The 53,643-nt window shown below is 68.7% G+C and carries 59 protein-coding genes and 1 pseudogene (1 of these 60 only partly in view); 49 read left to right on the top strand and 11 right to left on the bottom strand.

The genetic code is table 11. The annotated features are described in order from the left end of the window. A pseudogene (locus ACXJLH_RS23785) lies at window positions 1–183 on the top strand (IS481 family transposase); the annotation flags it as partial. Between the two features lie 565 nt (window positions 184–748). Here the strand turns inward: ACXJLH_RS23785 and ACXJLH_RS23790 are convergent. The 4 genes from ACXJLH_RS23790 to ACXJLH_RS23805 form a co-directional block, all read right to left on the bottom strand. Then, complete coding sequence (locus tag ACXJLH_RS23790) at window positions 749–1,057, bottom strand: DUF1272 domain-containing protein (protein ID WP_457446697.1); 309 nt, start codon at window positions 1,055–1,057, stop codon at window positions 749–751. A 2-nt stretch (window positions 1,058–1,059) separates the two neighbouring features. Continuing rightward, entirely contained in the window at window positions 1,060–1,740 is a 681-nt protein-coding gene (locus ACXJLH_RS23795; protein ID WP_457446699.1) for a glutathione S-transferase, read from the bottom strand. A gap of 82 nt (window positions 1,741–1,822) precedes the next feature. Continuing rightward, the gene (locus tag ACXJLH_RS23800; RefSeq protein ID WP_056192383.1) at window positions 1,823–2,776 is read right to left on the bottom strand and encodes a complex I NDUFA9 subunit family protein; all 954 of its coding nucleotides are present in this window, start codon (window positions 2,774–2,776) and stop codon (window positions 1,823–1,825) included. Continuing rightward, window positions 2,773–4,755, bottom strand: coding sequence for a transglycosylase SLT domain-containing protein (locus ACXJLH_RS23805; protein WP_457446701.1), 1,983 nt, complete (start codon window positions 4,753–4,755; stop codon window positions 2,773–2,775). The genes ACXJLH_RS23800 and ACXJLH_RS23805 overlap by 4 nt, the downstream gene beginning before the upstream one ends. A gap of 245 nt (window positions 4,756–5,000) precedes the next feature. Here ACXJLH_RS23805 and ACXJLH_RS23810 point away from each other — a divergent pair, with 245 nt between their 5' ends. Then, window positions 5,001–5,573, top strand: coding sequence for a DUF4114 domain-containing protein (locus ACXJLH_RS23810; RefSeq protein WP_056192388.1), 573 nt, complete (start codon window positions 5,001–5,003; stop codon window positions 5,571–5,573). Window position 5,574: 1 nt separating this feature from the next. On the opposite strand, the gene ACXJLH_RS23815 is transcribed toward ACXJLH_RS23810, so the two are convergent. After that, window positions 5,575–7,209, bottom strand: a complete 1,635-nt coding sequence (locus ACXJLH_RS23815) for a lipase/acyltransferase domain-containing protein (protein WP_056192392.1) — start codon at window positions 7,207–7,209, stop codon at window positions 5,575–5,577. 113 nt (window positions 7,210–7,322) lie between these two features. On the opposite strand from ACXJLH_RS23815, the gene ACXJLH_RS23820 reads away from it, so the two are divergent. Continuing rightward, window positions 7,323–7,865: a 5-formyltetrahydrofolate cyclo-ligase gene (locus ACXJLH_RS23820; RefSeq protein WP_457446703.1), complete on the top strand. Its 543-nt coding sequence runs from the start codon at window positions 7,323–7,325 to the stop codon at window positions 7,863–7,865. A gap of 6 nt (window positions 7,866–7,871) precedes the next feature. Then, window positions 7,872–9,527, top strand: coding sequence for a cation:proton antiporter (locus ACXJLH_RS23825; protein ID WP_457446898.1), 1,656 nt, complete (start codon window positions 7,872–7,874; stop codon window positions 9,525–9,527). Here ACXJLH_RS23825 and ACXJLH_RS23830 read toward each other — a convergent pair. Together ACXJLH_RS23830 and ACXJLH_RS23835 are read right to left on the bottom strand one after the other, a co-directional pair. Further along, window positions 9,524–10,144 (bottom strand): response regulator, encoded by a 621-nt coding sequence (locus tag ACXJLH_RS23830; RefSeq protein ID WP_457446705.1) that lies wholly within the window; start codon window positions 10,142–10,144, stop codon window positions 9,524–9,526. The two genes, ACXJLH_RS23825 and ACXJLH_RS23830, sit on opposite strands and share 4 nt — an antisense overlap. A 281-nt stretch (window positions 10,145–10,425) precedes the next feature. Continuing rightward, window positions 10,426–11,868, bottom strand: a complete 1,443-nt coding sequence (locus ACXJLH_RS23835) for an aminotransferase-like domain-containing protein (RefSeq protein ID WP_457446707.1) — start codon at window positions 11,866–11,868, stop codon at window positions 10,426–10,428. A 73-nt stretch (window positions 11,869–11,941) separates the two neighbouring features. Here ACXJLH_RS23835 and ACXJLH_RS23840 point away from each other — a divergent pair, with 73 nt between their 5' ends. The 41 genes from ACXJLH_RS23840 (at window position 11,942) to ACXJLH_RS24040 (ending at window position 45,674) form a co-directional block, all read left to right on the top strand. Next, the gene (locus tag ACXJLH_RS23840; protein WP_457446709.1) at window positions 11,942–12,859 is read left to right on the top strand and encodes a DMT family transporter; all 918 of its coding nucleotides are present in this window, start codon (window positions 11,942–11,944) and stop codon (window positions 12,857–12,859) included. A gap of 12 nt (window positions 12,860–12,871) precedes the next feature. Beyond that, window positions 12,872–13,165: a DUF2917 domain-containing protein gene (locus ACXJLH_RS23845; RefSeq protein ID WP_056205574.1), complete on the top strand. Its 294-nt coding sequence runs from the start codon at window positions 12,872–12,874 to the stop codon at window positions 13,163–13,165. Continuing rightward, entirely contained in the window at window positions 13,162–13,857 is a 696-nt protein-coding gene (locus tag ACXJLH_RS23850; protein ID WP_457446711.1) for an aspartate/glutamate racemase family protein, read from the top strand. The genes ACXJLH_RS23845 and ACXJLH_RS23850 overlap by 4 nt, the downstream gene beginning before the upstream one ends. Window positions 13,858–13,995: 138 nt before the next feature. After that, entirely contained in the window at window positions 13,996–15,204 is a 1,209-nt protein-coding gene (locus tag ACXJLH_RS23855) for an aminotransferase-like domain-containing protein (protein ID WP_457446713.1), read from the top strand. Beyond that, window positions 15,204–15,638: a GNAT family N-acetyltransferase gene (locus tag ACXJLH_RS23860; RefSeq protein WP_056205569.1), complete on the top strand. Its 435-nt coding sequence runs from the start codon at window positions 15,204–15,206 to the stop codon at window positions 15,636–15,638. Before ACXJLH_RS23855 ends, ACXJLH_RS23860 begins: the two co-directional genes overlap by 1 nt. 7 nt (window positions 15,639–15,645) lie before the next feature. Continuing rightward, window positions 15,646–16,485 (top strand): PhzF family phenazine biosynthesis protein, encoded by an 840-nt coding sequence (locus ACXJLH_RS23865; RefSeq protein WP_056205567.1) that lies wholly within the window; start codon window positions 15,646–15,648, stop codon window positions 16,483–16,485. A 2-nt stretch (window positions 16,486–16,487) separates the two neighbouring features. Beyond that, a complete protein-coding gene (locus tag ACXJLH_RS23870) occupies window positions 16,488–17,066 on the top strand; it encodes a VOC family protein (protein WP_056205565.1) in 579 nt (192 codons plus the stop codon). Further along, window positions 17,066–17,770: an alanyl-tRNA editing protein gene (locus tag ACXJLH_RS23875; RefSeq protein ID WP_457446715.1), complete on the top strand. Its 705-nt coding sequence runs from the start codon at window positions 17,066–17,068 to the stop codon at window positions 17,768–17,770. Before ACXJLH_RS23870 ends, ACXJLH_RS23875 begins: the two co-directional genes overlap by 1 nt. Window positions 17,771–17,795: 25 nt before the next feature. Next, window positions 17,796–18,311, top strand: a complete 516-nt coding sequence (locus ACXJLH_RS23880) for a GNAT family N-acetyltransferase (RefSeq protein ID WP_056205562.1) — start codon at window positions 17,796–17,798, stop codon at window positions 18,309–18,311. 17 nt (window positions 18,312–18,328) lie between these two features. Further along, a complete protein-coding gene (locus ACXJLH_RS23885) occupies window positions 18,329–19,222 on the top strand; it encodes an SMP-30/gluconolactonase/LRE family protein (protein ID WP_457446718.1) in 894 nt (297 codons plus the stop codon). A 150-nt stretch (window positions 19,223–19,372) separates the two neighbouring features. After that, a complete protein-coding gene (locus ACXJLH_RS23890) occupies window positions 19,373–19,870 on the top strand; it encodes an ATP synthase subunit I (protein ID WP_056205558.1) in 498 nt (165 codons plus the stop codon). Between the two features lie 16 nt (window positions 19,871–19,886). Beyond that, window positions 19,887–20,741 carry a F0F1 ATP synthase subunit A gene (gene atpB / locus ACXJLH_RS23895; RefSeq protein ID WP_056205556.1) on the top strand — a complete coding sequence of 285 codons (855 nt, stop codon included), beginning with the start codon at window positions 19,887–19,889 and terminating at the stop codon, window positions 20,739–20,741. Window positions 20,742–20,811: 70 nt separating this feature from the next. Then, window positions 20,812–21,087, top strand: a complete 276-nt coding sequence (atpE, locus tag ACXJLH_RS23900; RefSeq protein WP_056205553.1) for a F0F1 ATP synthase subunit C — start codon at window positions 20,812–20,814, stop codon at window positions 21,085–21,087. A 74-nt stretch (window positions 21,088–21,161) separates the two neighbouring features. Beyond that, window positions 21,162–21,632: a F0F1 ATP synthase subunit B gene (locus tag ACXJLH_RS23905; RefSeq protein WP_457446720.1), complete on the top strand. Its 471-nt coding sequence runs from the start codon at window positions 21,162–21,164 to the stop codon at window positions 21,630–21,632. After that, a complete protein-coding gene (locus ACXJLH_RS23910; RefSeq protein WP_457446722.1) occupies window positions 21,633–22,166 on the top strand; it encodes a F0F1 ATP synthase subunit delta in 534 nt (177 codons plus the stop codon). It begins immediately after the preceding gene. A gap of 94 nt (window positions 22,167–22,260) precedes the next feature. Further along, window positions 22,261–23,814 carry a F0F1 ATP synthase subunit alpha gene (gene atpA / locus ACXJLH_RS23915; protein ID WP_457446724.1) on the top strand — a complete coding sequence of 518 codons (1,554 nt, stop codon included), beginning with the start codon at window positions 22,261–22,263 and terminating at the stop codon, window positions 23,812–23,814. A 57-nt stretch (window positions 23,815–23,871) separates the two neighbouring features. Continuing rightward, window positions 23,872–24,744 (top strand): F0F1 ATP synthase subunit gamma, encoded by an 873-nt coding sequence (gene atpG, locus ACXJLH_RS23920; RefSeq protein WP_056205545.1) that lies wholly within the window; start codon window positions 23,872–23,874, stop codon window positions 24,742–24,744. Between the two features lie 41 nt (window positions 24,745–24,785). Then, a complete protein-coding gene (gene atpD, locus ACXJLH_RS23925) occupies window positions 24,786–26,201 on the top strand; it encodes a F0F1 ATP synthase subunit beta (protein WP_056205542.1) in 1,416 nt (471 codons plus the stop codon). Between the two features lie 71 nt (window positions 26,202–26,272). Next, window positions 26,273–26,689 carry a F0F1 ATP synthase subunit epsilon gene (locus tag ACXJLH_RS23930; RefSeq protein WP_056205540.1) on the top strand — a complete coding sequence of 139 codons (417 nt, stop codon included), beginning with the start codon at window positions 26,273–26,275 and terminating at the stop codon, window positions 26,687–26,689. A 63-nt stretch (window positions 26,690–26,752) separates the two neighbouring features. Beyond that, window positions 26,753–27,553 carry a beta-ketoacyl synthase chain length factor gene (locus ACXJLH_RS23935; RefSeq protein WP_457446726.1) on the top strand — a complete coding sequence of 267 codons (801 nt, stop codon included), beginning with the start codon at window positions 26,753–26,755 and terminating at the stop codon, window positions 27,551–27,553. Next, entirely contained in the window at window positions 27,537–28,355 is an 819-nt protein-coding gene (locus tag ACXJLH_RS23940; protein WP_457446728.1) for a lysophospholipid acyltransferase family protein, read from the top strand. Before ACXJLH_RS23935 ends, ACXJLH_RS23940 begins: the two co-directional genes overlap by 17 nt. After that, window positions 28,333–28,596 (top strand): phosphopantetheine-binding protein, encoded by a 264-nt coding sequence (locus ACXJLH_RS23945; RefSeq protein WP_056205536.1) that lies wholly within the window; start codon window positions 28,333–28,335, stop codon window positions 28,594–28,596. The genes ACXJLH_RS23940 and ACXJLH_RS23945 overlap by 23 nt, the downstream gene beginning before the upstream one ends. A 20-nt stretch (window positions 28,597–28,616) precedes the next feature. After that, the gene (locus tag ACXJLH_RS23950) at window positions 28,617–28,910 is read left to right on the top strand and encodes an acyl carrier protein (protein ID WP_056205534.1); all 294 of its coding nucleotides are present in this window, start codon (window positions 28,617–28,619) and stop codon (window positions 28,908–28,910) included. A gap of 19 nt (window positions 28,911–28,929) precedes the next feature. Beyond that, a complete protein-coding gene (locus tag ACXJLH_RS23955; protein WP_157282223.1) occupies window positions 28,930–29,472 on the top strand; it encodes a COG4648 family protein in 543 nt (180 codons plus the stop codon). Beyond that, window positions 29,462–31,153, top strand: a complete 1,692-nt coding sequence (locus ACXJLH_RS23960) for an AMP-binding protein (protein WP_457446730.1) — start codon at window positions 29,462–29,464, stop codon at window positions 31,151–31,153. The genes ACXJLH_RS23955 and ACXJLH_RS23960 overlap by 11 nt, the downstream gene beginning before the upstream one ends. Next, entirely contained in the window at window positions 31,150–31,887 is a 738-nt protein-coding gene (locus tag ACXJLH_RS23965; protein WP_457446732.1) for a glycosyltransferase family 2 protein, read from the top strand. Before ACXJLH_RS23960 ends, ACXJLH_RS23965 begins: the two co-directional genes overlap by 4 nt. Next, window positions 31,884–32,825 carry an LpxL/LpxP family acyltransferase gene (locus ACXJLH_RS23970; RefSeq protein ID WP_457446734.1) on the top strand — a complete coding sequence of 314 codons (942 nt, stop codon included), beginning with the start codon at window positions 31,884–31,886 and terminating at the stop codon, window positions 32,823–32,825. The genes ACXJLH_RS23965 and ACXJLH_RS23970 overlap by 4 nt, the downstream gene beginning before the upstream one ends. Beyond that, window positions 32,812–34,350: an HAL/PAL/TAL family ammonia-lyase gene (locus ACXJLH_RS23975; protein ID WP_457446736.1), complete on the top strand. Its 1,539-nt coding sequence runs from the start codon at window positions 32,812–32,814 to the stop codon at window positions 34,348–34,350. Before ACXJLH_RS23970 ends, ACXJLH_RS23975 begins: the two co-directional genes overlap by 14 nt. After that, window positions 34,337–34,768: an acyl-CoA thioesterase gene (locus tag ACXJLH_RS23980; RefSeq protein ID WP_457446738.1), complete on the top strand. Its 432-nt coding sequence runs from the start codon at window positions 34,337–34,339 to the stop codon at window positions 34,766–34,768. Before ACXJLH_RS23975 ends, ACXJLH_RS23980 begins: the two co-directional genes overlap by 14 nt. Beyond that, the gene (locus ACXJLH_RS23985) at window positions 34,765–35,352 is read left to right on the top strand and encodes a LolA family protein (protein ID WP_457446740.1); all 588 of its coding nucleotides are present in this window, start codon (window positions 34,765–34,767) and stop codon (window positions 35,350–35,352) included. Before ACXJLH_RS23980 ends, ACXJLH_RS23985 begins: the two co-directional genes overlap by 4 nt. Then, the gene (locus ACXJLH_RS23990) at window positions 35,345–37,642 is read left to right on the top strand and encodes an MMPL family transporter (protein ID WP_457446741.1); all 2,298 of its coding nucleotides are present in this window, start codon (window positions 35,345–35,347) and stop codon (window positions 37,640–37,642) included. Before ACXJLH_RS23985 ends, ACXJLH_RS23990 begins: the two co-directional genes overlap by 8 nt. Continuing rightward, window positions 37,623–38,855 (top strand): NAD(P)/FAD-dependent oxidoreductase, encoded by a 1,233-nt coding sequence (locus ACXJLH_RS23995; protein WP_457446742.1) that lies wholly within the window; start codon window positions 37,623–37,625, stop codon window positions 38,853–38,855. Before ACXJLH_RS23990 ends, ACXJLH_RS23995 begins: the two co-directional genes overlap by 20 nt. After that, a complete protein-coding gene (locus ACXJLH_RS24000) occupies window positions 38,843–39,397 on the top strand; it encodes a DUF3261 domain-containing protein (RefSeq protein ID WP_457446744.1) in 555 nt (184 codons plus the stop codon). The genes ACXJLH_RS23995 and ACXJLH_RS24000 overlap by 13 nt, the downstream gene beginning before the upstream one ends. Next, on the top strand, window positions 39,397–40,569 hold the full coding sequence (locus ACXJLH_RS24005) for a beta-ketoacyl-ACP synthase (protein ID WP_457446746.1): 1,173 nt from the start codon (window positions 39,397–39,399) through the stop codon (window positions 40,567–40,569). The genes ACXJLH_RS24000 and ACXJLH_RS24005 overlap by 1 nt, the downstream gene beginning before the upstream one ends. Then, entirely contained in the window at window positions 40,559–41,023 is a 465-nt protein-coding gene (locus ACXJLH_RS24010; protein WP_457446748.1) for an ApeP family dehydratase, read from the top strand. Before ACXJLH_RS24005 ends, ACXJLH_RS24010 begins: the two co-directional genes overlap by 11 nt. Beyond that, window positions 41,020–41,754: a 3-ketoacyl-ACP reductase FabG2 gene (locus tag ACXJLH_RS24015; RefSeq protein ID WP_457446750.1), complete on the top strand. Its 735-nt coding sequence runs from the start codon at window positions 41,020–41,022 to the stop codon at window positions 41,752–41,754. The genes ACXJLH_RS24010 and ACXJLH_RS24015 overlap by 4 nt, the downstream gene beginning before the upstream one ends. Then, a complete protein-coding gene (locus ACXJLH_RS24020) occupies window positions 41,751–42,986 on the top strand; it encodes a beta-ketoacyl-ACP synthase (RefSeq protein WP_457446752.1) in 1,236 nt (411 codons plus the stop codon). The genes ACXJLH_RS24015 and ACXJLH_RS24020 overlap by 4 nt, the downstream gene beginning before the upstream one ends. Before the next feature lie 27 nt (window positions 42,987–43,013). Beyond that, window positions 43,014–43,526 (top strand): hypothetical protein, encoded by a 513-nt coding sequence (locus tag ACXJLH_RS24025; protein ID WP_457446754.1) that lies wholly within the window; start codon window positions 43,014–43,016, stop codon window positions 43,524–43,526. Window positions 43,527–43,620: 94 nt separating this feature from the next. Continuing rightward, window positions 43,621–44,055, top strand: coding sequence for a hypothetical protein (locus tag ACXJLH_RS24030; protein ID WP_056205503.1), 435 nt, complete (start codon window positions 43,621–43,623; stop codon window positions 44,053–44,055). A 16-nt stretch (window positions 44,056–44,071) separates the two neighbouring features. Continuing rightward, a complete protein-coding gene (locus ACXJLH_RS24035; RefSeq protein ID WP_457446756.1) occupies window positions 44,072–44,734 on the top strand; it encodes a 4'-phosphopantetheinyl transferase family protein in 663 nt (220 codons plus the stop codon). 34 nt (window positions 44,735–44,768) lie between these two features. Further along, entirely contained in the window at window positions 44,769–45,674 is a 906-nt protein-coding gene (locus ACXJLH_RS24040) for a polysaccharide deacetylase family protein (RefSeq protein WP_457389423.1), read from the top strand. Here ACXJLH_RS24040 and ACXJLH_RS24045 read toward each other — a convergent pair whose 3' ends face one another. After that, the gene (locus ACXJLH_RS24045) at window positions 45,675–46,391 is read right to left on the bottom strand and encodes a class I SAM-dependent methyltransferase (protein WP_457446758.1); all 717 of its coding nucleotides are present in this window, start codon (window positions 46,389–46,391) and stop codon (window positions 45,675–45,677) included. Window positions 46,392–46,455: 64 nt separating this feature from the next. Between ACXJLH_RS24045 and ACXJLH_RS24050 the strand changes: the two genes are divergently transcribed. Further along, window positions 46,456–47,292, top strand: a complete 837-nt coding sequence (locus ACXJLH_RS24050) for a D-hexose-6-phosphate mutarotase (RefSeq protein ID WP_457446760.1) — start codon at window positions 46,456–46,458, stop codon at window positions 47,290–47,292. Window positions 47,293–47,307: 15 nt separating this feature from the next. On the opposite strand, the gene ACXJLH_RS24055 is transcribed toward ACXJLH_RS24050, so the two are convergent. The 3 genes from ACXJLH_RS24055 to ACXJLH_RS24065 are packed head-to-tail and all read right to left on the bottom strand — an operon-like array spanning window position 47,308 to window position 49,359. Then, window positions 47,308–47,826: a TPM domain-containing protein gene (locus ACXJLH_RS24055; RefSeq protein ID WP_457321163.1), complete on the bottom strand. Its 519-nt coding sequence runs from the start codon at window positions 47,824–47,826 to the stop codon at window positions 47,308–47,310. Further along, window positions 47,826–48,734: a TPM domain-containing protein gene (locus tag ACXJLH_RS24060; protein ID WP_457446762.1), complete on the bottom strand. Its 909-nt coding sequence runs from the start codon at window positions 48,732–48,734 to the stop codon at window positions 47,826–47,828. Before ACXJLH_RS24060 ends, ACXJLH_RS24055 begins: the two co-directional genes overlap by 1 nt. A gap of 7 nt (window positions 48,735–48,741) precedes the next feature. Beyond that, on the bottom strand, window positions 48,742–49,359 hold the full coding sequence (locus tag ACXJLH_RS24065) for a LemA family protein (RefSeq protein WP_457446764.1): 618 nt from the start codon (window positions 49,357–49,359) through the stop codon (window positions 48,742–48,744). Between the two features lie 95 nt (window positions 49,360–49,454). Between ACXJLH_RS24065 and hemE the strand changes: the two genes are divergently transcribed. From hemE to ACXJLH_RS24080, 3 genes are all read left to right on the top strand, one after another. After that, window positions 49,455–50,534, top strand: coding sequence for a uroporphyrinogen decarboxylase (hemE, locus tag ACXJLH_RS24070; protein WP_457321157.1), 1,080 nt, complete (start codon window positions 49,455–49,457; stop codon window positions 50,532–50,534). Between the two features lie 319 nt (window positions 50,535–50,853). Continuing rightward, window positions 50,854–52,920, top strand: coding sequence for a primosomal protein N' (locus tag ACXJLH_RS24075; protein ID WP_457446766.1), 2,067 nt, complete (start codon window positions 50,854–50,856; stop codon window positions 52,918–52,920). Window positions 52,921–52,938: 18 nt separating this feature from the next. Beyond that, window positions 52,939–53,643, top strand: the start of a protein-coding gene (locus ACXJLH_RS24080) for an alkaline phosphatase D family protein (protein ID WP_457446768.1). 804 nt of this gene lie beyond the right edge of the window; only the first 705 of its 1,509 coding nucleotides appear in the window; its start codon is at window positions 52,939–52,941; its stop codon lies beyond the right edge, outside the window.

Genomic DNA, 53,643 nt, shown 5'->3' on the forward strand with positions numbered 1-53,643 from the left:
GGCTGGAACGGCTGGAACGGCTTCCTTCACTTCCAGGGCCGCCGACTGCATGTGTCCAGCGCGTTGAAGGGACTGCCCATCGGCATCCGCCCCAGCTCCGAATGCGACAGCGTGTACGACGTGTACTTCTGTCATCAGCGCTTCACGCAGTTCGACCTGCACGAGCAGCCGGTGGACACTTGAGAAGGTGTTACCCATGTCCTGGCACGGGTGTTACCCATGTCTCCGGTCCAAACAACGCGCCAGAGAAAAGTCACCAAAAGAGGAGCGCTCAATGCAATCCGCACTCGAGTGGGATGAGGCGCTCGCGTTGCTCGAACTGGGCCGCACGCCGAAGCGAGCCGCTGCGCTCTCGCCCACCACTTGTGCCGAGCGCCATCCATCGCCCCTTCAAGCCGCTTAACGCCGGCTGCACGCCGGGCTCATCAGGAAATACGGAACAGCCGCGTCGCCCGAGCGACGCTGCATTGGGCTGTTTTGATGAGCCCGGCGTGCAGCCGCGCGTCGAACGGGATGCTGGTGCGATGAATCCGGCTCGTGACAAGTGGTGGGCGAGAGCGCAGCGGGTCGCGTCTACGCGCAATCCACCGAGCGTTTTCGCGCGCCGCTCTTGGCAGCGTGGTGCTCGAGTGCGGTTCAGTGCCTCTTCTTTGGTGACTTTCTTCTGGCGCCGCAGAAGAAAGTTACCCGGCCGCCGGGACGGACTCCCGGCAATGCATCGATCAGTGGCGCTCTTCGCAAAAGCGTCCTACCGCTCCTCCGGCGGCAACCCTTGCAGCGACTCCACCAACGCCGCATGCGCCTCCAAATCCACCAGCCTCAACTTCGGCACCGTCCTTGCCGGATAGTCCCCAAGATAGTTCCCGCCCTTCCAGTTTCGCGCTGGCCTCACCGGCCGCGGCACAAACCCGCCGCCGCAGTTGGGACAGACATTGCTCAGCAATCCTTCCGCGCAGCCCACGCAGAAGGTGCACTCGAAGCTGCAGATTCGCGCCGCTGTCGACTCCGGCGGCAGCGCAACCGCGCAATGCTCACAGCTGGGACGCAACTCCAACATGGTCAGCGGCTCTTGCGGTAAGGCTCGTCTTCGACGATGAAGTCCTGCTCGCGCATCGAGTCCGCGATCCAGTCCTCGACCGCCGGGTGCGCCAGCAGCACATCGCGATACGCCGCTGCGGCTTCCGACACCGGCAGGCCAAAGCGACTCAGCCGCACGGCCACCGGCGCGAAATAGGCATCCGCCGCGCTGAACTCGCCGAACAGGAAAGGTCCCCCGCTGCTGGCCAGCGCGCCGCTCCACGCCGCATCCAGTCGCGCCACATCGGCACGCAGGGCCTCGTCCTCAGCCCAGAGCTTGGCGCCGACGTCGGGGAAGAAGACCTCGATGTTCATCGGGCAAACCGTGCGCAGCCGCATGAAGCCGGCATGCATCTCGGCGCACAGGCTGCGCGCGCGGGCGCGGGCCTTGGTGTCGCGGGGCCAGATCGCGTGTTCAGGGTGGCGGTCGGCGATGTACTCGGCGATGGCCAGCGTCTCCCAGACCGTGAAGCCGTCGTCCTCGACGAGCACGGGCACGCGCTTGGTCGGCGTGATGCCGCTGATGACGCGGGTCCATTCCGAGTCCGGCGTGAAGTCGAAGCGCAGCTTGACCTCTTCAAACGGAATGCCGAAGGCCGCCAGCAGCACACCGCTGCGCATGGACCAGGACGAGTAGTTCTTGTTGCCGATGTAGAGCTTCATGACACCTTTCGCGTTGAGCCGGCGAGCTTAAACAGCCGCTGCTGCGCCGGGGATGAGCAATCCGCAACGGATTGATGCGCGCTCAGCGCCTGGCGCGCCAGGCGTCCAGACGTGCAACGCCGCCGTCAGGCGACAGATAAGTCGGCAGCACGGCCTCCAGCGAACTGGCCTGAATGCCCAGTTCCGCCAGGCCCGGCAGCTTGCCACTCGGTACATTGGGCACGGTGAGCGATGCGAGGTTGTCGCGCGACAGCAGCGGCTCGCCGGGCAGGCATTCCATGAAGAGGGCTTGCAGCGTCGCCAGCGCGCCGGGCAGGCGCAGGATGGGCCGCTCGCAGCCCGCAACGCGGCCGGCCAGCCGCACCAGCTCGGCCAACGTCAGTTCACGCGGGCCGGCGATCTCGTAGGTCTGGCCGATGGTCTCGCGGCGCAGCAGCGTCTCGACGAGGGCACGGGCCAGGTCCTGCACCCACACCGGCTGCAGCCGCGCATTCGCCCCGCCCAACGGCATCACCGGGAACAAGCCCTGCAGCCGCGCGAACAGGTTGACGCTCTTGTCGCCGTCGCCAAAAACCAGCGAGGGGCGCAGCAGCGTCAGCTCCAGCGGATGGGTCTGCGCCGCGACCTGCAGCGCAGCTTCGCCAGCGGCCTTGCTGCGCAGATAGCGCGACGGCGCATGCTCGCTCATCCCCCCACCAATACCCAGGGCGCTGACATGCACGAGGCGCTTCGCACCGGCCGCGGCAATGCGCTTGGGCAACTCGACATGCACATGCTCGAAGGCGGCCATGCTGCCCTGCAGGATGGCGACGAGGTTGACGACGGCGTCATGGCCTCTCACCAGGTCTGGCAGGTCGTGGAACACGTCGGCTTGCACGACGGTGACGCCTGGCAGGCTCTGCACGGCTTGCGCATGCGGCAGGCGGCGCGTGGGCACGGTGACGCGAGCCTCGGCGCCGAGGCGGCGCGTCAGCTGTTCGCACAAGGCGCGGCCGACAAAGCCGCTGCCGCCCAGGACCAATACGGACAGGCTCATGATTTGGACTCCCCCACCGCTGCGGGCGGCACGTCGCTGACGTCGGCATCGCGTGCGCCGGCAGGCCCGATGCTTTGCCCCAGGCGCTCGCGCAGCTTGGTGGCTGGCAGGCCCAGCACCTGGGCGTAGATGGCGCCGCCGAGCAGCACCTTGCGCACATAGTCGCGCGTCTCGTTGAACGGAATGTTCTCGGCCCAGATGGCCGCGTCGATGACGGGGCCATCGCGCCAGCGCGCGGGGCGGCCGGGGCCGGCGTTGTAGGCCGCCGCGGCCAGGGCCTGGGCGCCTTCGAAGCGGTCCAGTACCAGCTTCAGGTAGTTGGTGCCGATGCGCAGGTTGAAGTCGCGGTCGTGCATCAACTCGGCGTTGTAGTTCAGGCCCACCTTCTTGGCCGTCCATTTGGCGGTGGCGGGCATGACCTGCATCAGGCCGGCCGCACCGACGTGCGAGCGTGCGTCCAGCACGAAACGCGATTCCTGGCGGATCAGGCCGTAGACATAGGCGGCGTCGAGCCCGGCGGCCTGCGCTTCGCGCTGCAACTCGACGCGATGCGGCGTGGGGTAGCGCTGGGCGATGTCGATCTCGGCCTTGGTGCGCTCGCTGGTGTTGATGCAGCGGTCCCAGACCTCACGGTCGCAGGCTTCCTGGGCGGCGGCCAGCAAGGCGCGGTCGCCCATGCCGCGCAGCGAGAAATTCCATTCGCGCACGCCCTCGCTGCGCAGGCCGAGGTTGATCAGCGACAAGGCCCGGGTCAGGCCGGGGTGGCTGCGCGCGGCGCGGCGCTCCTCGGTCGTCAGCGGCGCGGGCGCGGGCGGCAGCGGCGTGGGCAGGCCGATGTCCTCGGCGGCGAGGCGGCCGAAGTAGTTCAGCGGCGTGGTCGCCAGCGCGGCGAGCTGGGCACGAGCGGCCGGCTGGTCGCCTTGTTGCCGCGTGGCGCGGGCCTTCCAGTAGACCCAGGCCGGGTCGCGCTGCTCGATCGACGTCATGCGCTCGATCGCGCGCAGGGCTGCGGCCGGCTGGCGGGCGCGCAGCGCGGCGCGGGCGTGCCACGCCAGGGCGTCGTCGGTCCAGGGGAGGTCGGGCGCGAGCTTCTCGGCGCGAGCGAAGGCGGCGAGGGCGTCGTCCTGCAGGCGCAGCGCGGACTGGCGGCCGATCTGCGCCCACAGCCAGGCCTGCAGGTCGGCGGGCAGCTTGCTCCATTTGTCCTGCAGCAGGTCGCCGGCCTGATCGGGGTCGTTGCCGGCGACGCGGGCCAGGGCCAGCGCCGTCAGCTCCGCCTCGGGGCGCGGCGAGGTGCGGGCCTTGCGCGTCAGGTAGCGGCCGGCGTTGTCCTGCAGCTCGGCGAGCTTCTGGTCGAGGGGCTTGGCTGAAAGCAGGGCGACGGCCTGACGCGCGGCGCGCGGGCGGCCCTGCTCAGTGGCCAGGCGGGCCTTGGCCCACAGGGTGTCGGGCTTGAACTGGCCGGCCTCGACCATGGCGGCCGCGAGCTGCTGGCAGCCGTCGTCGCCGTCCTTCTGGGCCATCCACGCGGTGCGGGCGGCGTCGGCATCGACCTTGGTGCCGGCGACATGATCCGCGAGCATGACGTAGCAGGCGACCTCGCGGTCGTCGCGCATCTGATAGCTGGCATGGTCGCGCCTGAAATTGACCCAGTCGCGGCGGTGGCCCAGTTCCAGCAGCCAGTCGTTACGCAGCCTGTCCTCGACATAGCTGCCGGGATAGCGGGCGTAGAAGGCGTCCATCTCGGACTGGCGCACCTCGCTCAGGCGGGCATTCAGGTCGAAGTACTCGACCCAGCCGGCCAGCGGATGGTTCTGGGCGCGAGCCGCCTCGACGAAGGCCGTGAGGCGCTTGCGGTCGCGCTTGACCCAGGCGTCGCGGGCCTGCACGGCGAGGTCGGCATCGGCGGGGGGCACCGGCGGGGCGGCGTCGGCGCTCAACGCCGCCGACAGCAGCAGGGCCAGCGCCCCACGGCTCATGCATTCCAAGACTCGACCACCCATCTGACTCATGCGCTTCACGCCTCGCGACTGCTTCACTTTGCGTGAGCGCCGGCCAGCTGGCCGAGCGCCGCGCCTTGATGCCGAATTTAACCCAGGGAAACCCGGGGCTTCGCGCTTTACGCAGGCGCGCGGTTTGCCCACGAATTTGTCCACGAGTTAGGGGCTGGTGATAGCGCTATCCAATCCGCTAACCTCACATCCAATCGACGAGGAGACTGTTGATGAAGACCGCTGCAAAACGTCTGTTGTTGGTGGCCTCCGCCGCGCTGCTGAGCCTGGCCGCCCAGGCCAACCCTGCCGTCTACCCGACGCCCGGCACGCCGGCGCCACCCAGCAGCTTCACGGCGGCCACCAGCGGCCTGCTGGTGGCCTACTACACCGGCGCGGCTGGCGGCTTCACCAACCTCGTCGGCGCGCGCATCAACGGCGTCGACGGCACGCCCGGCCTGGACAACCATGCCAGCGCCTATGGCCAGACCTTTGTGCTGGGCGCCGTGTCGGCCGGTGACAGCCTGGTGTTCTTCATCGATGCCAACAGCGGTGCAGCGCGCTATTACAGCGACGTCAGCCTGAACAGCGATGGCGTCAACCATGTCTGGGCCGCGCCGTTTGCCGGCGACGCCAAGGTGCCGGCCGGCACCAACCTCGCCTTCGAGGACCTGCCCAGCGGCGGTGATTTCAACTACAACGACCACAGCTTCGTCTACCAGATTACCGCCGTGCCCGAACCTGCCAGCTGGGCGCTGCTGCTGGCCGGCGCCGCCGGCCTGGCCTGGCGCCGTCGCCTTCGCTGACTCAGCTCGCGTCCACGTTCCAGCCCTCGATCTCGAAGCGCAGCCGCCCGCGGATGCCGGGGTTGGTGGGCTTCATCTTGCCGTTGGTGGCGACCGCGCTGCTGTCAAAAGGCACGCTGACCTCGATGCGGCCCGACTTCAGCTGCTTGGCCGCGATCTCGGTGTCGGCCATGGACACGCCGGCATCCTGCCAGGCGTATTTGACCTTCCACGCCTCGCCCTCGTTGGCTGGCGGCACCATCTCCAGGATCAGCGCATTGCGGAACAGATAGCCGCCCTCGAAGTGCTCGTTGAGCCACAGGCGCTTTTCGATTTCGTAGTCGGGCACGCGCACGCCCAGCGTCATGCCATAGGCGAGCGACTTGCGGCGCGGGTTGATCTTGGCCCGGTTGGCGAGGAAGACGCTGCTGAGGTAGAGGCTGGCGTTTTTCTTCCAATCGGCCTGGGCCACGCAGGCGACGGAATCCTCCTCCGTGGTGCGCCGCGTCAGGTACCAGAGCTTGCCGCGCGGCGAAGCCTGCACCTCGATCTGGTAGAGGGCATTGACGGCCCGGCCGGCGTCGGCCTCCTCCTGCACCTTGTCGGGCAGGCGGATGTCGTCGATCTCCAGCCACAGGTCCACCCGCACGTCGCCGAACAGGAAGCGGGCCAGGTTCTGGAAACCCTCCTCGCTGTTGACGATGCCGAAATAGCCCGAGTGGGCGCGGTAGACGAAGGCCTTGGCACACTGGTCGGTGATGTTGCCCTTGGCGTCCAGGCCGCACAGCGTCGCGTTCTCGATCTTGACGAGGCCGTCGCTGCCATGGCCGACGAAGCTGCGCGACACGCCGGCCGCGGCTTCGTAGTCCAGCCGGTTGGTGCCCACCAGCGTGAAGACGCGCCGCGACGGGAAGCGGGCCTCAGGGATGAGGTCGGCGCGCTTGTGCTTCTTGGCAGCCGTGGCCAGGTCGAGGTAGGCCGGCATGCGCTTGTCGCGGTCAAAGTTGGAGATGTCGTTGACGCTCAGCCAGGACGGGATGTTCACGCCCAGCACGTCGATGCCGTTGTGGGGCGTCGCATAGGTGAAGAACTTGTCGACGTGCTTGGCGACCTTCTCGGTGTCCAGCGCCACGTTCTGCAGGAAGGCGCGGCAGACCAGGCCGCCCATGGAGTGGGCAACGAGGTAGCAGCGGAAGTCGGCCGGCTTGATCTTGTTGTCGGGGTTCTTGCAGACCAGGTCGCGCACCCGGGCGATCAGCTTGGACAGCCCCTTGGCGAAGTCCTCGATCTCCGGCGTCTTGCCGCTGCCCAGATAGGAGGAAGCGGCGTCGTAATAGCGATAGATGACGATGCAGCGGTTGCCCAGCTTGTTGTCGGTCGGCTTGCCCAGGGAGTCGGCCTCCCACTCCGGGTCGACGATGTCGTAGCCGTCCTCGTAGACGTCCTTGTACTGGTACTCCGAGGCCAGCCGCACGACGGGCGACTCGAACACGTATTTGCGGGGCCTGTCGGTCTTGTTGGGCACGGCGCGGTACATCGTCGAGCCCAGGTTGAAGCCGCAGAAGGGGTCGGCCGTGGTCTCGTCGATCTCGCCGCGCGACATCGCATAGCCGCGCACGTAGATGATCGGATGGAAGGGGGTGTCGGGCGTGGGCATGGCGGCTTCCGAGCATTGGCGACGAAGGCAACCATAGCCCCAGCCGGGCGTTGTGAGGTGCCGTGGCGTCATCAGGGCTGAGGAGCAGACTGGCCCTGGGTTTTAATTGGCCGATGACTGCTTCTCACCCCGACCGTCCTTCACTGCGCCGCGAGCTGCTGGCCGCGCGCCGCGGCTTTGCGGCCAGCCCGGCCTTCCAGACCGCGCAGGCCGCGATCGCACTGGGCCTCCACGAGCTGCTGGCCCAGCTCGAGCCCGAGCTGCTGGGCGTGTACTGGCCGCTGCCGGGCGAGTTCGATCCCGGCCCTGTGCCATTCGCGCGCGCGCTGCCGTTTGCGCGCCGTGAACCCGCCGAGATGGTCTATCGCCGCTGGGACGGCGGCGTACCCGCGGCCCAGGACGAATGTGGCATCGCCTCGTCGACCGGTGCGGTCGTCGTACCCGACGTCGTGCTGGTGCCCTGCGTCGGCTTCACGCGCGAAGGCTTTCGGCTGGGCTATGGCGGCGGCTATTTCGACCGTTGGCTGGCCGAACACCCGGGCGTGACGACCGTCGGCCTGGCCTGGTCGGCCGCAGAGACGCACTTCCCCGTCGAGGCGCATGACCGTGCGTTGACGCTGATCCTCACCGAGCGCGAGCTCCTCACTCCTGAGTAATTGGCGATGCACGATGGCATGACCCTGATCTCGACGCTGGCCGCTGCCTTTGGCCTGGCCTTGGTGCTGGGCCTGCTCGCGCAATGGGCGCGGCTGCCGGCCCTCGTGGGCTACTTGCTGGCCGGCGTGCTGATCGGGCCGCACACGCCGGGCTTCGTCGGCGACGTGCACCTGGCCCAGCAGCTGTCAGAGGTTGGCGTCATGCTGCTGATGTTCGGCGTGGGCCTGCATTTTTCGGTGCACGACCTGGTGTCGGTCAAGGGCATCGCACTGCCCGGTGCGCTGGTGCAGATGGCCGCGGCGACGGCGATGGGCGCGGGCCTGGCTCACGGGTGGTGGGGCTGGGACCTGGGCGCGTCGCTGGTGTTTGGCCTGGCGCTGTCGGTGGCCAGCACGGTGGTCCTGCTGCGCGCGCTGGAATCACGCGAGCTGCTGCACACCGGCAATGGCCGCATCGCCGTGGGCTGGCTGGTGGTCGAGGACCTGGCCATGGTGCTGGCCCTCGTGTTGATGCCGGTGCTCAGCGGCAAGGGCGATGGCGGCGGCAACCTGGCCGTCACCATCCTGACAACCTTGCTCGCCGTGGCGGCCTTTGTCGCCGTCATGCTCATCGTTGGCCGGCGCCTGCTGCCGTGGCTGCTGTGGCAGGTCAACCGCACCGGCTCGCGCGAGCTGTTCACGTTGGCCACCGTGGCCGCCGCCATCGGCCTGGCGGTGGGGGCGGCGGCGCTGTTCGGTGTCAGCGTGGCGCTCGGCGCCTTCTTCGCCGGCCTGGTGCTGCGCGAATCGGCGTTCAGCGAGCGCGCGGCCCACGAGAGCCTGCCGCTGCGCGACGCCTTCGCCGTGCTGTTCTTCGTTGCGGTGGGCATGCTGTTCGACCCGCGCATCCTCGTCGAGCAGCCGTTGGCGGTGCTGGCGACGGTGGCCGTCATCCTGGTCGGCAAGACGTTCGCCGCCGGCGCGCTCGTGCTGCTGCTGCGCTATCCGCTGTCGACCGCGCTGACGGTGGCGGTCAGCCTGGCGCAGATCGGTGAATTCAGCTTCATCCTGATGGGGCTGGGGCAGAGCCTCAACCTGATTCCCCCCGAGGCGACCAGCCTCGTCGTCGCGGGCGCCATCGTGTCGATTGCGCTGAACCCGCTGCTGTTCTCGGGCGTGGAGCCGCTGCGCCGCTGGGTGCTGAAGCGTTCGGCCTGGGCACGCAAGCTGGAGGCACGCGACGACCCGCTGGCCGAGTTGCCGGCCGACACGCCCGAGAGCGCGCTGGCGGGCCAGGTGGTGCTGGTCGGGCACGGGTCGCTGGGCACGGCCCTGCATGACGAGCTGGGCAGCCGCCCGCTGGTGGTCATCGACCGCGATCGCGAGGTCGTCGAGAAGCTGCGTGCCGCCGGCCATGCGGCCGTGCTTGGCGACGCCAGCGAGGCCATGACGCTGGTGCAGGCCCACATTGCCCAGGCGGATTGGCTGGTGATTGCGGTGACTGATGTGCGCGTGGTGCCAGCCATGCTTGCCACGGCGCGCCAGCTCAACCCAGGGCTGCGCTGCGCTGTCGTCGCTCACACCTCCGAAGAGGCGCAGTGGCTGGGTGAGGCTGGCGTCAACCATGTGCTGCGGTCGCAGCAGGCGCTGGCACAGGCTCTGGCACGGGTGGTCGCGGCCTAGGCGGGTTGCAGCTTCTCGAGCGACACAAAGCCGTTCTGACCTTTGAGCTGCACCACGGTCTCGCCGTGGCGGTGCACGACGTACTGGGCCACGTGAACGACGCCGTTGAAGCGCACCTTGTCGCCCGGCTTGATGACGGGCTGGGGCGCAATGACGGGCAACGCCGGCCGCGGCGCCGGCTTGGCCGCGCGCATCGCCTCGCGCACCTGGCCATGCAGGCCGGGCGAGCGCTTGGCCAGCGCCTCGAGTGAGCGAGTCATCTCCGCCTTGAGCTGCTCGGCGGTGAAGGGCTTCTTCAGCAGGAAGTCGGCGCCGTGCGCCTCGGCCTCGAACTGGTGTTCGGGCGTCACCTCGAAACTCAGCAACGACAGATGCAGCGATGGCTGCACCTCACGCAGGCGCTGGTAGAGCTGGATGCCGCTCAGTGGCGCCTTGGCAAACCAATCGGTGATCAGGAAATGCGGCTTGAAGAGCAGGCCCTGGGCCAGGGCCGCCTCGGTGTCGGCGCAGCACAGGATGCTGTCGGCGGCAAAGCCGCGGCTTTGCAGCAGCTGGCGTGCAAAGGTCTGAACCCCGGTAAGGGGGTCTACAACAAGGAATTTCAAGGAGTTGCTCATGTCCACATCGGGCGCCGCAGCGGCGCCGGGCGACGCGGATTCTGCCGGCGGCCCGAGCGCGGCTCCTTGAAAAAGTCCGGGTGGAGTGAGAACTTTTTGTCAGCCCTGCAGGCGGCAGAAATCGGCTCTCAGCGCTTGCGGCGTGACCGCGTGGCCATCCGCCTCGAACTGCCGGCCGACATGCGACTGCCAGCTCGCCAAGTCGACCCGCCCGTCCAGGCTGCGGTGCAGCGCCGCTCAAGCGCCCAGGGGTTGCTCCAGCGAACAAGGGGGGGATGAACCTAGGGGAGCGCGGCGCGGCCTTTCAAGGCGTCAACGCCGGCGCGCAGCTCGCGCCAGAAGGCAGGGTCCTGCGAGGTGGCCATGTTGATGCGCACCAGCGAGCCGGGGGCGCGCGTGGCGCTGAAGAGGGCACCGGGCGCGATCAGCCAGCCCGCGTCCAGCAGGGGCTGGGCCAGGCGCTCGGTGTCGACGCCGACGTCCAGCCAGCCGAACAGGCCGTCCGGCGGCGCCGCCCAGGCGAAGCCCTGCTTGGTGGCCAGGGCCGAGATGCGCTGGCGCGCGGTGGCCAGGCGCTCGCGCAGGCGCTGCGCATGGCGACGCAGCCGCCCCTGCTCCAGGCACAGCGCCACGGCGCGCTCGAGCACGGCCGAGCTGGTCAGGCCGTCGAGCAGCTTGGTGTCGGTCAGCGCGTGCAGGCGCTCGGGCGCGGCCGCCAGGTAGCCGACTCGCCAGGCCGGCGTCAGCACCTTGGAGAAGCCCGATACATAGATGACGCGGCGCAGCCCGTCCAGCGCCGCCAGGCGCGGCAGGTGCTCGGGCGCGAGGAAGCCGTAGCTGTCGTCCTCGACGATGAAGAAGTCGTGCTCGTCGGCCAGGCGCAGCAGCTTGTGGGCGCTGGCCAGGTTGAGGCTGTGGCCGGTCGGGTTGTGCAGCACCGACACGGTCAGGTAGGCGCGCGGCGAATGGGCGGCGGCGAGCGCGCTCAGTACCTCCAGGTCGGGTCCCTGGGCGCCACGCGGAACGGGCAGCAGGCGAATGCCGCCTTGGGTCAGGCGGGCAAACATGACGGCCCAGCCCGGGTCGTCGACGAGGACGGCGTCGCCGGGCTGCAACTGGGTGCGGATGATGAGGTCCAGCGCGTGCGTGGCGCCGTTGGTCGTCAGGATCTGTGCCGGCACAGCGTGGATGCCGAGGTCGTCCAGGCGCTGGGAGAGCGCCGCGCGCAGGCGCTCGTCGCCCATCGGGTCGCCATAGCCGACCTGCAGGGCCAGGCAGTCGGCGGCATGCAGGCGGCGCAGCGCGGACTGCAGCAGCGTCGGGTCCAGCCAGTCGGCCGGCAGCGTGCCCAGGCCCGGTGAGCGCGCGGCGTCGGCCTCGAACATGCCGCGGATCAGCGCCGTCGCATCCATCGGCGCCTGGCGCGGCATGGCCATGGCCTGCGGGCGCGGCGCGGCGCGAGTGGTGGCCGGGCGGCTCTCGCGCACGAAGAAGCCGCGCTGGCGGCGCGCCTCCAGCAACCCCGCGGCCTGCAACTGGTCATAGGCGGCGACGACGGTGTGCGGGCTGACGCCATGCTGGCGCGCACAGTCGCGCACCGACGGCAGGCGGGCGCCCGGCAGCAGCAAGCGTTCCCGGATGCGCTGGGCATAGCGCTCAGCCAACTGGCCGGCGAGCGGCAGGCTGGCGCCGCGCTGCAGGGGAGGGTGTGTACCGGTGGGCATGGCAGTACAGATTCTTGGTCAGGTTGGCTGACTGTACTGGTTCTGTATCGGTGTCATGCCTCAGACTGAGTCCATGTCAGGGTTTTCCACGTCCACCACGGTCTCGACGACCACCACGTCCGATGCGACACGTGGCCTGCTGCTCGGTCTGGCGGGCGTCGTCATGTTCGCCCTCAGCATCCCGATGACGCGGCTGGCCGGTGGCAGCGCTGCGGCGCCCCAGCTCGACCCGGCCTTTGTCGCCTTCGGGCGCGCGGTGGCGGCGGGGCTGTTGTCGATCGCCTATCTCTGGATCACCGGCGCGCGACGGCCGCGCGGCGGCGAATGGCAGCTGCTGGCCTTCACGGCCGCTGGCGTCGTGTTCGGCTGGCCGCTGCTGCTGGGCTTTGCAGTCCGCCATGTGGACGCGGTGCATGCGTCGGTCGTGTCCGGTGTGCTGCCACTGGCCACGGCCGTCATCGCCGCGCTGGTGCTGCGCCAGCGGCCGAGCCTGGGGTTCTGGATCTGTGCGTTGGCTGGGCTGGCATTGGTGATCGGCTTTGCGGCCTGGCGCGGGGCGGGCGGGCTGGAGATGGCGGACGGCCTTCTGCTGGGTGCCGTGGTCTGCGCGTCGGCGGGTTATGTCAGCGGCGCGCGGCTCGCCAGTGCCCTGACGGCCGAGCAGGTCATCTGCTGGGTGCTGGTCATCAGCCTGCCCCTCACCGTGCCATTGGCCGTGCTGACGCGGCCGACGGCGCCGGTGGCGGCTTCGGCCTGGGGCGGCTTTGCCTATGTATCGCTGGTGTCGATGTGGATCGGCTTCTTTGCCTGGTATCGCGGCCTGGCCCTGGGCGGCACGATGCGCGTCAGCCAGGTGCAGGTGCTGCAACCCTTTTTGTCCATGCTGTTCGCAGTGCCCTTGCTGGGCGAGCGGCTGGATGCGATGACCGTGGTCTTCGCCGCCGCCGTGCTCGCGGTCGTGTGGCTGGGCAAACGGCAACCGGTTCACTGAAGGAGGCCTGTGATGAATGATCGATTCACCATCCCACTTGCGCCCGGCCAGGCGCTGACCCTGGCTGCCGCTCGCACGCCGCGCCGCCTCGTCGTGACGGGTGGTCGGCTGTGGCTGACCATTTCGGGAGGCACCGACGACCACTGGCTGCGTGCCGGTGAGGGCCTGACGCTGGCTGCTGGTCAGGAGGTCGTTGTCGAGGCCTGGCCGGAAGCAGCCTTTCAATTGCTGCAGCCCGCGCCCAAGCGCAGAGTCGAGGCAAAGCCGGCACGGGGCTGGCGCATGAACCTGGCAGGCGCTGCATGAAGACACTTGGCATCCTCGGCGGCATGAGCTGGGAGTCGACCCAGCATCTGTACGCGCTGATCAACCGCGGCGTCGCCGCGCGCCTGGGTGGCCTGCACAGCGCCCAGCTGGTGTTGCACAGCGTCGACTTCGCGCCCATTGCGGCCATGCAGTCCGCCGGCCAGTGGGCCGAAGCCGCTCGCGTGCTGGGCGAAGCCGCCGCCGGCCTGAAGCGCGCCGGCGCGCAGGAGCTGCTGATTGCCACGAACACCATGCACCTGGTCGCCACCGAGATCGAGCAAGCGGCCGGCCTGCCGGTCTTGCACATCGTCGACGCGACCGCCGAGGCGCTGCGCGCTGCCGGCGTCAAGCGGGCCGGCCTGCTGGCCACGCGCTTCACGATGGAGCAAGGCTTCTACCGCGATCGCATGAAGGAACGCTTCGGCATCGAGGTCATCGTGCCCGACGAGGCCGGCCGCACGGAAGTGCACCGCTTGATCTACGAGGAACTGTGCCGCGGCCGCTTTGAACCGGCCTCGCGCGAGGCCCTGCGCGCCCAGGTTGCAGCCCTGGCCGACCGCGGCGCACAGGCCGCCATTCTTGGCTGCACCGAGCTGGGCCTGCTGTTGCCCGCTGACAGCGCTGCCGCCCTGCCGCTGTTCGACTCCACCGATTTGCAGGCCGGTGCCGCGGTCGACTGGATGCTAGGCTGACTCCTTTGAAATCCCGCGAGTGATTGCCATGCACCATTCTGTCTTTGCCGGCCGGCGGGCCGAGCGCCGGGCCGCCCCTAGCCGGACCGCCATCCCCTCGGGGGATCGGTCCATGTACTCATGGAACGAGGGGCTGACATGACGACCGTCTGGACCCAAGCGCGCCGCGCCGCGCGGATGAACCCGTCCATCATTCGCGAGATCCTCAAGGTCACCGAGAAGCCGGGCATCCTGTCCATGGCCGGCGGCCTGCCGAGCGCGGACACCTTTCCGGTCGACGCGCTGAAGGCCGCCTGCGACCGCGTGCTGAGCAAGAACCCGCGCGAGGCCCTGCAATACGCGGCCAGCGAGGGCTTTGCGCCGCTGCGCGAATGGGTGGCGGCGCGGGTCGCAACACTCGGCATGACCGTGACGCCGGAACAGGTGCTGATCACCAGCGGCTCCCAGCAGGGGCTGGACCTGGTCGGCAAGATCCTCTGCGACGCTGGTGCGCCGGTGGCCGTCGAGACGCCGACCTACCTCGGTGCGCTGCAGGCCTTCACGCCGTTTGAGCCCATCTTTGCGAGTCTCGCCAGCGACGACCAGGGCCCGCGCCCCGAGGCCATTGCGGCCCTGCCGCATGACGCGCCCGGCACGCGCTTCAGCTATCTGCTGCCCAACTACCAGAACCCGACCGGCCGCGTCATGGGCGCCCAGCGCCGCGTGGAAGTCGTCGAAGCCTCGCGCCGCGCCGGCGTGCCCATCGTCGAGGACAACCCTTATGGCGACCTCTGGTTCGACGAGCCGCCGCCGGCCGCGCTATCCAGCCTATGGCCGGAAGGGTCGCTCTACCTGGGCTCCTTCTCCAAGGTGCTGACGCCGGGCTTTCGCCTCGGCTATCTGATCGCCCCGCCCGAGCTGTACCCGAAGCTGCTGCAGGCCAAGCAGGCCGCCGACCTGCACACGCCGGGCTTCAATCAGCGCGTCGTCCACGAGGTCATCCGCGATGGCTTCCTGGACGGCCACATCCCCACCATCCGCGCCCTCTACAAGGCCAACCGCGATGCGATGGCCGAGGCTCTGCGCGAGCATCTGCCGCCGGGCTGCGACTACCTGTCGCCCCAGGGCGGCATGTTCTTCTGGATCCGCCTGCCCGAAGGCCTGGACGCGATGGCCCTGCTGCCCCGGGCCGTGGACGCCGGCATCGCCTATGTGCCGGGCGCGGCCTTCTATGCCCACCAGCCCGACCCGCGCACGCTGCGCCTGTCCTTCGTCACGCTGACACCGGACCTGATCCGGGATGGCGTCGAGAAGCTCGGCCGTCTGCTTTACGAGGCGCTGGAGCCGGTTGCGGAGCACGCGCCCTGATGCAGCGCGACGGCTACCGGCTCAGCTTTGCGCCCGAGGACATCGACGCCCGGGCGGCGCACGACTTCCTCGTCGGGGCCTATTGGTCCGAAGGCATTCCGCTGGCCTTGGTCGAGCGCTCGATTGCCAACTCACTGTGCATCGCGTTGCATGCCGAAGGGGTCGGCCAGGTCGGCTTTGCCCGCGTCGTGACGGACCGGACGACCTTCGCCTATCTCTGCGATGTCTATGTGCTCGATACCCACCGCGGCCACGGCCTGGCGAAATGGATGATCGAGACGCTGCTGGCCCACGCCGACCTGCAGGGCTTGCGCCGCTTCATGCTCTTCACCCGCGACGCCCATGCGGTCTACGCCGGCCACGGCTTCTCGCCACTGGCCAAGCCGCAGCGCGGCATGGAAATCGTCCGCCCCGGTCTATATCTCAAGCCGTGATCAAGCCATGACTCAGTTGCGCCGCTTTGCCCAGGTCGATGTGTTCACCGCCGTGCCGCTCAAGGGTAATGCCCTGGCCGTCGTCATCGACGGCAGCGGCCTGTCCGACGCCGAGATGAGCGACTTCGCGCGCTGGACCAATCTGTCCGAGACAACCTTTCTGCTGCCGCCCACCGACCCGGGCGCCGACTACCGCGTGCGCATCTTCACGCCCGGCGGCGAACTGCCCTTCGCCGGCCACCCGACGCTGGGCAGCGCCCATGCCTTCCTGGCCAGTGGCGGCGATGCGAAGAAGGCCGGTGAGGTCGTGCAGCAATGTGCCATCGGCCTCGTGCGGGTGAAGCGCGACGGCGCCCGCCTGGCCTTTGCCGCGCCGCCGTTGAAGCGCAGTGGTGTCGTGGGCGCGGAGGAGCGTGCACAGGCGATTGCCGCGCTGCGCATCACGCCTGAAGCCTTGCTCGACCTGGTCTGGGTCGACAACGGCCCCGGCTGGATGGCCGCTCGCCTGGGCGACGCGGCCAGCGTGCTGGCGCTGCAGCCGGACTTCATCGCGATGCAGGGGCTCAAGCTCGGCGTCGTTGGTGCCTACCCGGCCGGCGGTGAATGCCAGTTCGAGGTGCGCGCCTTTGTGCCCGACCTCGGCATCCCCGAAGACCCGGTCACCGGCAGCCTCAACGCCGGCCTGGCGTTGTGGTTGCAGGAGTCCGGTCTGGCGGGCGACAGCTATGTGGCCGCCCAAGGCGCCGCTCTCGGTCGGGCCGGCCGCGTGCATGTGAAGCGCGACGGCGAGGGCACCTGGATTGGCGGCGACGTGACGCCGCTGATCCACGGCCAGGTGAGGCTGTGAGCATGGAACTCGACCATCTCGTCGTTGGTGCCGCGACGCTGGAAGAGGGCGTCGCCTGGTGCGATCGAGTGCTCGGCGTCACGCCGCAACCCGGCGGCAAGCATGCGTTGATGGGCACGCACAACCGCCTGGTGTCGATCAGCGGCCCCAATCACCCGCGCTGCTACCTGGAAATCATCGCCATCGACCCCGCGGCGCCACCGCCAGGCCGGCCACGCTGGTTCGACCTTGACCAGCCCGCACTGCGCGAACGGTTGGCGCTGGGGCCGGGGCTCATCCACTGGGTCGCCCGCGTCCCCAACCTGGACGCGGCGCTGGCCTATTGGCGCGGCGAGGGCGTGGACGCCGGTGAGGCGGTCGACGCCTCACGCGGCGCATTGCGCTGGCGCATCGCGCTGCGCGAGGACGGTCGCCGCCTGCGCCGCGAGGCGTTGCCGGTGCTCATCCAATGGGACGAAGCCCACCCGACCGACACGCTGCCCGATCAGGGCGTGCATCTGCTCGGCTTCGAGACACGTGATGGCCTGAAGGCTCGCCTTGCCACCCCGCTCGGCGAGGTCGAACTGGGAGTGATTGGTTGATGAAGACCGAAGACCTGTTCCGCGAGGACGCAACGCTGCTGGCCTGCGAGGCTGTCGTCACCTCTCACGGCGAAGGCGGCGTGCTGCTGGACCGCACCGTCTGCTACCCGCTCGGCGGCGGCCAGGCCGGCGACACCGGTTGGCTGATCGCGGGCGAGCAGCGCTGGCGTGTGACCGACACGCGCAAGAGCAAGGAACACCCCGAGGCCATCGCCCACCTGATCGAAGGCGAGTTGCCCACCGTCGGCACGGCGGTGCGCATCGAGGTCGACGCCGCGCGCCGCCAGGCTCACCGGCGTTTCCATACGGCGACACATCTGCTGTGCGCGCTGCTGCCTTATCCGGTCGACGGCTGCTCCATCACCGAAGGCTATGCGCGGCTGGACTTCCATACCGACGAGCCCTTCGACAAGGAAGCCATCCAGGCCGGGCTCGATCGGCTGGTCGCAGAGGCCCGTCCAGTGGGTCACCGCTGGATCACGGAAGACGAATTGGACGCAAACCCAGGGCTCGTTCGCTCGATGAGCGTGCAGCCGCCACGCGGGCTGGGGCGTATTCGAGTGCTGGAGGTGCAGGGCGTGGATCTGCAGCCTTGTGGCGGCACGCATGTCGGCAATACCGCCGAGATCGGCAAAGTCGTCGTCACCAAAATAGAGAAGAAGAGCGCCAAGACCCGCCGCGTGGTCTTGGGATTTGCAGCCTGATCCCGCTGGCTAAACTGCGACGCCTATGGCCGGCCCCGACATACAGCTCATCACGCCTGAATCGCCCGAGGACTGGCAGGAGGCTCGATTCGTCCTGCGCGACTACGCCAACAGCCTCGACATCGATCTGGACTTCCAGGGTTTCGAAGAGGAACTCGCCGCGTTGCCCGGCGCCTATGCACCACCCGGCGGGCTGATGCTGCTGGCAACGGTCGATGGCGCAATAGCCGGCAGCGGCGCCTTCCGGCCCCTGCCCGACGCCGACTACCCGAACGCCTGCGAGATGAAGCGCCTCTTCGTGCGCCCGGCCTTCCGCCGCTTTGGCCTGGGACGCATCCTGGCGCAGGCGCTGATGGACCGCGCCACCGAGGCCGGCTACTCGTCCATGCTGCTCGACACGCTGGATGACATGGAAGCCGCCCGTGGGCTCTACGAAAGCCTGGGCTTTGCCGAGGTGCCGCCGTTCTACTTCAACCCCATCCCCGGCGCCCACTATCTGAAGGCCGAGCTCGGCGCCTTCCGGCCGAGTTACTTCGGATAACCGCCTAGAGTGCCGGCATGGCACTCGAACACGACATCCAGCCCCTCGGCGAGCACCGCTGCCTGCTTGGCGAATCGCCGCTCTGGCATCCCACCGAACTGCAGCTCTATGCGGTCGACATTCCGGGCCGTCAGGTGCTGCGCTGGCGCGCGGGCGTCGACGCGCCGGACGTGTGGCCGCAGGCGGCGGAGCCCGGCTGCATCGCGGCTCGCGCCGGCGGCGGCCTGCTCGTCGCGCGGCGCGACGGCCTGTGGGCGCTGGACACGACTACCGGTGCGCAGCAACTCGTCAGCCCGCCACCCTACGACCCTGCAAGGCTGCGCTTCAACGACGGCAAGGTCGACCCTGCCGGGCGTTTGTGGATCGGCAGCATCTCGGATGCGCGTGAGCCCGAGGCGGCGCTGTATCGCTTCGACGGCAAGGTCTTTGAATCTCAGGTGCCCGGCTTGACGACCTCCAACGGTCTGGCCTGGAGTCCCGACGGCCACCGCATGCACTGGTCCGATACCAAGGCCCATCGCATCTACGTCGCGGACTTCGACGTGGCGACCGGCGCGCTGTCTTCCCCGCGCGTCTTCGCCGAATTCAAGCCGCGCGCGCCGGGCGAGGCCTACGGAGGCCGCCCTGACGGTGCAGCGATGGATGCTGAAGGCCACTACTGGGCCGCGATGTTTGAAGGTGGCTGCCTGCTGCGCATTGCGCCGACCGGCGAAGTTGTGCAGCGTGTCGAGTTGCCGGTGACCTGCCCGACCATGCCCACCTTCGGCGGCGCTGACTTGCGCACCCTCTTCATCACGACGGCGCGCGAGAAGCGCCCCGCCGACGAACTGGAACGCGAGCCGCTCGCTGGCGCCGTGCTGCAACTGCGCGTCGACGTGCCGGGCTTGCCCGCGACCCTGACAAGCGCCTGAATCCTGTGTCGGCCTGGGGGCGTATTTACCCCGGTGTAACTCGTCACATATAATGGCTGGCTTTGTTGGGTGGCGCCCGTGCGTCATCCCGGTGCAATCAGCTCCTGGTAGTTTTGGGGGTTGAGCCGCCCACCCCAGGACCCTGGCGCCATGACCGAGAACGGCCCCCGAAAGACCTGGCCCCCCGCCGTTTCGACGGCCGGCGGCTGGGACGACGACAAAGAGGAGCTGCCCGTCAAGGCCCTGAGCCCTGAGCAGGCGGCAGCGCTGAAGTCGGCGTTGCCGATGTTGTCGCCCTGGCGTGTGCTGGGGATGCAGCTGGTGGCAGGCTTGCTGTGCGTGGCCGTGATCCGGCTGTGGACGGCGTCCGGCGTGGCCATGGTTTCGGCGCTCTATGGCGTCGCGGCGGTGGTGCTGCCAAACATGCTGCTGGCGCGGGGCATGACAAAGCGCGTGGATTCAGCGGTCGGTGCGGCTGCCGGGTTCATGGGTTGGGAATTTTTGAAAATCGGTGCATCGATCGCGATGCTGGTGCTGGCGCCAAAGGTGGTGCCGGGCCTGAGCTGGCCAGCCCTGCTGGTCACCCTCGCGGTGTGCATCAAAGTGAACTGGCTGGCGCTCGCGTGGCGTGGCCGCAGATTGACCTGACGAGGCAGAACGAAACATGGCAGCAGAAGGCCACGAAACAGCAGCCCCGAGCGCTGGTGAATACATCATTCACCACTTGAACCACGCGCAGAGTGGCAAGCAGCAAGGCATCGTCGACTTCTCCGTCGTCAACCTCGACTCCATCTTCTTCAGCGTGCTGCTGGGTCTGGTGGGCAGCTTCTTGCTGTGGCGCGCCGCGAAGGCTGCTACTTCGGGCGTCCCGGGCCGTTTTCAAGCCGCCGTCGAAATCCTCGTCGAGATCGTTGCCGATCAGGCCAAGGGCATCGTCCACAACGCCAACAGCCGCAAGCTCGTCGCGCCGCTGGCCCTGACCGTGTTCGTCTGGATCTTCCTGATGAATGCGATGGACTTGTTCCCGGTGGATCTGTTCCCCTGGATCTGGCAGAACCTCACCGGTGACCACCACGCTTACCTGCGCGTCGTGCCGACTGCGGACCTGTCCATGACCATGGGCCTGTCCCTTGGCGTGCTGATCACCTGCCTCATCTACAACGTCAAGATGAAGGGCGCCGGCGGCTGGGCTCACGAGCTCGTTGCGGCACCGTTCGGCGACAAGGTCTATCTGTACCCAGTCAACCTGGCCATGCAGCTGATCGAGTTCGTCGCCAAGACGGTCTCCCACGGCATGCGACTGTTCGGCAACATGTATGCCGGCGAACTGATCTTCATGCTGATCGCCCTGATGGGCGGCGCCTGGAGCCTGTCGGCCACCGGCATCGGCCTGGCCATCGGCCACATCATCGCGGGCTCGGTGTGGGCGATCTTCCACATCCTGATCATCACGTTGCAGGCCTTCGTGTTCATGATGCTGACGCTGGTCTACATCGGCCAGGCCCACGACGCGCACTGAGCGTCCGCCAGTTTTCCCCAAGCAGTTTTCCCTCAACCCTTTCTCTCTTTTTTCCCCTCAAGGAGTCATCGTGGAAGTCATTAGCTTTGTTGCCCTCGCCGCTGGTCTGATCATTGGTCTGGGCGCCTTCGGTGCTTGTATCGGCATCGGCATCATGGGCAGCAAGTACCTTGAGTCCGCCGCTCGTCAGCCTGAGCTGATGAACGAACTGCAGACCAAGATGTTCCTGCTGGCCGGCCTGATCGACGCGGCCTTCATCATCGGCACGGGTATCGCCCTGTGGTTCGCCACCGCCAACCCGTTCCTGGGCCAGATCGCTACTGCGCTGGCTGCTGGCGCCAAGTAATTCGATGCTGTCGACCCGCCGTGGCCAAGGTTGCCCCGGCGGTTTCCGCACTCGAAACTTTGTGAGGCACCAAGGTGTTTATTAACGCATCGCTCATCGTTCAGATGATCGTGTTCCTGATCCTGGTCGGGTTCACGATGAAGTATGTGTGGCCGCCGATCATCAAGGCGCTCGACGAGCGTGCCGCGAAGATCGCCGCTGGCCTGTCCGCTGCCGACAAGGCCAAGGCCGAACTGGCCGGCGCCGAAGCGCAGATCGCCAAGGAACTGGCTCAGACCAAGGCTGAATCCGGCAAGCTGATCTCGGACGCCGAGAAGCGCGCCGCTGCCATCGTCGACGCCGCCAAGGGCCGCGCCGAAGAAGAAGGCGCCAAGATCCTGGCCGCCGCCAAGGCCGACGCCGAGCAGCAGGTCTCCCGCGCTCGCGAAGTCCTGCGCGAGCAAGTTGCTTCGCTGGCCGTCAAGGGCGCCGAGCAGATCCTGCAGAAGGAAGTCAACGCCGGCGTTCACGCCGAGCTGCTGGCTCGCCTGAAGACGGAGCTGTAAATGGCCGAGATCGCCACCATCGCCCGCCCCTACGCGGAAGCCCTGTTCCAGGTTGCCAAGTCGCAGGACCTGGTCGCCTGGGGCAAGCAGCTCGACGCGCTGGCCCAGGTGGCGCAGGACGCCGATCTGCGCCAGTTCGCCGATCACCCCAAGGCCCAGGCTGAGCAGGTCGTTGCGGTCATCGCCGCCGCGGCCAAGCAAGACCTCGCCGCCGGTGTGCAGAACTTCCTGCGCGCCATCGTCGAGAACGGCCGCCTGGCTGCACTGCCCGAGATCGTGGCCCAGTACCACGTGCTGGCCAACGCCGCTTCGGGCGTGTCCGACGCGCAGATCTTCAGCGCCTACGAGATCAGCGACGCTCAGCTCGCCGAACTCAAGGCGTCGCTGGAGAAGCGCTTCGGCCGCAAGCTCGAAGCCCATGTGCAGCTGGAGCCCGGCCTGATTGGCGGCGTTCGCGTCGTCGTCGGCGACGAGGTGCTGGACACCTCCGTCAAGGCCCGCCTTGAGCGCATGAAAGTTGCGCTGACTGCCTGATCCGCAGCTGGACACCCGCAAGACATTCCGATTTACCCCGCGTCTGACCCCCGCCCTTGATCCGGCGAAGGAACGGCCACCTGGGAGACCTAGCATGCAACTGAATCCCGCTGAAATTTCCGAACTGATCAAGAGCCGCATCGAGGGTCTTGGTGGCAGCACGGACATCCGCAACCAGGGCACCGTCGTGTCCGTTTCCGACGGCATCGTCCGCGTCCACGGCCTGTCCGACGTGATGCAGGGCGAAATGCTCGAATTCCCGGTCGCCAAGGACGGCAGCCAGACCTTCGGCCTCGCGCTGAACCTCGAGCGCGACTCCGTCGGCGCCGTGATTCTGGGTGCCTACGAGCACATCTCGGAAGGCGACACTGTCAAGTGCACGGGCCGCATCCTGGAAGTGCCGGTCGGCCCCGAGCTGATCGGCCGCGTCGTCAACGCGCTGGGCGAGCCGATCGACGGCAAGGGCCCGATCAACGCCAAGATGACCGACGTCATCGAGAAGGTCGCCCCGGGCGTGATCGCGCGTAAGAGCGTGGACCAGCCCGTGCAGACCGGCCTGAAGTCGATCGACTCCATGGTTCCGGTCGGCCGCGGCCAGCGCGAACTGATCATTGGTGACCGTCAGACGGGCAAGACCGCCGTCGCCATCGACGCGATCATCAACCAGAAGGGTCAGAACATGACCTGCGTCTACGTCGCCATCGGCCAGAAGGCGTCGTCGATCAAGAACGTGGTGCGCTCGCTGGAGCAAGCCGGCGCGATGGAATACACCATCGTGGTTGCCGCCTCGGCTTCCGAGTCCGCCGCGATGCAGTACGTGTCGGCCTACTCGGGCTGCACGATGGGCGAGTACTTCCGCGACCGCGGCCAGGACGCGCTGATCATTTACGACGACCTGTCCAAGCAGGCCGTCGCCTACCGCCAGGTTTCGCTGCTGCTGCGCCGCCCGCCGGGCCGCGAGGCCTACCCCGGCGACGTGTTCTATCTGCACAGCCGCCTGCTGGAGCGCGCCGCTCGCGTGAACGCCGACTACGTCGAAGCCTTCACCAAGGGTGAAGTCAAGGGCAAGACCGGTTCGCTGACGGCACTGCCGATCATCGAAACGCAAGCCGGCGACGTGTCCGCCTTCGTGCCGACCAACGTGATCTCGATCACCGACGGCCAGATCTTCCTGGAAACCAGCCTGTTCAACGCCGGTATCCGCCCCGCCATCAACGCCGGTATCTCGGTGTCGCGCGTCGGCGGTGCTGCCCAGACCAAGCTGATCAAGTCGCTGTCCGGCGGTATCCGTACCGACCTGGCGCAGTACCGTGAGCTGGCCGCGTTCGCGCAGTTCGCTTCCGACCTGGACGAAGCCACCCGCAAGCAGCTGGACCGCGGTGCCCGCGTGACGGAACTGCTGAAGCAGGCCCAGTACTCGCCGCTGTCCATCTCGCTGATGGCCGCCTCGCTGTACGCCGCCAACAAGGGCTTCATGGACAGCATCGAAGTGAAGAAGGTCCTGGCCTTCGAACACGGCCTGCACCAGCACCTGAAGACCAGCCACGCCGCCCTGCTTGCCAAGCTGGAAGCCGACAAGGCGATGGACAAGGATGCCGAAGCTGAACTGAACGCCGCCATCACGGCTTTCAAGAAGTCCTTCGCTTAAGCCACGGAACACGTGGGGCTGAGCTTCGACTTAGCCCTGCACTGACTAGGAGTTCGAATGGCTTCAAGCAAAGAAATCCGCGGCAAGATCAAGTCGGTCGAGAACACCAAGAAGATCACCAAGGCGATGGAAATGGTCGCCGCCTCCAAGATGCGCAAGGCGCAGGAACGGATGCGGTCGGCTCGCCCCTACGCCGAGAAGATCGGCAACATCGCGGCCAGCCTCGCCAAGGCCAATCCCGAGTACCGCCATCCCTTCCTCGTCAAGAACGAGGGCGTGAAGGCGGTCGGCATGGTCGTCGTCACGACGGACAAGGGCCTGTGCGGTGGTCTCAATACCAACCTGCTGCGCGCGGCCACGGCCAAGCTCAAGGAACTGGAAACCGCGGGCCAGAAGGCCGAGGTCGTCGCCATCGGCGGCAAGGGCCTGGGCTTCATGAACCGCATCGGCGCCAAGGTCGTTGCCCACGCGACGCAGCTCGGCGACCAGCCCCACATTGAGGCCCTCATCGGCCCGGTCAAGGTGCTGCTCGACCAGTACGCCGAAGGCAAGCTGTCCGCCGTCTACCTCTGCTACACGCAGTTCATCAACACGATGAAGCAAGAGGTGAAGGTGCACCAGCTGCTGCCGTTGAAGGCCGACGACATGGTGACGGACAAGGCCGGCCACTCGTGGGACTACATCTACGAGCCGGACGCCGCCACCGTCATCAACGAACTGCTGGTGCGCTACACGGAAGCCCTGGTCTTCCAGGCCGTTGCCGAAAACATGGCCAGCGAGCAGTCCGCCCGCATGGTGGCCATGAAGGCCGCGACCGACAACGCCGGCACGCTGATCGGTGAGCTGAAGCTGGTCTACAACAAGACCCGTCAGGCCGCGATCACCAAAGAGTTGTCCGAGATCGTCAGCGGCGCAGCCGCGGTCGGTTGAGTCACCCGGCACGCAAAGAATTGAATTGAAGGAACGCAAAAATGGCTAACACTCAAGCAGCAGTCGGCAAGATCGTTCAGTGCATTGGCGCCGTCGTCGACGTGGAATTCCCGCGCGACCGCATGCCCAAGGTGTACGACGCGCTGAAGATGGAAGGCTCGGCACTGACGCTGGAAGTCCAGCAGCAGCTGGGCGACGGCGTCGTCCGCACCATTGCGCTGGGTTCGTCCGACGGCCTGCGCCGCGGCACCGAAGTCTTCAACACCGGCGACACCATCAAGGTGCCGGTCGGCAAGGCAACCCTCGGCCGCATCATGGACGTGCTGGGCAACCCCATCGACGAACGTGGCCCGGTCTCTTCCGAGCTGACCGCCTCCATCCACCGCGCAGCACCCGCCTACGACGAGCTGAGCCCGTCGCAGGACCTGCTGGAAACCGGCATCAAGGTGATCGACCTGATCTGCCCGTTCGCCAAGGGCGGCAAGGTGGGCCTGTTCGGTGGCGCCGGCGTCGGCAAGACCGTCAACATGATGGAGCTCATCAACAACATCGCCAAGGCGCACAGCGGTCTGTCCGTGTTCGCTGGCGTGGGTGAGCGCACCCGTGAGGGCAACGACTTCTATCACGAGATGTCGGACTCCGGCGTCGTGGTCCAGGACAAGCTGGAAGACTCCAAGGTCGCCATGGTCTACGGCCAGATGAACGAGCCCCCGGGCAACCGTCTGCGCGTGGCACTGACCGGCCTGACCATCGCCGAGTCGTTCCGCGACGAAGGCAAGGACGTGCTGTTCTTCGTGGACAACATCTACCGCTACACGCTGGCCGGCACGGAAGTGTCCGCACTGCTGGGTCGCATGCCTTCCGCCGTGGGCTACCAGCCGACGCTGGCCGAGGAAATGGGCCGCCTGCAAGAGCGCATCACGTCGACCAAGGTCGGCTCGATCACCTCCATCCAGGCCGTCTACGTCCCTGCGGATGACTTGACCGACCCGTCCCCCGCCACGACCTTCGCCCACTTGGACGCCACCGTCGTGCTGTCGCGTGACATCGCTTCGCTGGGCATCTACCCCGCCGTGGACCCGCTGGACTCGACCAGCCGCCAGATCGACCCCAACGTCGTCGGCGAAGAGCACTACACGACGACCCGTGCGGTGCAGCAGGTGCTGCAGCGCTACAAGGAACTGCGCGACATCATCGCCATCCTGGGCATGGACGAACTGTCGCCGGAAGACAAGCTGTCGGTCGCCCGCGCCCGCAAGATCCAGCGCTTCCTGTCGCAGCCTTTCCACGTCGCCGAAGTCTTCACCGGCTCGCCCGGCAAGTACGTGCCGCTGAAGGAAACCATCCGCGGCTTCAAGATGATCGTGGCCGGCGAGTGCGACCACCTGCCGGAGCAAGCTTTCTACATGGTGGGAACCATCGACGAAGCTTTCGAGAAGGCCAAGAAGATCCAGTGAGGTTGACGGGGGCGTCTCGGCGTCCCGTCTCCCGCAGGACTTCTTCAATGGTTAGCTAAGGAAGATTGAACATGGCAACCCTCCACGTCGACGTGGTCTCCGCCGAAGAGCTGATCTTCTCGGGCGAGGCCAAGTTCGTCGCCCTGCCGGGCGAGAGTGGCGAGCTCGGCATCCTGCCGAAGCACACGCCGCTGATCACCCGCATCAAGCCGGGCGCCGTGCGCATCGAGCGCCCGGACGGCACCGAAGAGTTCGTCTTCGTCGCCGGCGGCATTCTCGAAGTGCAGCCGAACCGCGTGACCGTGCTGGCCGACACCGCCATCCGCGGCAAGGACCTCGACGAAGCCAAGGCCATCGAGGCCAAGAAGCAAGCCGAGGAAGCGCTGAAGAACGCCAAGAGCGAACTCGACCAGGCCGCGATCCAGAACGAGCTGCTCACGCTGGCGGCCCAGGTCGCGGCGCTGCGCAAGTTCCGCGCGAAAAGCTAAGGGCATTCCCTGGCTCAACCGCAAGCCCGCCTCTTGGCGGGTTTTCTACTTTCAGACCCGCCCATGACCACGCCCACCGCTGCCCCCGTTGCCGCCCAGGACGGCCTGGCCCTGCACGTCGAGCAGTGGGCGGCGTGGGCGCCGGGTCTGGCATCCCAGGACGACTGGCGGGCCTGGCTGCGTCAGCCGCAACCGGTTACCGCCGACGCACCGGCCGCGCCACCGCTGCCGGAAGTGCCGGCGATGGCGCGGCGGCGCATCGACCCGCTGGGGCGCGCTGCCCTGCAGGTGGCCTATTGGGCCCAGCAGGGCGTCGACGCGGCGGCGCTGGCGACCATGCCCCTGGTGTTCGCGTCGCGCTGGGGAGAATTGGCGCGTTCGGTCGCCATGCTGCAGGACCTGGCTCAGGGCGAGGCGCTGTCACCGACCGCCTTCAGCCACTCGGTGCACAACGCCATCGGCGCCCAGTACTCCATCCAGCGCGGCATCACCGCCAATGTCAGCGCGGTGGCCGCGGGCGAGGTCAGCGCTGCCGCCGGCTGGGTCGAAGCCCATGCGCTGCTGGCCGCCGGCGCGCCCGCCGTGCTGCTGACGGTGTTCGACGCGCCGCTGCCGGTGCTGTATGCCCATACCGGGCTGGACGCCCTGATCGCCCCGCCGCATGCCTTTGCGCTGCGTCTGCGTGTGGCGCGCGCCGGCGAGCCGGCCGTGCAACTGACGCGCCAGGCCGCGCTGGCGAATGCGTCGCCCAGCACGCTGTCGCCCAATCTGCAGCTGCTGCAGTGGCTGCTCGACCCCGCCGCCGAGCTGCGCCAGGTGGACGGCGCCGCGGACTGGCAGTGGCGCCATGTCGTCGCTCGATAGCCTGCTGCCCGACTGGTCCCGGGCCTGGTCCCGCGCCTGGCGCGTGCCGGCCACGGGTCTGAGCTTCGCCTGCTTCGGTATTGGCGGCCTGCTGATGGGCGTGCTCGCCTTCCCGCTGATCAACCTGCTGGTGTGGGACCCGGTGCGCCGCATCCGCTGGTCACGTGCGCTGGTGGGGGCCAGCTTTCGCGGCTTTATCGGCCTGATGACGCTGCTCGGTCTGGTGCGCGTGCGCTGGACGGGCGTCGAGCGCTTGCAGCGGCGTGGCCTGCTGGTGCTGGCCAACCACCCGACGCTGATCGACGTGGTGGCGCTGATCGGGCGCACGCCCAACGCCGATTGCGTCGTGCGTGCCGGGCTGGGCGACAACCCCTTCACCTGGGGGCCGGTGCGGGCCTGCAACTATTTGCGTAACGACCGTGGCAGCGAGGTGTTGGAAGGTTTCAACGCCAGCCTCCAGGCGGGCAGCAATCTGGTAATTTTTCCCGAAGGCACCCGAAGCAGGCCCGGGCATGCTTTGCAGTTGCAGCGCGGTGCGGCCCAATTGGCCCTGCGCACGGGCGTGGCCATCACGCCAGTGCGCATTCGCTGCGAGCCGCTGGGATTGAGCAAAGGCTGGCCGTGGTGGAAAACCCACGACCGGCCGTTACACCTGAGTCTGGATGTGGGCGAGGACATCGCCGTGACACCCTTTCTAGAGGGTGCTCACGGAGAATTCCCGCTCGCTGCAAGACGGCTCACGGGATACTTGCGGGACTATTTTTCTGGGGGAAAAGGCGATGGAACAGAGCCTGGAACTTGAAATCAAGACCTTGCTCATCGACGCCTTGAATCTCGAGGACATGAGCGCAGACGACATCGACGCCGAGCAGCCGCTCTTCGTCGAAGGCCTCGGCCTGGATTCCATCGACGCGCTCGAGCTGGGCCTGGCGCTGCAAAAGCGCTATGGCGTCACCATGTCGGCCGATTCGGAGGAAACCCGCCGCCATTTCCGCTCCATCCGGGCTTTGGCAGCTTTCGTGGCCACGAGCCGCAAGGGCTGAATCGCCAGGGAGTTCACACCATGACCGAACACGACATCTACACGCGCCTGTCGGCCATCCTGGTCGAGACCTTCGACATCGAGCCCGAGCGCATCCGCCCGGAAGCCCGGCTGTACGACGACCTGGACATCGACTCCATCGACGCGGTGGACCTCATCGTCAAGCTCAAGCCCCTGGTGGGCAAGCGCCTGCAGCCCGAGGCCTTCAAATCGGTGCGCACGCTGCAGGACGTCGTCAACGCCCTGACCGCGCTGCTGCAGCAGGCCGAGGAAACCACCGGTGAAGACGAGGCCGCGCTGCCGCGCGCCGCCTGATCCCGTTTCTCGCCCCAGCGTGCGCAACATCCTCTGGGTGGCGCTGACCGCCCTCTATCCCGTTCTCGTCTACCTGGGCCTCGCACATGCCGAGCCTCGGGTACTGGCGTTGCTGCTGCTGGCGCTGGCACTGGCGCGCTACCTCGCCTCGCGCAGCCAGCAGGCCCTCGCGATCGCGCTGGCCGGCCTGGTGCTGGCCGCGTTGACGGCCTGGTCCAACCAGCTGTTGCCGCTGAAGATCTACCCGGTGGCGATGAACCTGGCCATGCTGGTGCTCTTCGGCGCCAGCCTGTTCAAGGGCCAGACCGTCGTCGAGCGCCTGGCGCGCCTGCACGACCCCGAGCTGGACGCCCACGGGGTGGCCTACACGCGCCGCGTCACCATCGTCTGGTGCGGCTTCTTCATCGTCAACGGCAGCATCAGCCTGGCGACGGCCCTGTGGGCCAGCGAGCAGACCTGGGCGCTGTACAACGGCTTCATCACTTACGGGCTGATGGGCACCCTGATGGGCGGCGAGTGGCTGGTGCGCCGCCGCGTACGAGCCGGCAAGCATGTGGCGTGAACTGCGCCTCGGCCTTGCCGGTGCCCTGAGCCCGGCGCGGGCCGCTCAGCCCGTGGGTTGGCGTTCCGGCCGGGCTGTCATGTCGGCCGAGTTCCTGGCCCAGGCCGCTGGCTGGTTCGCGCATTTCCAGGCGCTGGCGACGGGCGACGTCGCACTGCATTTCGAAGACACCCTGCACGCCACCGCCGCGCTGTTCGGCGCCTGGCATGCCCGCAAGACCGTCTGGTGGCCCGGTGACGCGCTGCCGGCCACGGCGCAGCGTCTGTCCGAGCAGGTGGGGGCGTTTGCCGGCGACTGGCCTGGCCGCAGCGATGCCACTGCTGCCGTGGCCGATGCGCCCGTGCCGGATTGGCAGTCGCTGGACCCGCAGGCCCCCCAGCTCGTCGTTTTCACTTCCGGCAGCAGCGGCGAGCCCAGCGCCATCCCCAAGCAGCTGCACCAGTTGTTCGACGAGGTGCGCGCGCTGGAAGCCGAGTTCGGTGCGCGCCTGGACGGCGCCACGGTTCACGCCACCGTCAGCCACCAGCACATCTACGGCCTGCTGTTCCGCGTGCTGTGGCCACTGGCCGCCGGCCGCCCCACGGCAGCGAACCGCGTGGCCTATCTGGAAGACCTGCATGCCGTGCCCGGCCGCATCGCGCTGATCGCCAGCCCCGCCCACCTGAAGCGCCTGCAGCTCGCCGTCACCGGCGACCTGCCCGAGCGCCTGGCGGCGGTGTTCAGCTCCGGCGGCCCGCTGCCAGCCGATGCGCTGGCCCCCTGCGCCGAGCGCCTGGGTCAGACGCCCATCGAGGTCTACGGCAGCAGCGAGACCGGCGGTGTGGCCTGGCGCCAGCGCCCGCCCGGCGCGGGCGATGCCGAGCCCTGGCGCGCGCTGCCCGGCGTCGAATGGCAATTGAGCGACGGCCAGCTGCAGCTGCGCTCGGCCCATATCGGTGGCGATGACTGGTACACGGCCGCCGACCATGCCCGCGCGGAAGGCCCCGGCTTCGTGCTGTTGGGCCGCGCGGACCGCATCGTCAAGGTGGAAGAAAAGCGCGTGTCGCTGGCCGCCGTCGAGCAGGCCCTGCTGGCCAGCGGCCAGGTGCAGGAAGCCCGCGCGCTGCTGCTGCCGGGCTCGCGCCAGGAGCTGGGCGTCGTGTTGGTGCCCACGCCCGAGGCCTGGGGCGCCATCGACCAGGCCGGCCGCGCTGCATGGCTCGCGCCGCTGCGCGAACGCCTGGCCGCCCAGCTGGAGTCCACCGTGCGCCCGCGCCGCTGGCGCCTCGTCAGCGAATTCCCCGCCAACACCCAGGGCAAGACCACTCAGGCCGCATTGCAGGCCTTGTTCGACCCCATGCGCCCGCCCGCCCGGGTGCTGATGCGTGAGGCGCTGACGGTGCGGCTGCGCGTCGACATCGAGGCCCGCCATCCCGGCTTCGAAGGGCACTTTGAGGGCCAGCCTGTGCTGCCGGGCGTCGTGCAGCTGGATTGGGCAGAGCGCTTTGCACGCGAGCTGTTCGCACTGCAGCCGGCCTTTGCCGGGCTGGACCAGCTCAAGTTCCAGCAGGTCATCCGCCCCGGCGGCACCGTGGACCTCGAGCTGACCATCAATGCCGACGGCAGCGAGCTGCGTTTCGCGCTGACCAGCGAGCGCGGCGCGCACGCCAGCGGCAAGCTGCGCTTCGGAGCCGGCGTGTGAAGGTTTGCGCCGTCATTCCTGTTTACAACCATGGCGGTACGGTCGGTGGCGTTGCGGCCAAGCTGCGCGAGCAGGGCCTGCCGGTGCTGCTGGTGGACGATGGCAGCGCAGCCGCCACGGCAGCGCAGCTCGACGCCTTGACGCGGCAGGACGGCATCCAGCTGCTGCGCCTGCCGCACAACCAGGGCAAGGGCGTGGCCGTCATCGCCGGCATGCGCCTGGCGGTCGAGCAGGGCTACACCCATGGCCTGCAGATCGATGCCGACGGCCAGCATGACGCCTTCGATGCCTCGCGCTTCGTGGCCGCCGCCCAGGCGCACCCTGAGGCGCTGATCTGCGGCTGCCCCATCTACGACGCGTCCGTGCCGCGCGCGCGGCTGTACGGGCGCTATGCCACCCACATCTGGGTCTGGATCAACACGCTGAGCTTCTCGGTGCGCGACTCCATGTGCGGCTTTCGCATCTACCCGCTGGCCACCACGCTGCCGCAGCTGGCGCACGCGTCCATGGGCCGGCGCATGGACTTCGACACCGAGATCGCCGTGCGCCTCGTGTGGGCCGGCGTGCCCGTCATCAACCAGCCCACGCGCGTGCACTATCCGGTCGGCGGCATCTCGCACTTCCGCGTCTGGCGCGACAACGTGCTGATCTCGGCCATGCACACGCGGCTCTTCTTCGGCATGCTGTGGCGCGCGCCGTTGCTGCTGGCGCGCAAGCTGCGGAGCAATCCATGACAGTGCGCGCTCAGCACTGGGCGTCGTTGGGTGAAACGACCTTCGTCAGCGGTATCTGGCTGCTGTACGGCGTGCACAAGCTCTTCGGCCGGCGCCTGGTTCGCTGGGCCATGTTTCCCGTGGTGGTGTTGCATTGGCTGACGCGCCCGGCGCTGCGCCGCTCATCGCTGGACTACCTGCGCCATCTGCACCGCGCCGAGCCGGGCGTGTTCCAGCGCGAACCCGACTGGCGCGAGGGCTTGCGCCACGTCGCCTGCTTTGCCGAGACCATGCTCGACAAGCTGCTGGCCATGGCCGGCCGCTACCCGGCCGAGTGCGTGCGCGAGCAGGACTTTTCCCTTGTCGACGCCATGGTGGCCCGGGGCCAGGGCGGCATCTTCATCACCGCGCACATGGGCTGCCTGGAGCTGTGCCGCATGGTGGGCCGGACCAAGCAGGACCTGAAGCTGACGGTACTGGTGCACACCCGCCACGCCCAGGCCTTCAACCGCATCCTCAAGCGCCTGGACCCGAGCTCCGCCGTCAACCTGCTGGAGGTTACCGACTTCGGGCCGGCCATGGCCATGCAGCTCAAGGAGCTGGTGGACGCCGGCGGCTGGATCGCCATTGCTGGCGACCGCGTGCCCATCCAATCCGCCCAGACCGTCAGCGTCGATTTCCTCGGCGCGCCGGCGCCGCTGCCGGTGGGCGCTTATGTGCTGGCCGGCGTGCTGCACTGCCCGCTGGTGCTGCTGACCTGCCTGCACCGCGGCGCCGGCTATGAGATCCGCTTCGAGGTACTGACCGAGCACGTCAGCCTGCCGCGAGCGGGGCGCCGCGAGGCTCTGGCCCAATACGCCCAGAGCTACGCACGGATTCTGCAGCGCCGCCTGCGCGAATCGCCCTATGACTGGTTCAACTTCTACGCTTTCTGGGACAGCCCGCATGCCGTTGCCTGAGATTGTTTTCGATGGCCGCCCGCTGAGCCTGGACGACATCGCCGCCATCTCCCGCCGCGAGGCCCGCGCGCGTCTGAGCACCGCGCCTGATTTCGTGCGCCACATCGACGCTGGTGCCGAGTTCATCGCCCGCCTGCTGGCCGAGGACGGCGTCGTCTACGGTGTCACCACCGGCTACGGCGACTCCTGCACCGTCAGCATCCCGCCGGCCCTGGTGGCCGAGCTGCCGCGCCACCTCTACACCTACCACGGCATCGGCGCAGGCCCCATGCTGGCGCCCGAGCAGGTGCGCGCCGTGCTGGCCGTGCGGCTGCAGTCGCTGGCGCAGGGCGTGTCGGGCGTGAGCTACGCCTTGCTGCAACAGTTGGCCGCCCTGATCGAGCACGACATCCTGCCCTTGATCCCCAGCGAAGGTTCGGTCGGCGCGAGCGGTGACCTGACGCCGCTGAGCTATGTCGCCGCCGTGCTGTGCGGCGAGCGCGAGGTGTGGTTCCAGGGCCGGCAGATGCCGGCGGCCGAGGCCCTTGCGGCCGTCGGCCTCAAGCCGCACACGCTGCGCCCCAAGGAAGGCCTGGCCATCATGAACGGCACGGCCGTCATGACGGCGCTGGCCTGCCTGGCCTTCCAGCGTGCCGAACGGCTGTCGCGCTTGGCCACGCGCATCACGGCGGCCAATGTCGTCGCCAGCGCGGGCAACGCCCACCACTTCGACGAGCGCCTGTTTGCGGTCAAGCCGCATGCCGGCCAGCAGCGCGTCGCCGCGCGGCTGCGCACCGACCTCGCCAGCGACAGGCCCTCGCGCAACGAGCAGCGCCTGCAGGACCGCTACTCGCTGCGCTGCGCGCCCCACGTCATCGGCGTGCTGGAAGACGCGCTGCCCTGGCTGCGCCAGCTCATCGAGAACGAGCTGAACAGCGCCAACGACAACCCGCTGGTCGACGCGGTGGAAGAGCGCGTGCTGCACGGCGGCCATTTCTACGGCGGCCACATCGCCATGGCCATGGACACGCTGAAGACGGCGGTCGCCAACGTCGCCGACCTGCTGGACCGCCAGCTTGCCCTGCTGGTGGATACGCGCTTCAACCACGGCCTGCCGTCCAACCTGAGCGGAGCGCTGGGCGAGCGCGCCGCCATCAACCATGGCCTGAAGGCGCTGCAGATCAGCGTCTCCGCCTGGACCGCCGAAGCCCTCAAGCAGACCATGCCTGCCTCGGTCTTCAGCCGCAGCACCGAGTGCCACAACCAGGACAAGGTCAGCATGGGCAGCATCGCCGCCCGTGACGCGCTGCGCGTGCTGGACCTGAGCGAGCAGGTCGTCGCCGGCCTGCTCATCAGCGCCCGCCAGGGCCTGGGCCTGCGCCAGCGCCTGGGCGGCCTGCAGCTGAGCCCGTCGCTGTCGGCCTGGTACGAAGAGCTCTGTGCACGCCTGCCGCTGATCGACGAAGACCGCGCGTTGGATGTCGAGCTGCAGATGTTGCTGCGCGAGATCCGTTTGCCCCACGGAGCCCTGCATGCGCCTGCGTGAAGACCCGCGCCTGGCCCACGAGATCGAGATCACGCCGGCCTTCCACGATCTCGACCCGATGGAGATCGTCTGGCACGGCCGCTATGTGCAGTACCTGGAGCAGGCGCGCTGCGCGCTGCTGCAGCGCTTCAACTACGACTATCCGCAGATGCGCGCCAGCGGCTACTCGTGGCCCATCATCCATCTGCAGCTGAAATACGTGCGCCCGGCCGAATACGGCATGCGCCTGGGCGTGCGCGCCTGCATCACCGAGTGGGAGCACCGCCTGCGCATCGACTACACGGTGCGCGACATCGCTACCAACGCGCGCCTGACCCGGGCCCACACGCTGATGGTGGCCGTGGACATGCGCAACAAGGAAATGCAGTTCGCCAGCCCGCCCATCCTGTTTGAACGTCTGGGCATTCCGCTGCCATGAAGCGCCGTCTCTTCCTTCTTGCCGCATGCCCGTTGCCCGCGCTGGCCGACACCATCGCGCAGGTTCAGCAGCGCCTCGTCAGCACGCCGGTGCAGCGCGGTGGCTTCCAGCAGGACAAGCAGCTTGCCGGCTTCGCCAAGCCGCTGAAGAGCCAGGGTGACTACCTGTTGGTGCGCGGCAAGGGCCTGATCTGGCGCACGACGGCGCCGTTCGCCAGCCAGCTGGTGCTGACGCGCGACCGCATCGCCGGTGGTGGCGGCCTGCAGCTGGATGCCAGCAAGGAGCCCGGCATCCGCGTCGTGACCCAGCTGATGCTGTCGCTGCTGGACGGCGACCTTGGCGCGCTGCAGCAGGCCTTCGAGGTGCAGGCCAGCCTGCAAGGCGACAAGGCCTGGCGCGCCGCGCTGAAACCCAAGGCCGCAGCCCTGGCCCAGCTCTTCGCCCGCATCGAGCTGGAGGGCGACCGCCAGCTGCGTCGCATCGTCATGACCGAGGCCCAGGGCGACACGACGACGTTGCGCTTCGACGAGCAGACGCACGAGCCCGCCGCCCCCAGCGCCGACGAGGCCAAGCAGCTTGGCTGACCGGCCCAGCCGCTTGGCGCCCTGGGCCTGGGCGCTCGCGCTGCTGCTGATGGCCGCGGGCCTGGCCCTGGCTGCGTACAAGGGCCGTGTGCGCATCAACACCGATGTGCTGGCCATGCTGCCCAAGGACGAGCGCCGGCCCGAGGTCGAGCAGGCGATGACCGCCCTGGCCAAGGCAGGGGAGGGCCGCGTCATCGTCATGCTGCGCGCGCCCAAGGGCAGCGAAGCGGCGATGGATCGCTTCATCGCCAAGCTGCAAGCGGAGGCGCCCGGCATCAAGCTGCGCCACCGCGTCTCCGACGCCCAGCAGGCCGACTGGCTGAGCTTCTTCGCCCCGCAACGCGGCGCGCTGCTGACCGACGCCCAGCGCCAGTCCCTGCAGACCGCCCCTTCGGAAGCGCTGGCGCAACAAGCGTTGACCAGCCTGATGCAGCCCATGGGCCTGCCGCGCGTGGGCCGCTGGATCGACGATCCCTTCAACACCCTCGGGGCATGGCTCGCCGAGCGTGCCCAGGGCAGCAAGGTGCGCGCCCTCGATGGCCGGCTGCGCCTGGCCGATGCCCAGGGCGACTGGATGCTGGCGTTGATCGACAGCGGCGCCAGCGCCTTCGCGCTGAGCGACAACGAGCGCATCGCCCAAGCCCTCGCCCATGCCCGTGCCGCCGTACCCGAGGCCCAGGTGCTCGCGGCCGGCGTGCCCCTGCACGCGCATGCCGCGGCCGCGCAGGCCCAGCGCGAAATGCATCTCATCGGCGTGGGCTCGCTCGTCGGCGTGTTCGCGCTGAGCTGGTTTGCCTTCGCCCGCATCCGGCCGCGCCTGCTGGTGCTGCTGTCGGTGGGCAGCGGCCTGCTGGTAGCCGTGACGGCGACGCTGGCCGTCTTTGGCGAGCTGCACCTCATCACGCTGGTGTTCGGCGCCAGCCTCGTCGGCGTGGCGGAGAACTACGCCAGCAGCCACTACAGCAGCCGCATCGCCCAGCCGCCGGCGCAGCGCTTCACCTTGATGCGTGAGCAGCTGCCGACCATGGTGCTGGCCCTCAGCACGACGCTGGCCGGCTATGCCCTGTTGGCGACGACGCCTTTCCCGGGCCTGCAGCAGGTCGCGCTGTTCTCGGCCGCCGGCCTCACGGCGGCCTTCGTCAGCACCTGGCTGTGGTTCCCGCATCTGGACGCCGGCTCCGTGCCCGTGCGGCCGCTGACGCGCGCGTTGGGCCGCGCCTGGCAGCGCTGGCCGCAGCTGACCTGGCGCAGCGGCCTGATCGGCGGCGTCGTCATCGCCGCTCTGTTGGCGGCTGCCGCCTGGCGCGGCCAGGCCAACGACGACATCCGCCTGCTGCAGAACACGCCGCCCGCGCTGATGCAGGAGCAGATCGACATCGGCCGGCGGCTGGACCTGCCCAGCCCGGCGCAGTTCTACCTGCTCAGCGCGGGCAGCGAGGAAGTCCTGCTCGAACGCGAGGAAGCCTTGAAGGCCAAGCTCGCCGGCATGCCCGGCATCGGCGGCTGGCAGGCCGTTTCCGATTGGGTGCCGTCGCCCGCGCGTCAGGCCGCCGATGCGGCCCTGGTGCAGCGCCGCTGGGCCGAGGTGTCGCTGCTGGTCGCCGAGCAACTGGGCCAGGCCCTGCCGCAGCGAGACGCCGTCGCGGCGCCGGTGCTGACGGTGGAGGCCTGGCGCGCGGCGCCCGTCAGCGAGGCCGCGCGCCATCAGTGGCTGGGCCGCGATACCGACGGCCGCTGGCACAGCGTCGTGATGCTGCGTGGCGTGTCGCGGGCATCCTTGCCGCAGCTTGCCGCCCTGGCCGACGGCACGACGGTGCGCTGGGTCGACAAAGTGGCCGATGTCTCCGAGCTGCTCGCCCGTCAGCGCATCCGCATGCTCGGCGTGCTGGCGATTGCGGTGGGCGCCGTCGCAGCCTTGCTGGCCTGGCGCCTGGGCGCTGCCTGGTGGCGCGCTCTGGTGCCGACGTTGCTGGCCGGCAGCCTGGCGCTGGCCGCCACCGCCTTGCTCGGCCAGCCCTGGCAGCTCTTCCACGTGCTGGCCCTGCTGCTGCTGCTCGGCGTGGGGGTGGACTACGGCATCTTCCTGCTCGCCCAGCCCAGTCGGCGCGACCTGCGCGGCTTCGTCTCCATCACACTCGCGGCCGCCAGCACCTGGCTGTCCTTCGGGTTGCTGGCCCTGTCCGGCACGCCGGCCTTGCGGGCCTTCGGCCTGACCCTGGGCCTGGGAATTGCCCTGGCCTGGTTCCTCACCCCTTTCTTCGTCAACGACCATGACCCTCGAAACGACTGACGTCTGCATCATCGGCGCAGGCCCTGCAGGCGCCGTCGCTGCGGCCCTGCTGCGCCGCCAGGGGCTGGCGGTGACCGTGCTGGAACGCCAGACCTTCCCGCGCTTTTCCATCGGCGAAAGCCTGCTGCCGCAGTCCATGGCCTATATCGAGAAGGCCGGGCTGCTGCAGGACGTTGTCGAGGCCGGCTTCCAGTTCAAGAACGGTGCGGCCTTCTGCCGCGGCCTCAAGCGCACCGCCTTCGACTTCCGCGACAAGTTCACGCCCGGTTGGGGCACGACCTACCAGGTGCAGCGCGCCCACTTCGACCAGGTGCTGGCCAACGGCGCCGCCAAGGCCGGCGCCGATGTGCGCTACCGCCACGAGGTGACGGCCGTGCGCGTCGCGGCAGGTCAACGCCCGCAGCTCGACGTGCAGCCGCTGGACGGTGGCGCGGCCTACACCGTCGAAGCCGGCCATCTGCTGGACGCCAGCGGCTTCGGCCGCACGCTGCCGCGCCTGCTGGACCTGGAGACGCCCTCAAGCTTCCCCGTACGCGCCGCCACCTTCACGCATGTGCAGGACCGCATCAGCGACCCGACGTTCGACCGCACCAAGATCCTCGTTACCGTGCATCCGGACGACGTGGACGTGTGGTTCTGGACCATCCCCTTCAGCAACGGCCGCTGCTCGCTGGGCGTCGTCGCGCGGGCCGAGTACTTCGACCGCTTCCCCGAGGACGCGACGGAGCGACTGAAGGCCGTCGTCGCCGAGACGCCCACGCTGGCCACGTTGCTGAAGGACGCCGTCTGGGACACGCCGGCCAACAAGCTGCAGGGCTATGCCGCCAATGTGAAGTCGCTGTGGGGCCCGGGCTTTGCGCTGCTGGGCAATGCGGGCGAGTTCCTGGACCCGGTGTTCTCCAGCGGCGTGACCATCGCCGTGAAGTCCGCCGACCTGGCCGTGACGGCGCTGCTGCGCGAACGCGCCGGCGAAGCGGTTGACTGGGAGAAGGACTACGCCAAGCCGCTGCGTGCCGGCGTGGACGCCTTCCGCGCCTTTGTGGAGAGCTGGTACCGCGGCGGCTTCCAGGACGTCATCTTCCACCAGGATCAGAACCCCGACATCCGCCGCATGATCTCGTCGATCTTGGCCGGCTACGCCTGGGACCTGACCAACCCCTACGTCGCACATCCCGAGCGCATGCGCACGCTGGAGCAGTTGTGCGCCCCCTGATCCTGCTCACGGCGCTGCTGCTGTCAGCCTGCCAGACGCTGCCGCCACCGGCCGCGCTGCCGCCGCTGCAACTGGCGCCGGCCGCCTTCGGTGCCGAGCTGTCGCTGGCCCAGCGGTTGACGGTGACAGACGCGCCCGACGATCCCAACGGCGCCGTCACCGAGCGCCAACTCGACACGCTGCTGCAGGTCGACGCGCAGCAGTTGCAACTCGCCGGCCTCGCTTTCGGTCAGCGCGTGTTGACGCTGAACTGGGACGGCCACGAGCTGAAGGTGCAGCGCCATCCCATGCTGCCCGCCGCCGTCGATCCGGCGCGCGTGCTGCGTGACATCGCCCTGGTCTTCGCGCCGCTGCCTGCATTGCAGGCCGCGCTGCCCGCGAGTTGGACCGTGGATGAGTCAGGCAACGAGCGCACGCTGCGCCAGTCCGGCGAGACGCGCCTGACCGTGCGCTACCTGGACGGCCGCGCGCGCGTCGAGATCGACAATCGCGCCGAGCACTATCAACTGCGCATTGAATCCCGCTCTTTGGAGGGCGGCTGATGAACTTCTACCTGAACGCCCTCGGCGTCGTCTGCGCCGCCGGCCATGACGCCGACACGCTGGCTGAGTCGCTGTGGGCCACCACGCCCAGTGGCGTCGAGCCCGAGGCCTGGCGCGGCCGCACCCTGCACCTGGGCCGTGTGCGCCAGCCCCTGCCCCTGCCCGACGCCAACGCGCAACGCAGCCGCAACAACGCGTTGCTGCTGACGGCGCTGCAACCCATCCGCGCCGCGGTGGATGCTTCCATCGAACGCTTCGGCCCGCTGCGCGTGGCCATCGTGCTCGGCACCAGCACCTCCGGCGTCGGCGAGAGCGAAGCCGCCTGGGGCCACCACCGCGAGCACGGCGAACTGCCGGTCTGGCACGACGTGCGCCAGCAGGAGATCGGCTCCGGCGCTGCGCTGCTGGCCGAAGAGCTCGGCACCTTGGGCCCGGCCTATGTCATCTCCACGGCCTGCTCGTCCAGCAGCAAGGCCCTGGCCAGTGCGGCGCGGCTGCTGCAGGCCGGCATGGCGGATGCCGTCGTCTGCGGCGGTGCCGACAGCCTGTGCGACTTCACCGTCGCCGGCTTTGCCTCGCTCGAAGCCGTCAGCGACGTGCGCTGCAACCCCATGAGCGCGCAGCGCTGCGGCATCAACATCGGCGAGGCCGGCGCGCTCTTCCTGATGACGCGCGAAAAAGGCGCCGGCCCCGCCGTGCGCCTGGCCGGCTGGGGCGAAACCAGCGACGCCCACCACATCTCCGCGCCCGAGCCCAGCGGGCGCGGCGCCGAGGCCGCGATGCGCGCAGCGCTGGACATGGCGGGCCTGGCGCCCGCCGACATCGGCTACCTCAACCTGCATGGCACGGCCACGCCGCATAACGACGCGATGGAGAGCGAGGCCGTGGCGCGCGTCTTCGGCCTGAACGCCCCCTGCAGCTCCACCAAGCCGCTGACCGGCCACACGCTGGGCGCCGCCGGCGCGCTGGAGGCCGCCATTGGCTGGTTGACGTTGCTCGGCGATGGTGCCCTGCCGGCTCACCATTTCGACGGCGAGCGCGATGCCGCGCTGCCCGCCATCCGCCTCGTGAAACCGGGCGAGCGCCTGGCTGCCGCGCCGCGCGCCGTGTTGTCCAATTCCTTTGCGTTTGGCGGCAGCAACGCCGCCCTGGTGTTGACCCGTGAAGACTGACATCGCCATCGTCGACCTGGTGCCGCACCGCGGCGCGATGAGCTGGCTCGATCGCGTCATCGAGGCCGATGCCGAGTCGCTGCTGGCCGAGGCCACCGTGCGCGCCGACCATCTGCTGGTGCAGGGTGGCCAACTCAGCGCATCGGCCGGCGTCGAATACATGGCCCAGGCGGCCGCTGCATGGGCCGGCTATCAACGTCACATCAAGGCCGATGAGGGCGGGGCCGCCCGCATCGGCTTCCTGCTCGGCACCCGTCGCTACCAGTGCAGCCGCGCGGCCTTCGTCGTCGGCGATGTGCTGCGCGTGCAGGTGCAACGCCTCTTCCAGGCCGACAACGGCCTGGGCCAGTTTGAGTGCGTCATCAGCATCGATGGCGCCGAGGTGGCGCGTGCCAGCCTCAATGTCTTCGGGCCCGACGACCCCGAGGCCTTCCTGAACGGACAGACCCCATGAGCAACCCCCACACCGTGCTGGTGACCGGCTCCAGCCGTGGCATCGGCCGCGCCATCGCGCTGCGGCTGGCGCGCGACGGCTACGACGTCGTCATCCATTGCCGCAGCCGCCGCGACGAAGCAGAGGCCGTCGCCCAGGCCGCCCGCGAACTCGGCCGCAACGCCCGTGTGCTCGCCTTCGACGTGGCCGACCGCGCTGCCACCGCCGCCGCGCTGGAGGCCGATGTCGAGGCCCATGGCTGCTACTACGGCGTCGTCTGCAATGCCGGCATTGCCCGCGACGGCGCCTTCCCGGCGTTGACCGGTGAGGACTGGGACGCCGTCATCCACACCAACCTCGACGCCTTCTACAACGTGCTGCAGCCGCTGACCATGCCGCTGGTGCGCCGCCGCAAGCCCGGCCGCATCGTCACGCTGGCCTCGGTCTCGGGCCTGATGGGCAACCGCGGGCAGGTCAACTACAGTGCCGCCAAGGCCGGCATCATCGGCGCTAGCAAGGCGCTGGCCGTCGAGCTGGCCAGCCGCAAGATCACGGTCAACTGCGTGGCACCGGGCCTCATCGAGACGGACATGATCGACGCCGAAGTGCTGGAGCACGCGCTGAAGTTGATCCCGGCGCAGCGCGTCGGCCAGCCCGAGGAGGTGGCGGCCCTGGTGGCCTTCTTGATGAGCGAGGACGCGGCCTACATCACGCGTCAAGTGATTTCCGTGAATGGGGGGATGGTCGGGTGAGCAACAAGAGAGTCGTCATCACCGGCATCGGCGCGTTGTCGCCGCTGGGGCATGACGCAGAAACCGTCATGGACAGCCTGCGCGCCGAGACCAACAAGGTCCAGCGCATGGCCGACTGGGCCGCCTACGAGGGCCTGAACACGCAGGTCGGGGTGCCCTGCGCACCCTTCGAGCTGCCGGCCGACCGCTACAACCGCAAGACCATGCGCAGCATGGGCCGCGTGGCGCAGATGGCCACGCGCTCGGCCGAGCTGGCACTGGAGCAGGCCGGCCTCATCGGCGACCCGCTGCTGACCAGCGGCCGCATGGGCGTGAGCTTCGGCAGCTCCAGCGGCACACCCAGCGCCATCGGCGACTTCGGCCGCATGATGACGGTCAAGAGCATCGAGGGCATCAACGCCAACACCTACGTGAAGATGATGTCGCACACCGCGACCGTCAACATCGCGGTGTTCTTCGGCATCACCGGCCGCATCATCACGACGAGCAGCGCCTGCACCTCGGGCAGCCAGGGCCTGGGCTATGCCTACGAGGCCATCCAGAGCGGCCGCCAGGTCGCCATGCTGGCCGGCGGCGCCGAGGAGCTGGACCCGACGCAGGCGGCGGTGTTCGACACGCTGTTTGCCACCAGCACCAGGTACAACGACCAGCCGCGCCTGACGCCGCGTCCCTTCGATGCCGAGCGCGACGGCCTGGTGTTGGGCGAGGGCGCCTGCACCTTCGTGCTGGAGGAGTACGAGCACGCCAAGGCGCGCGGCGCCACGATGCTGGGCGAGATCGTCGGCTACGGCACCAACTGCGATGGCACCCACGTCACGCAGCCGCAGTCCTCCACCATGGCCCAGGCCATGCGCCTGGCGCTGGAAGATGCCGGCCTGCCCGCCACTGCCATCCCCTACGTCAACGCCCATGGCACCAGCACCGACCAGGGCGACGTGGCCGAGAGCCAGGGCACGCAAAGCATCTTTGGCACCGGTGTGGCGATCTCGTCGCTGAAGAGCTATATGGGCCACACCCTGGGCGCCTGCGGTGCACTGGAGGCCTGGATGACGCTGGAGATGATGAACGCCGACTGGTTCGCGCCCACCATCAACCTCAAGCGCGTCGACCCGCGCTGCGGCGACCTCGACTACGTGCTCAGCGGCGGCCGCGTGCTGCAGACCGAGTTCGCGATGACGAACAATTTCGCCTTCGGCGGCATCAACACTTCGTTGATCCTGCGCCGCCTTTGATTTCGACAACCCGCCTGGGAGGGCCTGATGAAGCAGAGCGTACTGACCGTTGCAATGATCTTGGCGAGCGCTGCGGCGCAAGCCGGTTCGCCGGAACAGGAGTTGGCTGATGGGAAGCGGATCGCCGCCAGCCTGTCGCAGGAAGGTCGAGACCTCTGCGTCTTCGACAACGGTGCGCCGTCCGACGTGCCGCACCAGAAGCTGCAACAGCTCAAGGTCGCCAAGGGCACCTATGGCGGCGTCAAGGAGTTGCTGCCGGCCCTGGTGCAGCAGGCCCTGGCGAACAAGGCCGATGCCCTCGTGGACTACAACAGTTCGCAGCGTTTTGGCTTCTGGCCCTGGCGCGTCGTGCGCCCGGTGGTCACGGCAACCGCCATCCGCTGGAACGAGGCGCCTCGCAAGTCCTGCGAGGCCATGGGTGGCGTGCGCATGGAGGTCATCCTGACGACCAACAAGAGCCCCGAGGCGCTGGCGCAGGGCGTCGCGCCTCAGGCGCCCGCCGCCGTCACGGCCGATCAGGCGGCATCCGCGCCGCAGTGATCGCAGGGCTGCGCGGCGCATTTGCCGGCTTCCGCCTACCTGTGCGGCGCCCTTGATACGGCATCATCGAAAGCCCCGTTCAAGGAGCGTGCTCATGAAGTTTCGTCTTGTGGTCTTGGCCGCCGCTGCGTTGCTGTCGGCGCCAGCCTTCGCGCGCGACACCGTGCTGCATATCCCGCTGGCCGATGTGCTGGAACTGCCCGAGGCCAAGGAAAAACTGGACCCGGCGTTCAAGTTCTATTTGGCCGGTCAAGCGACGCCGAAGGTCAGCAGACGCCTCGCGACCTACGTGGCCAATCCGAAGACCAACGGCTTCGGCAAGGCGGACGACTATGGTTGCAAATGGGCCGCATTGAGTGCGCTGATCGATCTGCAGGATGGCGCCAAGCGCCACGGCGCCAATGCGGTGGTCGACATCGTCAGCTACTACCGGAAGGTGGAGTACAAGAGTGCGACCGATTTCGAGTGCCATGCCGGTGCCTTCGTCATTGGCGTCGCTTTGCGCGGCACCTTGGCCAAGGTTGAGTGACTGACCACGGCTCGCGGTGACCCTGCTCTGCCTGCTGGCCGCCGAGCCTGAGCTGCGGGTCGGCATGCCGTCACCGGGCGCCTGGCTGGCGCCCTCCGAGCAGGCTCGCCTGCAGTCGCTGGGCACCGAGGCCCGGCGCGACACCTTCCTGGCCGGCCGCTGGCTGGCGCGCCGCGTGGTGCAGCGCTGGCTGGGCTCGGATGAGCCGCCTGCACTGGAGGTGGCCAGCAGCGGTGCCTGCCGCGTGGCGGGCCGTGGCGATGTGTTCGTGTCCATCAGCCACAGCGCCGGCACAGTCGCCTGCGCCGCGGCCGGGGTGCCGATCGGCATCGATGTGGAAAGCCTGGCTCGGCCGCGCGACCACCTGGCCCTGGCCGAGACGGTGCACAGCCCCGCGCAGCGCGCCGACCTGGCCGCCTTGCCGGTCGAGGCGCGCGCGCAGGTCTTTCTGCAGGCCTGGACGCTCAAGGAGGCCTGGCTCAAGGCGCGCGAACAGGGTCTGGACTTTGCGCTGATGCGGGCGCTGGACTTCAGCGACGACCCCGAGGGCGACGTGGCCGTCACGACCATCGGCGCTGTGGTGCTGGCTGTGGCCTGCAATCCCAAGTTGCCTGTGCGCATCGAAGGCCCCATGAATGCAGTGTGGCGCCGCTGCCGGGCGCGCAGGGCCGGCGAATAAACTGCTGGCCCCACGAAAGCAGTACGGAGGCAGGATGGCGCGATGGCGCTTCGCAGCGGCATTTGCAAGCCTGGCGTTGGTCGTCGCGACCCATGCCGCGGCCGACCCGTCGCCGCTGGCCGAGCATGTGTCGGTGAGCGCCCCGGTGCCCATCCGCCTGTTGCTGACTTTCGACGACGGCCCGAGCGCGCGGGAGACCGACAACCCGACGGTCCAGATCCTCGACGGCCTCGCGCGCAATGCCATCCAGCCGGGCATCAAGGCGCTGTTCTTCGTGCAGACGGGCGCCGTGAACGGCGGTGCGACACCGCGCGGCCAGGCGCTGATGCGCCGCACGCTGGCGGAGGGCCATGTGCTGGGTTTTCACACCGCGACGCCCGGCCACACCAGCCACACCAAGCTGAGTGATGAGCTGCTCGAAGGCAGCCTCAGCCAGGGCTTGGCGGCGCATATGGAATTGGCCGGCCGCCCCCCGGTGCTGGTGCGCCCGCCGCATTGGGCCTACGACGCGCGCACCTTCGCGGCCTATCAGCGCCATGGGCTCAGCGTCGTGATGACGGACCTGTCCGCCAACGACGGCAAGATCCCCTGGCCCAATGCCAGCCTGCGCCGGCGCTCGCATTTCGAGCACCAGATGCGCGAGCTGCGCCGGCGGATCACCGAGCTGCCGTTGGTGGACGGCGTGCGGCCGGTGGTCGTGACCTTCCACGATGCCAACCCCTTCACCGGCAGCCATGTCGACGAGTATCTGCAGATCCTCGTCGATGGCGCCAACAAGGCCGGGCTGGTGTTGGCCGATCCGCCGTTCTACGACTCGGCCGAATCCTTGGAAGCCGCTGCGCGGGCGCGGGCGCTGACCGACCCGAGCGTGCAGATCCGCATCCCGGGCTTCTGGACTTCGCTGCTGGCCTGGATCCTGCCCGAGCCTCCGCTGGACTGATCAGCCGGGCTTGCGAGCGACGGCGTTCAGCAGCGTTTCCTCGCGATTTTTCGGCTGGCCCAAGCCCAGCCATTCGCGCGCACCCAGGTCGCTGCGGCTCCACCACAGATAGGGCGTGCTGATGCGGTCCGCGTCCACCTGGAAGCCGGCCTCGAGCACCAGGGCGATGAACTCGTCCGCCGTGCGCTGCACATGCATGGGGTGGCGGAACAGCAGCCGGATGATCCAGCTGTGGATGTAGGCGCGCGTGCTCTCGGCCAGCAGCAGCAGGCCGCCGGGCTTAAGCACGCGAAACGCCTCGGCCAGGGCCGCTTTCTGGTCGACGATGTGGTGCAGGGTCTGGTGGCACAGCACGATGTCCACCGACGCGTCCGGCAGCGGAATGCGCTCGGCATGCGCCGCGTGCAGGGTGACGGGCACGGGGCAGGCTTTCACCATCGCGGCGCAGCGGGCCTCGAAGTCCGGCTCGGGGTCGAGTGCATGGATCTGGGCCGGCGCAAAGCGTGCCGCCATCTCCGGCAGGGAGTGGCCCTGGCCGGTGCCGATGTCTAGCATCACGCCGCCGCGCGGCGCGTCCGGCGCCATGCGCTGCAGGTCGCTCAGCGCACGGCCCAGCACGTGAACACGCCAGGTCACGGTGGACAGGAACCACAGGCCGAAACGGGTCTCGGGCACGAAGGCCAGTTTCTGGGAGGGGCGGGCGCTGGCTGTGTTCATGGGCGGCGGCCCCGAAAAAACAAGTCGGCGATGATAGGGCTTTGCCCCTTCGCGCCCGCCTGCCATGAGCTCCGAACCGTCCAGTTTCACCCTGCAAAGCCCCGATGGCGCGAGCGCCCAGTTCAGCTTGCACGGCGGCCACCTGCTGTCGTGGCGCCCACCCGGTGCCGGTGAGCAGCTGTATCTGTCGCCGCGCAGCGAATTCACGCCAGGCAAGGCCATCCGCGGCGGCGTGCCGGTGTGTTTCCCGCAGTTTGCCGAGCGCGGGCCGCTGCCCAAGCATGGCTTTGCGCGCACGCTGCCGTGGGAGCTGGTCCAGCAGCAGCAGGGCAAGGACGATGCGCTCGCCGTCATGCGCCTGCGCGACAGCGACGCGACGCGTGCGATCTGGCCGCATGCCTTCGAGCTGGAGTTGAGTGTGCGCGTGGGCGGCCGCAGCCTCGACATCGAACTCGCCTGTGAGAACCTCGGCGACGCACCGCTGCAGTTCACAGCGGCGCTGCATACCTATTTGCGCGTGGCCGACCTGGACGCGGTCAGCGTCGAAGGGCTGGCCGGCCTGCGCTATTTCGACAGCATCAAGCAGGCCGAGGCGTTGCAGCGCATGGATCTGCTGCTGACCGGCGAAAAGGGCGTGCTGGACCTGGATCGCATCTATTTCGGTGTCAAGGAGCGTCCGCTGCTGGTGACCGAGGACCGGCGCCAGGTGGCCGTCCGCCAGCAGGGTTTCGAAGATGCCGTGGTCTGGAACCCTGGCCCCGAGCGCTGCGCCAAGCTGGCCGACATGCCCCCCGAAGGCTGGTCGGAGATGCTGTGCGTGGAGGCGGCATGCATCGGTCGCCCCATCGAGCTGCAAGCCGGCGATACCTGGGTCGGCCGGCAGAGCCTGGCCTTGCTGTAGCCAGGCGCGGGCCGCTCAGCCCAGCAGCGGCTCGTCCGGCAGTTCGTTCAGGCGCGGCGTGGCGGCGCTCGCGTCACGCGGGAAGTGCGCCACCAGCAGCGCGTCCACGGCCGCGATGGCGTCGACCAGGCCCGGCTCGAAGCGGCCGGCGCGGAAGGCCTCGCTCATGGCCTGGACCAGCTGCTGCCAGTGACCGGCGCCCACGCGGCGCGCCAGCGCGCGGTCGGCGACGATCTCGATGCGGTGCTCGGCCAGCAGCAGGTAGATCAGCACGCCGTTGTTGTGCTCCGTGTCCCACACGCCCAGCTTGGCGAACATCGTGACGGCCCGTTCGCGCGCCGGCGCGTCGCGCCAGAGGTAGCTCAGTGGCAGGCTGGCTTCGACGCAGACGCGGATCTCGCCGCTGTGGCGCTGCTCGCTGTCGGCCACGCGCTGCTGAAGCCGCACCAGCGCCTCGGGTGGCAGCACGCGGCGGGCATCGTCCTCGTCCCAGAGGCGATGGCGGATGAAACGCTGGAGTGACAGGCGCGCCATCACCAGTCTCCCGAGGCGCCACCGCCGCCGAAGTTGCCGCCCCCGCCGGAAGAGAAGCCGCCGCCCCCACCCAAGCCACCACCCCCGCCGCCACCCCCGCCGAAGATGATGGGCGGGATCAGCATGCCGCCGCGGCGGCCGCTGAGTCCGGCAAGGCCGGAACTTCGTCGAGCGGCGCCGATGCCGAACAGGCCCACCAGCACCAGGGCCGCGACCGCGGCTATGCCGGCCACGACGAAGCCGCCGCCAAAGACCCAACCCGCCGCGCCGGCGGCGCCTGCCGTGGCCAGGCTGCCCAGCTTGCGGCCGAACAGGCCGGTCAGCAGCATGCCGACAACCGGCACGCCGATGAAGAAGAGCATGCCGAGGTCCTGGAAACCAAAGCCCTCGTTGTCACCGGCGTGCGGCGCGGAAGCGGGGGTTGGCAGGCCTTCGCCGTTGATGCGCGCCTGCAGTTTCTCGATGGCCGCCTGCAGGCCGCCGGCGTAGTCGCCATTGCGGAAGGCCGGCTTCATGGCCGTGTCGATGATCTGCCGCGCGGCCAGGTCGGGCACCGCGCCTTCGAGGGCCTTGGCCACCTCGATGCGCATCTTGCGGTCGTTCTTGGCGACGACGATCAGCAGCCCGTCACCCACTTCGCGGCGGCCGATCTTCCACTGGTCGGCGACGCGCTGGGCATAGGCGGCGATGTCCTCGGGCGCGGTCGTCGGCACCATCAGCACCACGATCTGCGGCCCCGACGCGCGCTCGTAGGCGGCCAGCCGGTCTTCGAGTGCCTGGCGCTGCGCGGCGTCGAGCGTGGTGGTCTGGTCGATGACGCGGGCATTCAGTCCCGGCACAGGCTGCACGCCCTGGGCCTGGACCCACGGCGCCGCCAACAGCAGCAGCAAGGCAGTCAGCCAGCGCATCGCGCGGCTACTTCGACGCGGCCGGTGCCGTCGGCTTGGCCGTTGTGCCGAAGTCCACCGTCGGCGCCGTCGTGATGGCCGCCTCGTTCTGTACGGTGAAGTTGGGCTTGGCCTTGTAGCCGAACAGCATGGCCGTCAGGTTGTTCGGGAAGCTGCGCGTGTGGACGTTGTAGCTGGCCACCGTCTGGATGTAGCGGTTGCGCGCCACGGTGATGCGGTTCTCGGTGCCTTCGAGCTGCACGCGCAGATCCTGGAAGCCCTGGTTGGCTTTCAGGTTGGGATAGTTCTCGGTGACCACCAGCAGCCGGGACAGCGCGCTGCTCAGCTCACCCTGTGCGGCCTGGAACTTCTTCAACGCCTCGGGGTCGTTGACCAGCTCCGGCGTGGCCTGCACGCTGGTCGCGCGGGCGCGCGCCTCGACGACGCGGGTCAGCGTCTCCTGCTCGAAACTGGCCTCACCCTTGACCGTGTTGACGATGTTGGGAATGAGGTCGGCCCGGCGCTGGTACTGGCTCAGCACCTCGGCCCAGCTGGCGCTGACCTGCTCGTCAAGGGTCTGGAACTGGTTGTAGCCGCAGCCCGACAGGCTGGCGGCGGCCGCCACGGTGACGAGGATTCGGATCATGGACGCATCTCGCTGCTGGGAGGATGGCAGACAAGGGCAAACGACGCTCCCGCGACGCGCCGGATCGTGCCGGGGCCAGCAGGGATAATTTGGTCATGTTCGCCCCCCTGCAAAACGACACCTTCCTGCGCGCCTGCCTGCGCCAGCCCACCGAGCACACGCCCATCTGGCTGATGCGCCAGGCGGGCCGCTACCTGCCCGAGTACCGCGCCACGCGCGAGAAGGCCGGCAGCTTTATGGGCCTGGCCACCAACCGCGACTACGCCACCGAGGTGACGTTGCAGCCGCTGGAGCGTTTCCCGCTGGACGCCGCCATCCTGTTCAGCGACATCCTGACGGTGCCCGACGCGATGGGCCTGGGCCTGTCCTTCCAGCAGGGCGAGGGCCCGAAATTCGCAAGGCAGGTCCGCGACGAGGCCGCGGTGGCAGCGCTGGAAGTACCCGACATGGACAAGCTGCGCTATGTCTTCGACGCCGTCACATCCATCCGCGAGGCCTTGAACGGCCGCGTGCCGCTGATCGGCTTCTCCGGAAGCCCCTGGACCCTGGCCTGCTACATGGTGGAAGGCGGGGGCTCCGACGACTACCGCCTCGTCAAGAGCCTGATGTATTCGCGCCCCGACCTGATGCACCGCATCCTGGACGTGAACGCCCGCTCGGTGGCCGCCTATCTGAACGCCCAGATCGAAGCCGGTGCCCAGGCCGTCATGCTGTTCGACTCCTGGGGCGGCGTGCTGGCCGACGGCGCCTTCCAGCAGTTCAGCCTGGCCTATTCGCGCCAGGTGCTGAGCCAGGTGAAGACCGAGCACGGTGGCGTGCGCATTCCTCGGCTGCTGTTCACCAAGGGCGGCGGCCTGTGGCTGGACGAGATTGCCGACGCCGGCGCCGACGTCGTCGGCCTGGACTGGACGATGAACCTTGGCGCCGCCCGTGCCCGCGTGGGCGATCGGGTCGCGCTGCAGGGCAACCTCGACCCCAATGTGCTGTTCGCGCCACCCGAAACCGTACGTGCTCAGGCCCGGGCCGTGCTGGACAGCTTCGGCAAGCCCGCCGCCGGCCACGGCCATGTCTTCAACCTTGGCCATGGCATCAGCCAGTTCACACCGCCCGAGAGCGTGGAAGCCTTGGTGGACGAGGTTCACCAGCATTCGCGCCGCCTGCGAACTGCAGCCTGACAGGGCCGTCAAATCTGCAGTTCCGCGATGACTTATCCCCAAAATTCGGGAGGCGAGGGCGGCGGACTGTCGTTGGTGCGGCGCACCTAAGAGTTTTCCCGAATTCGTGCTAAGTGCTTGATTTTCAAGGCAGCACTCAAATGGCGCCGACGAACGGATTTGGGGCGGTTCGTCCCGCTCTGGCGCTCTATCGGCCCGCACGGGGCGATTTGCTCACAAACTTATCCACAGAAATTGTGGGCAACCCAAGAGCCTTTAAGAATCATGTACTTGCAGCCACTTGCTGAGCCACTGCTTCACAAGAAGCGCGGAGCTGCGCATGGCTGAAGCTGAAGGCCCTGCAACGGTGCGCGTGGCGGTCGACGCCCCTCAGCACAGCGGCTTGAATGGCCCGCTTGACTACGCGAGTGAGCAGGCGCTCGCATCAGGCACTTTGGTGCGGGTGCCGCTGGGCAAGCGTGAACTGCTGGGCATCGTCTGGCCGGGCGACGAAACCATGGCGCCAGACGTCACCCTGCGGCCGGTGGCCGCCGTTTTTGACGCGTTGACGCCGCTGGGCGCCGACTGGTGCCGGCTGCTGGATTTCGCCGCCGGCTATTACCAGCGCAGCGTAGGCGAACTGGCCAGCGCGGTGCTGCCGCCGCAGTTGCGTGAACTTTCGCCTGATCAGTTGGCTGCGCGTTTGCGCAAGCTGGACCGCAAGGTCGCCAAGGCGGTCGCCGTGCCGGAACCGGTCCGGCCCGAGCTGGCGCCGGAGCAGGCCGAGGCCGTCACCCGCATCACGGCCCAGATCGACGGCGGCGAGCGCAAGCCGCTGCTGCTGTTCGGCGTGACCGGCAGCGGCAAGACCGAGGTCTATCTGCGCGCCGCCGAAGCCGCGCTGGCGGCGGGCCGCCAGGTGCTGGTGCTGGTGCCCGAGATCAACCTGACGCCGCAACTGGAGGCCCGCTTCACCGAACGCTTCGCGGCGCTGCTGCCTCAGCCCCTGGCCATCGTGTCGCTGCACAGCGCGCTGACGCCGGCCCAGCGCCTGCAGAACTGGCTGGCCGCCCACCTCGGCCGCGCGCGGCTGGTGCTGGGCACGCGGCTGGCGGTATTCGCGTCGATGCCGGCGCTGGGGCTGATCGTCGTCGACGAGGAACACGACCCTTCCTACAAGCAGCAGGACGGTGCCCGCTATTCGGCGCGTGACCTGGCGGTCTGGCGCGCGCATGACCTTCAAGTACCCGTCGTGCTCGGCTCGGCCACGCCGTCGCTGGAGAGCTGGCAGCACGCCGAAAGTGGCCGTTATGAGCGCCTGACGCTGGCCGCCCGCATCGGCGGCGGCGCACTGCCCCGCGTCAGGCTCTTCGACATGAAGGCCCTGCCGCCCACCGCTGGCGTGACGACCGCACTGACCGCGCCGCTGCTGGCCGAGCTGAAGGCACGACTGGAGCGCGGCGAGCAAAGCCTCGTCTTCCTGAACCGCCGCGGCTATGCACCGGTGCTGCATTGCGGCGAATGCCAGTGGAAGAGCGACTGCCCCCACTGCAGCGCCTGGCGCGTCTTCCACAAGCGCGACCGCACGCTGCGCTGCCACCACTGCGGCTTCACGGAGCGCGTGCCAAGCGCCTGCCCCAACTGCGGCAACCACGACATCGCGCCCATTGGCCGTGGCACCGAGAAGCTGGAGGAGCAGCTCGGCGAGGCCTTGCCCGGTGCGCGCGTGCTGCGCATCGACGCCGACTCGACGCGCCGCAAGGGCGAGCTGGAGGCGCAGCTGCAGGCCGTGCATGACGGCGACGTCGACATCCTCGTCGGCACGCAGATGATCACCAAGGGCCACGACTTCCGGCGCATCCGCTTTGTGGCCGCGGTGAACCCCGACGGCGCCCTGTTCAGCAGCGACTTTCGCGCGCCGGAGCGCCTGTTTGCCTTGTTGATGCAGGCCGGCGGCCGGGCAGGGCGCGATGCCTCGGGCGAGACAAGGGCCGAGATGTGGGTGCAGACCTGGCACCGCGACCATGCCCTCTACCAGGCCCTGGCGCGCCATGACTATGTGCGCTTTGCTGCCGACCAGCTCGCCGAGCGTCGTTCGGCCAGCCTGCCGCCCTTTGCCCACCTGGCCCTGCTGCGTGCCGAGGCGCGCACGGTGGAAGCGGCCAAGGCCTTCCTGGCGGCGGCGGCCGAGCTGGCGCATGACGAGGGCGTGCTGGTCTACCCGCCGGTGCCGCATGCCGTGGCGCGCGTGGCCGACGTGGAGCGCATGCAGATGCTGGTGGAGGCCACGCAGCGCGCACGGCTGCAGGCCTTCCTGCGCGGCTGGGTGCCGGAGCTGATCGCGCTCAAGCGCGAGCACAAGGCCGTGCTGCGCTGGGCCGTGGACGTGGATCCTTTGGCGATCTAACCAAGCCAGAATGCGGCGATGGACACCCATCGCCGCCACCTGCTGCAGCTGTCCCTGGCCGCCGGCCTCGCGCCCGGCTTATTGCGCCATGCGCGAGCGGACGTGGCGCCGCGCTTCGCGCTGGGCATCGCATCCGGCCACCCGACGCCTGACGGCATGGTGCTGTGGACCCGGCTGACCGGCGCTGACCTGCCGGCGCGCGTCGAGGTGCGCTGGGAGGTTGCGGAGGATGAAGCCTTTCAGCGCCGCGTCGCCTCGGGCACCGAGATCGCTGAAGGCGCCTGGGCGCACAGCGTGCATGCCGAGCCCGCAGGGCTCAAGCCGGGCCGCTGGTACTGGTATCGCTTCGAGGCGCTGGGCCAGCACAGCACGGCAGGCCGCACGCGCACCACGCCGGCCGCGGACGCGCTGGAGCCGCTGCGCTTTGCCATCGCCAGCTGCCAGCGCTGGGACCACGGCTTCTTCGCCGCCTGGCGCCACATGCTGGCCGAGGAGCTGGACCTGGTCATGTTCCTGGGCGACTACATCTATGAATACGGCGCGGCACCGGGCCGCGTGCGGGCCGTGGAAGGCGGTGCTGCCGTGACGCTGGACCAGTACCGCGGCCGCTACGCGCAGTACAAGTCCGACCCCGCGCTGCAGGCCATGCATGCCGCCGTGCCCTGGCTGTACGTGTGGGACGACCACGAGGTCGAGAACGATTACGCCGGGCTGCGCGGCGAG

Source organism: Roseateles sp. P5_E4 (assembly GCF_054049255.1).

What these genes read in the sequence shown, in the direction of transcription:
- ACXJLH_RS23945 (WP_056205536.1), top strand. Translation starts at nt 28,333, where the DNA reads ATGGAACAGAGCCTGGAACTTGAAATCAAGACCTTGCTCATCGACGCC.
- ACXJLH_RS23940 (WP_457446728.1), top strand. Translation starts at nt 27,537, where the DNA reads ATGTCGTCGCTCGATAGCCTGCTGCCCGACTGGTCCCGGGCCTGGTCC.
- ACXJLH_RS23975 (WP_457446736.1), top strand. Translation starts at nt 32,812, where the DNA reads ATGCCGTTGCCTGAGATTGTTTTCGATGGCCGCCCGCTGAGCCTGGAC.
- ACXJLH_RS23815 (WP_056192392.1), bottom strand. Translation starts at nt 7,209, where the DNA reads ATGCCCACGCCCGACACCCCCTTCCATCCGATCATCTACGTGCGCGGC.
- ACXJLH_RS23835 (WP_457446707.1), bottom strand. Translation starts at nt 11,868, where the DNA reads ATGCCCACCGGTACACACCCTCCCCTGCAGCGCGGCGCCAGCCTGCCG.
- ACXJLH_RS23845 (WP_056205574.1), top strand. Translation starts at nt 12,872, where the DNA reads ATGAATGATCGATTCACCATCCCACTTGCGCCCGGCCAGGCGCTGACC.
- ACXJLH_RS23880 (WP_056205562.1), top strand. Translation starts at nt 17,796, where the DNA reads ATGGCCGGCCCCGACATACAGCTCATCACGCCTGAATCGCCCGAGGAC.
- ACXJLH_RS23805 (WP_457446701.1), bottom strand. Translation starts at nt 4,755, where the DNA reads ATGAGCCGTGGGGCGCTGGCCCTGCTGCTGTCGGCGGCGTTGAGCGCC.
- ACXJLH_RS23935 (WP_457446726.1), top strand. Translation starts at nt 26,753, where the DNA reads ATGACCACGCCCACCGCTGCCCCCGTTGCCGCCCAGGACGGCCTGGCC.
- ACXJLH_RS23970 (WP_457446734.1), top strand. Translation starts at nt 31,884, where the DNA reads ATGACAGTGCGCGCTCAGCACTGGGCGTCGTTGGGTGAAACGACCTTC.
- ACXJLH_RS24050 (WP_457446760.1), top strand. Translation starts at nt 46,456, where the DNA reads ATGAGCTCCGAACCGTCCAGTTTCACCCTGCAAAGCCCCGATGGCGCG.
- ACXJLH_RS23995 (WP_457446742.1), top strand. Translation starts at nt 37,623, where the DNA reads ATGACCCTCGAAACGACTGACGTCTGCATCATCGGCGCAGGCCCTGCA.
- ACXJLH_RS23910 (WP_457446722.1), top strand. Translation starts at nt 21,633, where the DNA reads ATGGCCGAGATCGCCACCATCGCCCGCCCCTACGCGGAAGCCCTGTTC.
- ACXJLH_RS23795 (WP_457446699.1), bottom strand. Translation starts at nt 1,740, where the DNA reads ATGAAGCTCTACATCGGCAACAAGAACTACTCGTCCTGGTCCATGCGC.
- atpG (WP_056205545.1), top strand. Translation starts at nt 23,872, where the DNA reads ATGGCTTCAAGCAAAGAAATCCGCGGCAAGATCAAGTCGGTCGAGAAC.
- ACXJLH_RS24065 (WP_457446764.1), bottom strand. Translation starts at nt 49,359, where the DNA reads ATGATCCGAATCCTCGTCACCGTGGCGGCCGCCGCCAGCCTGTCGGGC.
- ACXJLH_RS23960 (WP_457446730.1), top strand. Translation starts at nt 29,462, where the DNA reads ATGTGGCGTGAACTGCGCCTCGGCCTTGCCGGTGCCCTGAGCCCGGCG.
- ACXJLH_RS23800 (WP_056192383.1), bottom strand. Translation starts at nt 2,776, where the DNA reads ATGAGCCTGTCCGTATTGGTCCTGGGCGGCAGCGGCTTTGTCGGCCGC.
- ACXJLH_RS23870 (WP_056205565.1), top strand. Translation starts at nt 16,488, where the DNA reads ATGGAACTCGACCATCTCGTCGTTGGTGCCGCGACGCTGGAAGAGGGC.
- ACXJLH_RS23985 (WP_457446740.1), top strand. Translation starts at nt 34,765, where the DNA reads ATGAAGCGCCGTCTCTTCCTTCTTGCCGCATGCCCGTTGCCCGCGCTG.
- ACXJLH_RS24015 (WP_457446750.1), top strand. Translation starts at nt 41,020, where the DNA reads ATGAGCAACCCCCACACCGTGCTGGTGACCGGCTCCAGCCGTGGCATC.
- ACXJLH_RS24055 (WP_457321163.1), bottom strand. Translation starts at nt 47,826, where the DNA reads ATGGCGCGCCTGTCACTCCAGCGTTTCATCCGCCATCGCCTCTGGGAC.
- ACXJLH_RS23810 (WP_056192388.1), top strand. Translation starts at nt 5,001, where the DNA reads ATGAAGACCGCTGCAAAACGTCTGTTGTTGGTGGCCTCCGCCGCGCTG.
- ACXJLH_RS23855 (WP_457446713.1), top strand. Translation starts at nt 13,996, where the DNA reads ATGACGACCGTCTGGACCCAAGCGCGCCGCGCCGCGCGGATGAACCCG.
- ACXJLH_RS23790 (WP_457446697.1), bottom strand. Translation starts at nt 1,057, where the DNA reads ATGTTGGAGTTGCGTCCCAGCTGTGAGCATTGCGCGGTTGCGCTGCCG.
- ACXJLH_RS23950 (WP_056205534.1), top strand. Translation starts at nt 28,617, where the DNA reads ATGACCGAACACGACATCTACACGCGCCTGTCGGCCATCCTGGTCGAG.
- ACXJLH_RS23825 (WP_457446898.1), top strand. Translation starts at nt 7,872, where the DNA reads ATGCACGATGGCATGACCCTGATCTCGACGCTGGCCGCTGCCTTTGGC.
- ACXJLH_RS24060 (WP_457446762.1), bottom strand. Translation starts at nt 48,734, where the DNA reads ATGCGCTGGCTGACTGCCTTGCTGCTGCTGTTGGCGGCGCCGTGGGTC.
- ACXJLH_RS24005 (WP_457446746.1), top strand. Translation starts at nt 39,397, where the DNA reads ATGAACTTCTACCTGAACGCCCTCGGCGTCGTCTGCGCCGCCGGCCAT.
- ACXJLH_RS23980 (WP_457446738.1), top strand. Translation starts at nt 34,337, where the DNA reads ATGCGCCTGCGTGAAGACCCGCGCCTGGCCCACGAGATCGAGATCACG.
- ACXJLH_RS24025 (WP_457446754.1), top strand. Translation starts at nt 43,014, where the DNA reads ATGAAGCAGAGCGTACTGACCGTTGCAATGATCTTGGCGAGCGCTGCG.
- ACXJLH_RS23850 (WP_457446711.1), top strand. Translation starts at nt 13,162, where the DNA reads ATGAAGACACTTGGCATCCTCGGCGGCATGAGCTGGGAGTCGACCCAG.
- ACXJLH_RS24030 (WP_056205503.1), top strand. Translation starts at nt 43,621, where the DNA reads ATGAAGTTTCGTCTTGTGGTCTTGGCCGCCGCTGCGTTGCTGTCGGCG.
- ACXJLH_RS23865 (WP_056205567.1), top strand. Translation starts at nt 15,646, where the DNA reads ATGACTCAGTTGCGCCGCTTTGCCCAGGTCGATGTGTTCACCGCCGTG.
- ACXJLH_RS23860 (WP_056205569.1), top strand. Translation starts at nt 15,204, where the DNA reads ATGCAGCGCGACGGCTACCGGCTCAGCTTTGCGCCCGAGGACATCGAC.
- ACXJLH_RS24075 (WP_457446766.1), top strand. Translation starts at nt 50,854, where the DNA reads ATGGCTGAAGCTGAAGGCCCTGCAACGGTGCGCGTGGCGGTCGACGCC.
- ACXJLH_RS23875 (WP_457446715.1), top strand. Translation starts at nt 17,066, where the DNA reads ATGAAGACCGAAGACCTGTTCCGCGAGGACGCAACGCTGCTGGCCTGC.
- ACXJLH_RS23890 (WP_056205558.1), top strand. Translation starts at nt 19,373, where the DNA reads ATGACCGAGAACGGCCCCCGAAAGACCTGGCCCCCCGCCGTTTCGACG.
- ACXJLH_RS24045 (WP_457446758.1), bottom strand. Translation starts at nt 46,391, where the DNA reads ATGAACACAGCCAGCGCCCGCCCCTCCCAGAAACTGGCCTTCGTGCCC.
- hemE (WP_457321157.1), top strand. Translation starts at nt 49,455, where the DNA reads ATGTTCGCCCCCCTGCAAAACGACACCTTCCTGCGCGCCTGCCTGCGC.
- ACXJLH_RS23840 (WP_457446709.1), top strand. Translation starts at nt 11,942, where the DNA reads ATGTCAGGGTTTTCCACGTCCACCACGGTCTCGACGACCACCACGTCC.
- atpB (WP_056205556.1), top strand. Translation starts at nt 19,887, where the DNA reads ATGGCAGCAGAAGGCCACGAAACAGCAGCCCCGAGCGCTGGTGAATAC.
- ACXJLH_RS24040 (WP_457389423.1), top strand. Translation starts at nt 44,769, where the DNA reads ATGGCGCGATGGCGCTTCGCAGCGGCATTTGCAAGCCTGGCGTTGGTC.
- ACXJLH_RS23830 (WP_457446705.1), bottom strand. Translation starts at nt 10,144, where the DNA reads ATGAGCAACTCCTTGAAATTCCTTGTTGTAGACCCCCTTACCGGGGTT.
- ACXJLH_RS23930 (WP_056205540.1), top strand. Translation starts at nt 26,273, where the DNA reads ATGGCAACCCTCCACGTCGACGTGGTCTCCGCCGAAGAGCTGATCTTC.
- ACXJLH_RS23885 (WP_457446718.1), top strand. Translation starts at nt 18,329, where the DNA reads ATGGCACTCGAACACGACATCCAGCCCCTCGGCGAGCACCGCTGCCTG.
- ACXJLH_RS23820 (WP_457446703.1), top strand. Translation starts at nt 7,323, where the DNA reads ATGACTGCTTCTCACCCCGACCGTCCTTCACTGCGCCGCGAGCTGCTG.
- atpD (WP_056205542.1), top strand. Translation starts at nt 24,786, where the DNA reads ATGGCTAACACTCAAGCAGCAGTCGGCAAGATCGTTCAGTGCATTGGC.
- atpA (WP_457446724.1), top strand. Translation starts at nt 22,261, where the DNA reads ATGCAACTGAATCCCGCTGAAATTTCCGAACTGATCAAGAGCCGCATC.